The organism is Frigidibacter albus, from assembly GCF_009908165.1.
Lineage (GTDB): Bacteria > Pseudomonadota > Alphaproteobacteria > Rhodobacterales > Rhodobacteraceae > Frigidibacter > Frigidibacter albus.
Window position 1 is genome coordinate 110,733 of record NZ_JAAAUC010000006.1, and the last position, 56,834, is coordinate 167,566.

The window sequence follows — 56,834 nt, forward strand, 5'->3', positions numbered from 1 at the left end:
CTCGTCGCCGCTTGCGTATATGGCCCTTCAACAGCGGCGCTACCGGGGTCCAAACCCGGCGGCCCACCGGAGCTTGCAACGGGCCGCCACGGCCCGTTTTTTGTTTTTAAGGATCGGAACATGAGCGACCTGATCGCCAAGACCGCCATCGACCGCAAGCTGGCCGAAATCGTCGGCCCGGCCATCGAGGGCCTGGGGTTCGAGCTGGTCCGCATCCGCCTGATGGGCGGGCAGACCAAGACGCTGCAGATCATGGCCGACCGGCCCGAAGGCGGCATCGATGTCGATGATTGTGCCAAGGTGTCGACCGCGGTGTCGGCGGTTCTCGATGTCGAAGACCCGATCGAGGACAACTATTATCTTGAGGTCTCCAGCCCCGGGATCGACCGACCGCTGACCCGGCTCAAGGATTTCGACATGTGGGAAGGCTATGAGGCCCGCATCGAGACCGAGGCCCAGATCGACGGGCGCAAGCGTTTCAAGGGCATCCTGGTCGGCACCGAGGCCGACGAGGTGCTGATCAACATCGAGGACGGCGCCAATGGCATCCAGACCATCGGCCTGAAATTCGACTGGCTGACCGATGCCAAGCTGATCCTGACCGATGAGCTGATCGCCGAGATGCTGCGCCAGCGCAAGGCGGCCGGCATCGTCGACGAGGACCAGTTCGACGACATCGAAACCGAAACCGACGAAACCGATACAGACTCTGACCCGTCCAAGGAGGCGTGAGAATGGCCATCACTTCCGCAAACCAGCTGGAACTTCTGCAGACCGCCGAGGCGGTTGCCCGCGAGAAGATGATCGACCCCGAGCTCGTCATCCAGGCGATGGAGGAATCGCTCGCCCGCGCAGCGAAGTCCCGCTACGGGTCCGAGATGGACATCCGCGTGACCATCGACCGCAAGACGGGGCGCGCGCAGTTCACCCGGGTGCGGACGGTTGTCGAGGATGACGCCGTCGAAAGCTATCAGGCGCAGATGACCGTCGTGCAGGCCAAGCAGTTTCTGGCCGACCCCAAGATCGGTGACGAGATCATCGAAGAGGTTCCCCCGGTCGATCTGGGCCGCATCGCCGCGCAATCGGCGAAGCAGGTGATCTTGCAGAAGGTCCGCGAAGCCGAGCGGGACCGTCAGTTCGAAGAGTTCGAAGGCCGCAAGGGCACCATCATCAACGGTGTGGTCAAGCGCGAGGAATACGGCAACATCATCGTGGATATCGGCCGCGGCGAAGCCATCCTGCGCCGGAACGAGAAGATCGGCCGCGAAAGCTATCGCCCGAACGACCGCATCCGCTCGTACATCAAGGACGTGCGCCGCGAGGCCCGGGGCCCGCAGGTGTTCCTGTCGCGGACCGATCCGCAGTTCATGGCCGAGCTGTTCAAGATGGAAGTGCCCGAAATCTATGACGGCATCATCGAGATCAAGGCCGTGGCCCGCGATCCGGGCAGCCGCGCCAAGATCGCCGTCATCAGCTATGACAGCTCCATCGACCCGGTCGGCGCCTGCGTCGGTATGCGCGGCAGCCGTGTGCAGGCCGTGGTGAACGAGCTGCAGGGCGAGAAGATCGACATCATTCCGTGGAACGAGGATCAGGCGACTTTCCTCGTGAACGCGCTGCAGCCGGCCGAAGTATCGAAGGTTGTGATCGACGAAGAGGCGAACCGCATCGAGGTGGTGGTGCCCGATGAACAGCTGTCGCTGGCCATCGGCCGCCGCGGCCAGAACGTGCGCCTTGCCAGCCAGCTGACAGGGCTCGACATCGACATCCTGACTGAAGCGCAGGAATCCGAGCGGCGCCAGGCCGAATTCGCCGACCGCACCGGGATGTTCATGGCCGCGCTGGACCTGGACGAGACCTTCGCGCAGCTGCTGGTGTCGGAAGGCTTCACCAATCTTGAAGAGGTCGCCTATGTCGACCTTGAAGAGCTGCTGGTGATCGAGGGCGTCGATGATGCGACCGCCGCCGAACTGCAGGCCCGGGCCCGCGACCATATCGAGGCGCTGAACAGCAAGGCGCTGGAAGCGGCCCGCGAACTGGGTGTCGAGGACAGCCTTATTGAATTCGAGGGCCTGACTCCCCAGATGGTGGAGGCGCTGGCGAAAGATGACGTGAAGACGCTGGAAGACTTCGCCACCTGCGCCGACTGGGAGCTGGCCGGCGGCTGGACCACGGTCAATGGCGAGCGCGTGAAGGACGAAGGCATCCTCGAGAAATTCGACATGAGCCTGGAGGAAGCGCAGCATCTGGTGATGACGGCGCGGATCCAGCTGGGCTGGGTCGACCCCTCGGAGCTTGCTGGCGACGCCGAAGCGCCTGTGGCGGAGGACGAGGCCTGAGGAAGGGCCCCGGAGGACAGCCATGACGCGTGGAGGCCGTGACAAGAGCGAAGACGAGACGGAGCGCCGGTGCATTGCCACTGGCGAGACGCAGCCGAAAGCCGGGCTGATCCGCTTTGTTGTCGCGCCCGACGGAACCGTCGTGGCCGACCTTTCGGAGAAACTGCCGGGCCGCGGGATGTGGGTGACCGCAGACCGCGACGCGCTGGAGAAGGCTGCGAAGAAGGGCCTGTTTGCCCGCGCGGCCAAGCAGCCGGTGATCGTTCCGCCCGATCTGGTGGACCGGGTCGAGACGATGCTGGCGGACCGCGTGGTGCATCTGGTGTCGCTGGCCCGCAAGGCCGGCGGCGCGGTGACCGGGTTCGAAAAGGTGAAAGAGTGGCTGGCCCAAGGGAGGGCCAAGGTTCTGCTGCAAGCCTCGGACGGGTCCGAGCGCGGCAAGACCAAGCTTTGGACGCCGCCCGGCGGGCGGTATTTCGGGTGCCTGACAGCCCAGGAATTGGGTTTGGCATTCGGGCGCGAACATGCGATACACGGCGCGCTTGCGGCTGGCGGACTCGCACGGCGTGTTGTAGAGGAAGCGGCAAAGCTTTCGGGTCTGCGTAGCAAGGCCATCGAAGGCAAGCACGACGGCGGCAGGACCGCCGGGAAGGATACGAATTCGGCATGAGCGATAGTGACGGCAAAAAACCCCTTGGGCTCGGCAGCGGGCGTTCCGGTCAGGTGAAGCAAAGCTTCTCCCACGGCCGGACGAAAAGCGTGCTGGTCGAGACGAAGCGCAAGCGTGTCGTGGTGCCAAAACCCGGGACGCCCCCGGGCAAGGGCACCGGCACCGGCGCCTTGGGCGATCCGTCGAAGCGCCCCGCCGGGATTTCCGACGTCGAGATGGAGCGCCGTCTTAGCGCCCTGCGTGCCGCGAAGGCGCGTGAGGTCGAAGAGACTGCGCAACGCGTGGCAGACGAGAAAACCCGCGAGGAAGAGCGCGACCGGCGCCGCGCCGAGATCGAGGCGAAGGAACGCGAAGAGCGCGAGCATCAGGAAGCCCTGCGGCTGAAAGCCGAGGAAGATGCCCGCAAGGTGCGCGAAGCCGAGATCCGCGCCCAGAAGAAAGAAGATGTGCGCAAGCCCGCAGCCTCGGACAAGCCGGCCGATCCGGCCGCTGCCGAAGCCGCGGCGTCTCGTGCCGCGACCAAAGGCGTCACCGCCGCTGCCCCCCGCAAGACCGACCGCGAGCGTGATGCCGCGGCCGACCGTGATGCGCGTGGCAAGGGCAAGGGCACCGAAGACAGCCGCCGGACCGGCCGACTGTCGCTGAACGAGGCGCTGAACGGCGAAGGCGGGCGCACGCGCTCGCTCGCCGCGATGAAGCGCAAGCAGGACAAGGCCCGCCAGAAGGCGATGGGCATGGGCCAGCGCGCCGAGAAGATGGTGCGTGACGTCCAGCTGCCCGAAACCATCGTTGTTCAGGAACTTGCCAACCGGATGGCCGAACGCGCCGCCGATGTGGTGAAGTCGCTGATGAAGATGGGCCTGATGGTCAGCATGAACGAGCCGATCGACGCGGATACTGCGGAACTGGTGATCGAGGAATTCGGCCACAAGGCAGTGCGTGTGTCCGACTCGGATGTGGAACAGGTCATCCACAAGGTGCTGGACGCCGATGAAGACCTGATACCGCGCCCGCCGATCGTGACGATCATGGGCCATGTCGACCACGGCAAGACCTCGCTGCTGGATGCGATCCGCAAGACCAGTGTCGTGTCGGGCGAAGCTGGCGGCATCACCCAGCATATCGGCGCCTATCAGGTGACCACCGATTCGGGTGCGGTGCTGACCTTCCTCGACACGCCGGGCCACGCTGCGTTCACGTCGATGCGTGCCCGCGGTGCCCAGGTGACGGATATCGTGGTGCTGGTGGTTGCCGCCGACGATGCGGTGATGCCGCAGACGGTCGAGGCGATTGCCCATGCGCGGGCCGCCAACGTGCCGATGATCGTGGCGATCAACAAATGCGACAAGCCGTCGGCCAACCCGCAAAAAGTGCGGACCGGGCTGCTGCAGCACGAGGTTGTCGTCGAACAGATGGGCGGCGACGTGCTCGACGTCGAGGTGTCGGCGACGACCGGCAAAGGGCTTGACCTGCTGCTGGAAAGCATCGCGCTTCAGGCAGAGATTCTCGACCTGCGGGCCAACCCGAAACGCGCCGCTGCCGGCGCGGTGATCGAGGCCAAGCTGGATGTGGGCCGCGGCCCCGTCGCCACCGTGCTGATCGAGCATGGCACGCTGCACAAGGGCGACATCTTCGTCGTCGGCGCGCAGTGGGGCAAGGTTCGCGCCCTGATCAACGACAAGGGGGAGCGCGTCGACGAGGCCGGGCCGTCGGTTCCGGTCGAGGTGCTGGGTCTCAACGGAACGCCCGAGGCCGGCGACGTGCTGAACGTCGTCGAGACCGAGGCGCAGGCCCGCGAGATTGCGGATTACCGCGATCAGGTGACGCGCGACAAGCGTGCCGCTGCCGGTGCCGCGACCACGATGGAACAGCTGATGGCGAAGGCCAAGGCCGACAAGAACGTGTCGGAGCTGCCGATCCTGGTGAAGGCCGACGTGCAGGGTTCTGCCGAGGCGATCATCCAGGCGATGGAGAAGATCGGCAACGAAGAGGTGCGCGTGCGCGTGCTGCATTCGGGTGTCGGCGCCATCACCGAGAGCGATATCGGTCTGGCCGAAGCTTCAGGCGCGCCGGTCATCGGCTTCAACGTGCGGGCCAATGCGCCGGCCCGTGCCGCCGCCAACCAGAAGGGCGTCGAGATCCGCTACTACTCGGTGATCTACGATCTGGTCGACGACGTGAAGGCCGCCGCCTCTGGCCTGCTGAAGAACGAGATCCGCGAAACCTTCATCGGGTATGCGACGATCAAGGAAGTCTTCAAGGTGTCGAACGTCGGCATGGTTGCCGGCTGTCTCGTCACCGAAGGTGTTGCCCGCCGGTCCGCCGGGGTGCGCCTGCTGCGCGACAACGTGGTGATCCACGAAGGCACGCTGAAGACGCTGAAGCGCTTCAAGGACGAGGTGAAGGAAGTCATCTCTGGCCAGGAATGCGGTATGGCCTTCGAGAATTACGAAGACATTCGCGCAGGCGATGTCATCGAGATCTTCGAGCGCGAGGAAGTGGAACGCAGGCTGCTGTAACGGCCTGCGGCCCGCCCTCGCGGCGGGCTCGCCCTACTGGCGATCAGACAACAAAAAAGGGAGGCGCGAGCCTCCCTTTTTCGTTTTGAAAGCCAACTCTCCTCCTAGTCGGCCTTCTTGGCAACCGGGTTGCCCGCAAATACGCGTTCCCCAACACGCACTTGAATCTTGCCATTCTCCAGCTGGCGTTCGAACGTGCCTTGCACCGAAACGCAGCTCCCGACTGTGATCGTTCTCAGCATCGCAAACTCTCCCACTTCCCGCAGTTTCCACGATGCATAAATCTTGCCCCGACCTTGCATCCCCATGCTGCAGTTTTGACATATTTATGAAGCATCTCGCAAGTACTTTTATTGCGCGATCGGTAACAAATTTGAAATGAATTTCTGCAGTGCGGCATCCGGGGGGCGCGTCGCCGCGCCGCAGATCTGTCGTAGCGGTGCCTAGAGCCAGTCGCGCAGGATCGGGATCAACGGGATATCGGCGGGCGGCATCGGGTAGCTGCGCAGATCCACCGGGCGCACCCAAGCCAGTTTCTGCCCTTCCTGAGGCGCCACGATGCCCTGCCACTTGCGGCAGGCGAAGAGCGGCATCAGCAGGTGGAAGCTGTCATAGGCGTGGCTGGCAAAGGTCAGCGGCGCCAGGCACGAGGCCCAGGTGTCGATCCCAAGTTCCTCGTGCAGCTCGCGGATCAGCGCGGCCTCCGGCGTCTCGCCGGGCTCGACCTTGCCGCCGGGAAACTCCCAGAGGCCGGCCATCGACTTGCCCTGGGGGCGCTGCGCCAAAAGCACCCTGCCGTCGGCATCGATCAGCGCGACGGCAGAGACCAGAACGACCTTCACGGCCGCGTCAGGAGCGATAGTCGGCATTTATGTCGATATATCCGTGGGTCAGATCGCAGGTCCAGGCGGTGTAGGCCGCCTTGCCGAGGCCCAGGTCGACGCCGATCACCAGCTCATCGCCTTTCATGTAGGCGGAGGTCATCGCCTCGGAATAATCGGGCACCCGCCATCCCTTGTCGGCCACCAGAATGTCGCCAAAGCGGATCGCCAGCAGGTCCCGGTCGGCCTTGGCGCCGGACTTGCCGACGGCCATCACCACACGGCCCCAGTTCGCGTCCTGCCCGGCGATGGCGGTCTTGACCAGCGGCGAGTTGGCGATGGCGAAGGCGACGCGCTTGGCATCGTCTGCCGTCTCTGCGCCGGTCACCTGCACCTCGACGAACTTGGTTGCCCCCTCGCCGTCGCGCACGACCTGCTGCGCCAGATCCAGCATCACGCTGCGCAGCGCCGCCTCGAACTCTTTCGCCACGCGCGAGCGCAGGTCGGAGATTTCGGCGGCGGGCGAGGCACCCGTGGCTGCCAGAATCAGCGCATCCGAGGTAGAGGTGTCGCTGTCCACGGTGATGGCGTTGAAGGTGCTGTCCATGTTGCGGGACAGGATCTTCTGCAGGTTCTTTGCCGAGATCTTGGCGTCTGTGAAGATGTAGACCAGCATCGTCGCCATGTCGGGCGCAACCATGCCCGAGCCCTTGGCGAAGCCGGCAATGCGGATCGGCCCGCCGTCGCCTTCAACTTCCGCGCTGGCGCCCTTGGGGAAGGTGTCGGTGGTCATGATCGCGCGGGCGGCATCCTCGATGCCCTCGTCATCCAGCGCGCCCTTCAGTTCCTCGACCTTGGCCGCGATACGCTCCCAGGGAAGCGGCTCGCCGATCACCCCGGTGGAGGAGGAGAAGACACGGGCGGCGGGAAGGCCAAGCGCCTCCGCCACGGCGCCGGTCACCCGGTCGACTGCCTTTTGCCCATCGGCGCCCGTGAAGGCATTGGCGTTGCCGGAGTTGACCACGATCGCCGCGCCCGCCTCGGCGTTGCCGCCAGAGGCCAGCTTGGCCTGGCAGTCGAGCACGCAGGCGGCGCGGGTCGAGGAGCGGGTGAAGGCGCCGGCAATGGCGGTGCCGGGGGCAAGGCGGGCCAGCATCACATCGGTGCGGCCGGCATAGCGGACCCCGGCAGCAGCGGCGGCGAATTCGACGCCGCCGATCACCGGCAGCGCCGGGAAGCCGCCCTTGGGTGCCAGCGGAGAGACGGCCAGAGGCTTCTTGCCAGCCGGGGCAGCGTCATCCCCAACGAGCTTGGACTTCAGCTTGGCGACCTTGGCCTTCAGCTTACGCAGCTTCAGGCCGTCTTTCTTGTCGCCGTCCTTCTTGTCTTTCTTCGCCATCGCCGCGTCTCCCTGAACCCGCTTGCGTTATTCGCCCAGGATCGCTGTATCCTTCAGGATCGCCGGGTCAAGCCCTTCGTCCGAACGAACCACCTCGGCCTGCTCGGTCACGGCGGTGACACGGTCCATCACCGCCTGCTCCTGCACCTCGGCGGCCAGCTCGTCGCGGACCGCGTCCAGCGCCGGGGCATCGGCCATGCGGGTCTCGTTCAGTCGGATGATGTGCCAGCCGAACTGCGTTTGAACCGGGCCGGATACGTCGCCCGCCTCCATGCCGATCACCGCAGTTTCAAAGGGCTCGACCATCATCCCCAGCCCGAACCAGCCAAGCTCGCCGCCATTGGGGCCCGAGGGTCCGGTGGAGCGGGTCTTGGCGACCTCGGTGAAATCCATGCCGCCGTCGATCTCGGCCTTGATCGCAGCCGCGTCCTCCTCGGTCTCGACCAGGATATGCGAGGCGTTGAATTCCTTGCTGGGCGCCGCATTTGCGTATTTCGCGTCATAGGCCGCCTGCAGCGTCTCATCCGTGACCGAGGCGATGGCGGTATCGTCGAGCACGATCCCGGCCAGGTAGCCAAGCCGCTGGGTTTCCAGGATCAGCTCATCGCGGCGGCTGATCGAGTCTTCCCCCAGCTGCGCCAGCGCGGTCTGCTGGATCAGCTGGTCCAGCACGCCGTTGAACAGCAGGTCATCGGGCAGCGCGAGATATTCCTGCGGCAGGCTTTCACGCATGGCGATCATGTGGCCCACGGTGATGCCCTGGCCGTTCACGGTGGCAACAACGGTATCGGCGGTCACGTCCTGCGCGGACAGCGGCGAGGCCAACAGCAGGCAGGCCACGGCCGCGCCTTTGAATTTCAAGCTCATCGACATCGCAGCAACTCCCGGAAGGGCCGCGCACCGGCGCGGCGTTGACACTCTGACGGCGGCCCCTTACATCGCCTATGGTCCTGTGAGGGCCGTTCCGTCCATTGTTCGCAGCCCTTCTAGGCAAGGCGCGAAGGGCGGGCAAGGGTCGCGTCTCACACGATCCTGTCAGTTGAAGCCAAGCGGAGAAAACATGCTGGGCATCGGAAGTCTCGCGCGGAAGGTCTTCGGCACGCCGAATGATCGCAAGGTCAAATCCGCCCGCTCGCTTGTCGAGCGGATCAATGCGCTGGAGCCCGAGTTCCAGAAGCTGTCCGACGAGGGCATCAAGCAGAAGACCGAAGAATTCAAGGACCGGGTGGCGAAGGGCGAGAGCCTTGACGCGCTGCTGCCCGAGGCCTTCGCCAACTGCCGAGAGGCGGCGAAGCGGGCGCTTGGCCTGCGCGCCTTCGACGTGCAGCTGGTGGCGGGGATCTTCCTGCACCGGGGCAACATCGCCGAGATGAAGACCGGCGAGGGCAAGACGCTGATGGCGACGCTGCCGGTCTACCTCAACGCGCTTGCGGGCAAGGGCGTGCATGTCGTCACCGTGAACGACTACCTCGCCAAGCGCGATGCCGACTGGATGAGCAAGGTCTATTCCGCGCTCGGGATGACCACCGGCGTGGTCTATCCCTACCAGCCCGACGCCGAAAAGCGCGCCGCCTACCGCGCCGATATCACCTATGCCACGAACAACGAGCTTGGCTTCGACTACCTGCGCGACAACATGAAAACCTCGGTCGAGGAGATGAGCCAGCGCGGCCATTTCTACGCCATCGTCGATGAGGTGGACAGCATCCTGGTCGATGAGGCGCGCACGCCGCTGATCATCTCGGGCCCGTCGCAGGACCGGTCCGACCTTTACAAGACGCTGAACGCCTTCATCCCCGAGCTGACCGAAGAGCATTACAAGCTGGACGAGAAGGCCCGCAACGCCACCTTCACCGAAGAGGGCAACGAGTATCTGGAGCAGCGCCTGCACGCCGCCGGTGTGCTGCCCGAGGCGCAGACGCTCTATGACCCCGAGTCGACCAGCATCGTTCACCACGTCACCCAGGCCCTGCGCGCCCACAAGCTGTTCCTGAAGGACCAGCATTACATCGTGCGCGACGGCGAGGTCATGCTGATCGACGAATTCACCGGCCGGATGATGCGCGGCCGCCGCCTGTCGGACGGGCTGCATCAGGCGATCGAGGCCAAGGAAGACGTCAAGATCCAGCCCGAGAACGTGACGCTGGCCTCGGTGACCTTCCAGAACTACTTCCGCCTCTATGGCAAGCTGGCCGGCATGACCGGCACCGCGGCCACCGAGGCCGAGGAGTTCATGGAGATCTACAAGCTGGGCGTGGTCGAGATCCCGACCAACCGTCCGATCCAGCGGATCGACGAACACGACGCCGTCTATCGCACGGCCCGTGAGAAGTATGAGGCCATCGTCAAGGCGATCCACGAGTCGCATGCCAAGGGACAGCCGATCCTGGTGGGCACCACCTCGATCGAGAAGTCGGAAATGCTGGCCGCCATGCTGACCAAGGAGGGCGTGCCGCATTCCGTGCTGAACGCCCGCCAGCATGAGCAGGAAGCGAAGATCGTCGCCGATGCGGGCAAGTTCGGCGCGGTGACCATCGCCACCAACATGGCCGGCCGCGGCACCGACATCCAGCTGGGCGGCAATGTCGAGATGAAGGTGATGGAGGCGCTGGCCGCCGATCCCGAAGCCAATCCCGACCAGCTTCGCAGCCGGATCGAGGCTGAACATGCCGAGGAAAAGCAGAAGGTGCTGGAGGCGGGCGGGTTGTTCGTTCTGGCCTCGGAACGGCATGAAAGCCGGCGGATCGACAACCAGCTGCGCGGCCGCTCGGGCCGGCAGGGCGATCCGGGGCGATCTGCGTTCTTCCTCAGCCTCGAGGACGACCTGATGCGGATCTTCGGGTCCGAGCGTCTGGAGAAGGTGTTGTCCTCGCTGGGGATGAAGGAAGGCGAGGCCATCGTCCACCCCTGGGTGAACAAGTCGCTGGAACGCGCGCAGGCCAAGGTCGAGGGCCGCAACTTCGACATCCGCAAGCAGTTGCTGAAGTTCGACGACGTGATGAACGACCAGCGCAAGGCGATCTTTGCGCAGCGCCGCGAGATCATGGAAGCCGAGGACCTGTCGGACATCGTGCGCGACATGCGCCACCAGCTGATCGATGATCTGGTGCACGAGCATATGCCGCCTCGGTCCTATGCCGAGCAGTGGGACATCGCCGGGCTGGACGCCGCCGCGCGCGACAAGCTGGCGCTGGAGATGCCGCTGGCGGACTGGGCCGCCGAAGAGGGCGTGGACCAGGACGAGATCCGTGCCCGGATGGAACGCGAGACCGATGCCTTCATGGCCGACAAGGCCGCGAAGTTCGGCCCCGAGTCGATGCGCAATATCGAAAAGCAGATCCTGCTGCAGACCATCGACGCGAAATGGCGCGAGCATCTGGTGACGCTGGAGCATCTGCGGTCTGTCGTGGGCTTCCGCGGCTATGCGCAGCGCGACCCGCTTTCGGAATACAAGACCGAGGGCTTCACGCTGTTCGAGACGCTGCTCGAAAGCCTGCGCGCCGAGGTGACGCAGAAGCTGGGGCAGATCCGGCCGCTGACGCAAGAAGAGCAAGATACGCTGATGAAGCAGTATCTTGCGCAGAACCCGCCGAAAAAGCCGGCTGCCGAGGAAGCCCCTGTCGAGGCTGCGGCGCCAGCGCCGCTGGCCGCTCCGGCTGCGCCCGAGGCGCGGCCCGGGTTTGACGAGGCGGACCCCTCGACCTGGGGCAACCCGTCGCGCAACGATCCTTGCCCCTGCGGGTCGGGCGAGAAGTTCAAGCATTGCCACGGCAAGCTTGGCTGACAGCCGCGAATTGTGACGTGAATTGGACAGGGCCGGGGGCAGGGATGCCTCCGGCCCTGTCCCTTGTGGCCCCTGTGCTTCTGGTCGCTAGGGGTGGCGACCGCCCCGCGCCGAAAACGCCCCCACATGGCCGCGCTCGCGCCGCTTTTCCCAAGCATTAACGATGCTTGGGGTTGGCAGGTGGAGACGGATGATGATGGTTTCCCGGACGCAGATGGTGATGGCAGCGGTGGCCTTGGTGGTTGCTGGCAGCAGCGGATACATGTTGCAGGACGGCGCACCGCTGGTCGCGCCGACGCGGATCGTTGCGCTGTCGGCGGCGCTGGACAGTGCGGCAGTGCCCGTCGATCTGGCTGTGCCGGCCTTGCCGCCCCTTCCGGATGTCGCAATGCGGAAGGCCGACCAGCCGTTGCCGGTGCTGCCCGAGTCGGGGGCGCCGCAGGGTTGCGCGCCGGCGATGCTGACGCTGTCGCCCTTGCCGGGCGCGATGATCGGTGTGGCGGTAGAGGCGCCCTGCCGCGAGGGCGAGCGGCTGGAGATTTTCCATGCGGGGCTTGGCTTTGCGGTACGGCTGTCGGACCAGGCGAGCTGGCAGGGGGCGGTGCCCGCGCTGACCGGGGAGGCCGCGATTGCCCTGCGGTTCGAGGCGGGGGATGAGCTGCTGGGGCGGATGCGGCTGGCCGATTTGCCGGGGCTGGTGCGGGTCGGGGTGGAGTGGCGCGGGACGGAGCCGCTGGAGCTGCACGCCTATGAGAACGGGGCCGCGTTCGGCGCGCCAGGGCATGTGCATGCCGGGGCGCCGGAGGGACGGTTGATGGTGCTGGGGGATGCCACGATGGCGCGGCCGATGCAGGCGCAGGTCTATACCGCGCCCGCTGGGGGCGCCGTGGCGCTGGAGATTGCCACCGAGATCGGGCCGCAGAGCTGCGGCAAGCCCTTGGAGGCGAAGGTTTTTCGGGCCGAGGCGGGCGCGCCTGCGGTGCTGACGGCGATCACGCTGGAGCTGCCGGGATGCGCCCAGCTGGGCGGCTATGTGGTGATGCCACTGCCGGGGCTGGCGGCGCGGCGGCTGGCGCTGGCAGACTGATCCTCACAGCAGACCCTGCGCGCGGAAGCTGAGTTCGCGGCTTTTGCCGATGATCAGATGGTCATGCAGGGTGATGCCCATCACCTGCGCCGCGTCCTGGATCTGGCCGGTGACGGTGATGTCCTGATCGGACGGCGTTGGGTCGCCCGAGGGGTGGTTATGCACCAGGATCAGCGCGCTGGCGTTGAGTTCGAGCGCGCGTTTGACCACTTCCCGAGGATAGACGGGGACGTGGTCGACGGTGCCCTTCGCCTGCTCCTCATCGGCGATCAGTACGTTCTTGCGGTCTAGATAGAGCACGCGGAACTGCTCGGTCTCGCGGTGGGCCATGGCGGTGTGGCAATAGTCCAGAAGCGCGTTCCATGAGGAAAGAACCTGCCGGTTCAAGACCTTGGCGCGTGCCATGCGCTGCGCCGCGGCCTCCACGATCTTCAACTCCTGCACCACGGCGTCGCCCACGCCCTGCACCTCGGCCAGCCGATGGGCGGGGGCGGTGATGACGCGGTTGAAGTCGCCGAAGCAATCCAGCAGGCGGCGGGCGAGGGGTTTGACGTCCTGCCGGGGGATGGCACGGAAGAGGACGAGTTCCAGCAGTTCGTAATCCGGCATAGCCGCCGCCCCGCCCTCCATGAACCGGGTACGGAGGCGCTTGCGGTGGTCGCGGATGTAGGAAGGCAGGCGGCCTTCGGGCAGGGCGGTGCCGGTGTCTTCGTCCCCGTCGAGATCGAAGAGGGTGGGGGCTTCGTGAAGGGCGCGAGTCGGGCACATGTGGGCAGCGTGCGGGGATGTGGTGAAGGAAAGGTTAACGGGTTTCGCGCGGACCCGTGGAAAACGGGGGTAAGGCGCTGAAAAGGCGGGGTTTTCGGGGTATGGAAAGCATATGGAAGTTATATGGAAACCATACATACGATTTTGGGGGGAGGCGGAGCCACGCTTGCACAGCAAAGGGCAGCGCCCGTCCGCCGGGTGGGCGAGCAACGGCAGTTCTGGGCGCTTTATGGTGCGGCATCTCCCACCGTCGTTCTATGCCGTGAGGGTGAGGAGCGCCCGCCCGAGGGGGCGGACGGGCGCTGCCCGGCGGCGCCAAGGCGCCTTGATTCCGGGCACAAAAAAGGGCGCCCCGTGGGGCGCCCTGATGTCTTGAACTGTGGGAGGCCTCAGCCCTTCATTCCGTCCCAAAAACTCTTCACCTTCGAGAAGAAGGACGAGCTTTCCGGGTTGTTGTCCTCGGACAGTTTCTCGAACTCGCGCAGCAGCTCTTTTTGCCGGCTGGTGAGGTTCACCGGGGTTTCCACCGCCAGCTCGATCAGCATGTCGCCGGTGCCGCCGCCGCGCAGGGCAGGCATGCCCTTGCCGCGCAGGCGCATCTGGCGGCCGGTCTGGCTGCCCGCGGGGATCTTCACCCGGCTGCGGCCGCCGTCGATGGTGGGCACCTCGACCTCGCCGCCAAGGGCGGCGGCGGTCATGCCGACGGGGACGCGGCAGAAGAGGTTGACGCCGTCGCGTTGGAACAGCGGATGCTCGCGCACCTCGAGGAAGATGTAGAGATCCCCGGCCGGGCCGCCGCGCATTCCGGCCTCGCCTTCGCCGGCAAGGCGGATGCGGGTGCCGGTTTCAACGCCCGCCGGGATATTGACCGAGAGCGAGCGTTCCTTTTCCACCCGGCCGGCGCCGTGGCAGACCTTGCAGGGGTTCTTGATGGTCTGGCCGAGCCCGCCGCAGGTGGGGCAGGTGCGCTCGACCGTGAAGAAGCCCTGTTGCGCCCGGACCTTGCCCATGCCCGAACAGGTGGGGCAGACGGTGGGCTCGGCGCCGCCCTCGGCTCCGGTGCCCGAGCAGGCGGTGCAGGCGACCGAGGTGGGGACGGTGATGGTCTTCTGCGCGCCGCGGAACGCCTCGTCGAGCGAGATGCGCATGTTGTAGCGCAGGTCGGAGCCGCGCTGCGCCCGCTGGCGGCCACCGGGGCCGCCGGGACCGCGGCCGCCCATGAAGTCGCCGAACAGATCCTCGAACACGTCGGAGAAAGCCGAGGCGAAATCGCCCTGACCGGCGCCGCCGGGCCCGGGGCCGCGGGGGCCGCCGCCACCTTCGAAGGCGGCATGGCCGTAGCGGTCATAGGCGGCCTTGCGGTTCTCGTCCTTCAGGACGTCATAGGCCTCGTTGATTTCCTTGAACCGTGCCTCGGCATCCGGGTTGTCCTGGTTGCGGTCGGGGTGCAGTTCCTTCGCCTTGGCCCGATAGGCCTTCTTGATCTCGTCTGCGGCCGCGCCGCGCGCGATGCCCAATGTCTCGTAATAGTCCCGCTTTGCCATGCTGCACCCCTTGTCGGAACATGAAGGACCGGCCCGCCCGGGGGCGGACCGGCCTTGGCCGTTCCAGCGCGCTTAGCGGCGCTTGTTCTCGCCCAGATCCTCGAAATCGGCATCGACGATATCGTCATCCGCCGAGCGCGGTTCATCCTCGTCCTTGCCACCTTCGCTGGCCTGGGCCTTGTAGATCGCCTCGCCCAGCTTCATCGCGGCTTCGGTCAGGTTCTGGATACCGCTGCGGATCTTGCCCGCGTCCTCGGTCTTCAGCGCCTCTTCGAGCGGGCCCATCGCCAGTTCGATCGCCTCGACGGTGGAGGCATCGACCTTGTCGCCATGCTCGTCCAGCGACTTGCGGGTCGAGTGCAGCAGGCTTTCGCCCTGGTTGCGGGCCTCGACCATGTCGCGGCGGGCCTTGTCGCCTTCGGCATTCGCCTCGGCGTCGCGGACCATCTTGTCGATCTCATCATCCGACAGGCCGCCCGAGGCCTGAATGGTGATGTTCTGCGACTTCCCGGTGCCCTTGTCGCGGGCCGAGACAGAGACGATGCCGTTGGCGTCGATGTCGAAGGTCACCTCGATCTGCGGCATGCCGCGCGGGGCGGGCGGGATGTCCTCGAGGTTGAACTGGCCCAGCATCTTGTTGTCCGCGGCCATCTCGCGCTCGCCCTGGAAGACCCGGATCGTGACCGCGTTCTGGTTGTCTTCGGCGGTCGAGAATATCTGCGACTTCTTGGTCGGGATCGTGGTGTTGCGGTCGATCAGGCGGGTGAAGACGCCGCCGAGGGTTTCGATGCCGAGCGAGAGCGGGGTCACATCCAGAAGGACCACGTCCTTGACGTCGCCTTGCAGCACGCCGGCCTGGATCGCGGCGCCGAGGGCCACGACTTCGTCGGGGTTGACCCCCTTGTGGGGTTCCTTGCCGAAGAAGGCGGTGACTTCTTCCACGACCTTGGGCATCCGGGTCATGCCGCCGACCAGAACCACTTCGTCGATGTCACCCTTGGACACGCCGGCATCTTTCAGCGCGGCGGCGCAAGGCTTCAGCGAGGCCTTGATCAGGTCCATGACCAGCTGTTCCAGCTTGGAGCGGGTCAGCTTCACGACCATGTGCAGCGGCTGGCCCGAGTTGCGGTCCATGCTGATGAAGGGCTGGTTGATCTCGGTCTGCTGGCTGGAGGACAGTTCGATCTTGGCTTTTTCAGCGGCTTCCTTCAGGCGCTGAAGGGCCATCTTGTCCTTGGTCAGGTCGACGCCGTGTTCCTTTTTGAACTCGTCGGCGAGGTAGTTGACGATGCGCATGTCGAAATCTTCGCCGCCGAGGAAGGTGTCCCCGTTGGTCGATTTCACTTCGAACAGGCCATCGTCGATCTCAAGGATGGTGATGTCGAAGGTGCCGCCGCCGAGGTCGTAGACCGCGATGGTCTTGGCGTCTTTCTTGTCGAGACCGTAGGCGAGCGCGGCGGCGGTGGGTTCGTTGATGATCCGCAGCACTTCGAGCCCGGCGATCTTGCCGGCATCCTTGGTGGCCTGACGCTGGGCGTCGTTGAAATAGGCCGGGACGGTGATGACAGCCTGAGTGACGGTCTCGCCGAGGTAGGATTCAGCGGTTTCCTTCATCTTCTGCAGGATCATCGCCGAGACCTGGCTGGGCGAGAACTTGTCTTCGCGCACCTGGACCCAGGCATCGCCATTGCCGCCGTCAACGATGTTGTAGGGCACCAGCTTGCGGTCCTTGTCGACCTCGGCATCGGTGATGCGGCGGCCGATCAGGCGCTTGACGGCGAAGACGGTGTTGGTGGGGTTGGTCACGGCCTGGCGCTTGGCGGCCTGGCCGACGAGACGTTCGCTGTCGGTAAAGCCGACGACGGAGGGCGTGGTGCGGGCCCCTTCGGAGTTTTCGATGACGCGCGGCTGCGACCCGTCCATGATGGCGACGCAGGAGTTCGTGGTCCCGAGGTCGATCCCGATGACTTTGGCCATGTAAAATACCTCATGCAGTGGCGATGTTATGGACGGCAGGCCCGAGCGCGGCCCCTGCCCTCCGATCCCAGTCTTTTGTGCGGCCGGGAGTGGACCCGGTTCCGGCTTCTGGCCGTATATAGGGAGGGGCATTTGGCGCTGCAAGCGGCGGCAGTGCTGGGCAAGGCGGAGAAAGTCATGGAAAATGCCGAAGATGCGGAACGTCCGGCCGGTGTGGCGGTTCCCAGCCGGGACATTCGCGGATTTGCGCTGCACGATGGCTGGCTGGGGTCGGCCGAGCAGGCGGCGCTGGTCGAGGATCTGCGCGGCGTGATCGCCGCGGCGCCGCTGTTTTCACCGATGACGCCCTATGGCAAGCCGATGAGCGTGCGGATGACATCGGCCGGCAGCCTTGGCTGGGTGTCGGACCGGCGCGGCTATCGCTATGCACCGCTGCACCCCGAGGGCACGCCATGGCCGCCGATCCCGGACAGGGTGCTGGCGGTGTGGCGGGCGGTGTCGGGGGTGGCGCGGCTGCCGGATTGCTGCCTGATCAACTTCTATGGCGAGGGCGCGAGGATGGGGATGCATCAGGACCGGGACGAGGCGGATTTCGGCTGGCCGGTGGTGTCGATCAGCCTGGGGGATGACGCTCTGTTCCGCATCGGCAATCTGGAGCGCGGCGGGCGCACCGAGAGTGTCTGGCTGCGGTCCGGCGATGTGATGGTGATGGGCAGTGCGGCGCGGCTGGCCTATCACGGGGTGGACCGGGTGGCCTTCGGCACCTCGACCCTGTTGCCCAAGGCCGGGCGGATCAACCTGACGATGAGAGTTGCAACCTGACGGTCGCGGGTGCGGGTGGCGACCTAGCGCGCCGACCAGCTGGCCGACACGCGGCGGCGGGTGTAGAATTCGCCCATCATCCCGATCATCGCCACCGCCAGCATCACGTAGATCGGGTAGGTCACCGAGGTGTGGTGCGGGTTGTAGTTGATGAACACGAAGCCGCGGGTCTGGTCGATGATGTGAAAGAGCGGGTTCCAGTCGAAGAACTGCAGCATGCTGTAGGAAAGGCTGTTGGCGACGAACATCTTGCCCGAGGCGATCATGCTGGCCCTTGTATAGACCGACTGCACAATGGACACGAATTGCGGCGCCCAGGGCCGGATCCCCAGCAGCACAAGGCCAAGCGCCACACCGTAGGCCCAGGCCATGATCACCATGCCCATCGCCGGGACCGGTTGATAAATGGTGATCGGCGTGAACATGACGTGGTAGCCGTAAAGCAGCAGCGCCATGGTCAGCACCTGCAGGTAGAGCGCGCCAAGCGCCGCCGAGGCGATGGACACGGCAGTGGTCATCGGGCCGTGCTGCTGCATCTGCGACAAGGCCGAGCCGGCGCCGGAAACGGCCCCCATGGTCTTGGTATGGGCCATGAACACCGAGATGCCGGTCATCATGTAAAGGAAGTAGTCGCCCCGGATCGCGGCGCCGCGCATCCCGATCAACGTCATCAGGAAGTAGAAGATCAACAGCATCGAGGCGCTTTGGAGGATGTTGATCAACAGCCCGTAGATCGCGTTGCCGTGGCCCTGACGCACGCTGCGCACGGTCGAGTGAAAGATCAGCTCGAACATCGAGACCACAGCCGTCAGCGGGGTCTTCTGCGTCTCGCGGTGGAACATCTGCTGCACGATCCCGATCTGCCCTGAAAGCCGGCGGCGGCGCCTTGATGGCCCTTGCCTGCGCCGCGCCCCACCGGGATCTGGCCCAAGAAACCTTGCCGTTCCTTCCATCGCCCATCATAAGTGGAGCGCAGGATTTTATCAACAAAGCATGAATTCGGCTTTGCTGCCGGGCCATGCCTGCGACGGCAAGGAGACTGCGGTGAAAAAGGAGAGAGTGCGGTGAACTTCACGGACCTGACCGCGGTGATGCGGCGCCTGGCGCTCGAGGCCGGCGACCGGATCATGGAGATCTACAACTCTCCCGATTTCGAGGTGAAGACCAAATCCGATGCCAGCCCCGTCACCGAGGCCGATGAGGCGGCGGATGCGCTGATCTCGGCCGGACTCAGGGCAGCGTTCCCGGATGTGGCGCTGGTGACCGAGGAGCAGGCGGCGAGCCACGGGCAGGAGGTGAGCACCTTCCTGATCGTCGATCCGCTGGATGGCACCAAGGAATTCGTGCAGCGCCGCGGCGATTTCACCGTGAACATCGCCTATGTCGAAAACGGCGTGCCGCTGCGCGGGGTGGTCTATGCGCCCGCCAAGGGCCGGCTGTTCTACACACTGGCCGATGGCCGCGCGGTGGAAGAGCATGGCGCCTTCGACAAGACCGCGCCGGGGACGCAGGCCCCGATCACGGTGTCCACCCCCGACAACCGGGGCCTCATGGTCGTGGCGTCGAAGTCGCACCGCGATCAGGCGACCGATGACTACATCGGCCAATATGCGGTGCGCGACATGACCTCGGCCGGGTCGAGCCTGAAGTTCTGTCTGGTGGCGACCGGCGAGGCGGACCTGTATCCGCGGCTGGGGCGGACGATGGAATGGGATACGGCCGCCGGCGATGCCGTGCTGCGCGGCGCGGGCGGCGAGGTGATCGCCTTCGATACCCACGCGCCGCTGGCCTATGGCAAGCCGGGCTTTGCCAACCCGTTCTTCATCGCCTACGCCCCCGGCGTGCTGCTGGTGAAGTAAGTGAGCGTCCTGATCGTAGTCCCCGCCCGCTATGCCTCGACCCGCTATCCGGGCAAGCCGCTGGTGGCGCTGACCGGGGCGGACGGGGTGGCGCGCACGCTGATTCGCCGCAGCTGGGAGGCGGCAATGGCGGTGCGCGGTGCCGACCGGGTGGTCGTGGCGACCGACGATGACCGTATCCGCGAGCACGCGATGGGCTTCGGGGCCGAGGTGGTGATGACCTCGGAAGACTGCCGCAACGGCACCGAGCGCTGCGCCGAGGCGCATGAGGTTCTGGGCGGCGGCTTTGACATCGTGGTCAACCTGCAGGGCGATGCGCCGCTGACGCCTGCATGGTTCGTCGAGGATCTGGTGGCCGGCCTCAGCGCCGATCCGGGGGCCGAGATTGCAACGCCGGTGCTGCGCTGCGAGGGCGCGATGCGGGACAGCCTGTTGGAGGATCGCCGCAACGGGCGTGTCGGCGGCACCACGGCGGTGTTCGGCGCGGGCGGGCGCGGGCTCTACTTCTCCAAGGAAGTGATTCCCTATTGCGGGCGGGATTATGCGCCCGATGAGATGACGCCGGTGTTCCACCATGTCGGCGTCTATGCCTATCGCCCGGCGGCGCTGGCGGCCTATCCGGGCTGGCAGATCGGCCCGCTGGAGGCGCTGGAGGGGCTGGAGCAGCTGCGGTTCCTGGAGAACGGGCGCAATGTGCTGTGCGTCGAGGTAGAGGCGCGCGGGCGACAGTTCTGGGAGCTGAACAACCCCGAGGACGTGCCGCGACTGGAGGCGATGATGGCCGGGATGGGCATGGCCTAATGCTGCTGCGGGCCAGTCTGGTCATCGTCTCGCGGCACCGGACAGAGACCTTGCTGCGCTGCCTGACGGCGGTGGGCCAGCTGGACCATACCGGGTTCGAGCTGATCGTTGTGGCGGATCCGGCGGCGGCTGCGGCAGTGCGGGCGCTGGCCTTGCCGCTGAAGCTGGTGGCGTTCGATGAGCCCAACATCTCTGCCGCGCGCAATGCCGGGATTGCGGTGGCGGCGGGAGAGGTGGTGGCGTTCCTCGATGATGACGCGGTGCCGGAACCGACCTGGCTGCGGCGGCTGACGGCGCCCTTTGCCGACCCCGGGGTGAGCGCGGCAGGCGGCTGGGTGCGCAGCCGCAACGGGATTTCGTATCAGTGGCAGGCAGGCACGGTGGACCGGCTGACGCGGCCCGCGCCGATGGCGGTGCCGGGGGATGCGGTCAGCTTGCACCGCGCGGTGCCGGGGGTGGCGGTGGAGATCAAGGGCACCAACTGCGCCTACCGCCGCAGCGTGCTGTGCCGGCTGGGCGGGTTCGATCCGGGGCTGCGCTACTATCTCGATGAGACAGAGCTGAACCTGCGGTTGGCCGCGGAGGGTGCGCTGGTGGCGGTGGTGCCGGATGCGCAGGTGCATCATTTCAAGGCCGGCAGCCGCCAGCGCAGTGCAAGGCGGGTGCCGCGCAGCCTGCACGATATCGGCGCCAGCACGGCAATCACCCTGCGCCGGCACGGGGCCGATACGGCCGAAATCGCGGCGACCTGCGTCTGGCTGCGGCACGGCGAGCGGGCCAAGCTGCTTCGCCTGATGATCGCAGGCGCGATCGAGCCGCGCGATGTGGGGCGGCTGGTCCGGACCCTGGACGAGGGATTCTCCCAGGGGCTGACCGAGGCGCTGGCGCCGCTGCCGCCCCTTCCGGAGGGGCCCGCTTTCATACCGTTTCCCGCAGGGCCGCGACCGGGCCGGGTGCTGGCGGGGCGCATCTGGCAGGCGGGGCCCCTGCGGGCCGAGGCCGCAGTATGCGCAGCACGGGGCGAGGTGGTGACGCTGATCCTTCTGGACCCCACCCCGCGCCGCCATTGGCAGCATTACGACTCGCGCGGGTTCTGGGAGCAGGCCGGGGGATTGTTCGGTCGGGCGGACCGCAGCGCGCCGGCGGTGCGGGATTTCCGATTCAGCGGCAGAGTTGCGCGCGAAGCACGCCGCTTGAGCGGAAACCGGCCGACAGGGCATGAAACTTCTAAGCGTTAACGGCATTCTCTGTGTGACATGCCACAATTTCTGCGAAAATGCTGCATATGCATAGTGAGGTGCGCGGAACGCTTGTGCGAGCGCTGCCGTGGGCGCATTAATTCTGACGCGACGTTCGGCTGCGCGACCATGCCGGACCGGAACACAAGGTAGGCGATAATGAAGCGCGAAGTCACAAAAGCCATTTTCCCGGTGGCCGGGCTCGGAACTCGGTTCCTGCCGGCGACCAAATCCGTCCCCAAAGAGATCATGACCCTCGTTGACCGCCCGCTGATCCAGTATGCGATCGACGAGGCGCGGGCAGCCGGCATTGAAGAGTTCATTTTTGTGACCTCGCGCGGGAAATCCGCGCTTGAGGACTATTTCGACGTTGCCCCGATCATCGAGGCCGACCTGCGGGCCAAGGGCAAGACAGAGCTTCTGGAGATCCTGAAGGCGACCGACATGGATTCGGGTGCCATTGCCTATGTGCGCCAGCAAAAGGCGCTTGGCCTCGGCCATGCCGTCTGGTGCGCCCGCCGCCTGCTGGGCGACGAGCCGTTTGCGGTGCTGCTGCCCGATGACGTGATCGCGGCGGAAAAGCCCTGCCTGCAGCAGATGATGGAAGCCTATGCCGAGACCGGCGGCAACATGGTCGCCACCATGGAAGTGCCGATGGACAAGGTGTCGTCCTATGGCGTTCTTGACGTGGCTGAAGACATGGGCGCCATCGTGCGGGCCAAAGGCATGGTCGAGAAGCCGAAGGCCGATGTCGCGCCGTCGAACCTTGCGGTCATCGGCCGCTATATCCTGACGCCGCGGGTGATGGACAACCTGCACGCCCGCAAGATCGGTGCCGGCGGCGAGATCCAGCTGACCGATGCCATCGCGCAGGAGATCGTCAACAGCAACGATGTCTACGGCTTCCGCTTCCGCGGCCAGCGCTTCGACTGCGGGTCGAAAGCCGGTTTCCTGCAGGCGACCGTGGCTTTTGGTCTGGCGCGGGATGATCTGAATGAGGAGTTCTCGCAATACCTTGGCGAGATCGTGGCGATGCGTCAGGCGGCTGAATAAGGCATGGCGCAGCATGTGCTGGTCACGGGCGGCGCGGGCTATATCGGCTCGCACGCCTGCAAGGCGCTGAAGGCGGCGGGTTATGTACCAGTCACCTTCGACAGCCTTGTGACGGGCTGGGAGCAGGCGGTGAAGTTCGGCCCGTTCGAGCGGGGCGAGCTGGCGGACCGGGCGCGGCTGGACGAGGTTTTCGCCAAATGGCAGCCAGTGGCGGTGATGCATTTCGCCGCGCTGAGCCAGGTCGGCGAGGCGATGAAGGAACCCGGCAAGTATTGGCGCGGCAATGTCGGCGCCTCGCTGGTGCTGATCGAAGCGGCGGTGGCGGCCGGGTGCCTCGATTTCGTGTTCTCCTCGACCTGCGCGACCTATGGCGACCATGACGGGGTGATGCTGGACGAGGATACCCCGCAGACCCCGCTGAACAGCTATGGCGCCAGCAAGCGCGCCATCGAGGACATGCTGAAGGATTTCGGCGCGGCGCATGGGCTGCGCTCGGTCATCTTCCGCTATTTCAACGTGGCGGGGGCGGATCCCGAGGCCGAGGTGGGCGAGTTCCACCAGCCCGAGACGCACCTGATCCCGCTGATGCTGGATGCGATCGAGGGCAAGCGGGCGGCGCTGACGGTGTTCGGCACCGATTACCCCACGCCCGACGGGACCTGCATCCGCGACTATGTGCATGTGATGGATCTGGTGGACGCGCATGTTCTGGGGCTGAAATGGCTGGAGGCGGGGAAGGGAAGCCGTGTGTTCTGCCTTGGCACCGGGCGCGGCTTTTCGGTGCGCGAGGTGATCGACCATTCCCGCGCCGTGACCAACCGCGAGGTGCCCATCGTGCTGGGCGACCGGCGCGCAGGCGATGCTGTGAAGCTGGTGTCGGGCAGCGAGCGGGCGATTGCCGAACTTGGCTGGCAACCGGCGCGGTCGACGCTGGCGCAGATGATCGGCGATGCATGGAAGTGGCAACAGTCCGGGCATTATGATCGGTAGATCCTGATGACGGCGGCGCGGGGCAGGGTGCTGGATGTGACCCGGCTGGTCCTGCGCGTTGGCCGGCCCACGCTGACCGGGATCGACCGGGTGGAGCTTGCCTATCTGCGGGAATTTCTGGACCGGCCAGAGCCGCTGTTCCTGCTGATGAAGCAGGGGCGGCGGCAATGGCTGTTGCCACGGCGGGCGGGGGCGGCACTGGAGGGGTGGCTTGGGGACGCAGGGCTTGCGCCTCGCGGGCTGGTCGAGCGGTTGGTGGCGCGGCGCGGGATGCCGGCGTTGGCCGCGCGGCAGCTGCGGCGGATGGCGCTTGGCGGGGCGATGCCGGACGGGGTGGCGGCGCTGATGGCGCGGCATCTGCCGGGGGGCGGGTGGTACTTCAACACCGGCCATGTGAATGCGGGCGAGGAGCTGCTGGCGGCGGTGCGCAGCGTGCCGGGGCTGCGGGTCGCGGTGCTGGTGCATGACACGATCCCGCTGGATTTCCCGCAATTCTCGCGCCCCCATGCGGTGGAGGAGATGGGCGCGCTGGTGGCGGCGGTGGTGCGCCATGCCGATCTGGTGATCTGCAATTCGGCGGCGACGCGCGACGATCTGGCCCGCCATGCCCGCCGCCATGGCCCGCTGCCCGAGAGCATTGTTGCGCATCTGGGAACGAACATGGTGACGCCGGAAGCTGCCGCCCTGCCGGAAGGGCTGCCGCTGGACCGGCCCTATTTCCTGGCGCTTGGCACGCTGGAGCCGCGCAAGAACCACGCGCTTCTGCTGGATGTGTGGGACAAGTTCCACGCCGAGACGCTAGATGCCGAGGTGCCACGGCTGTTTCTGGTCGGCCGGCGCGGCTGGCGGAACGAGGATTTCCTGGCCCGGCTGGACCGCTCGCCGCATCTGGGACGGACCATCCATGAGCTGCCGGGCCTGTCCGACGGCGCCGTTGCGGCGCTGATGGCAGGGGCGCGGGCGCTGCTGATGCCGAGCCTGGCCGAGGGTTACGGGTTGCCGGTGGCCGAGGCCGCGGCGGCCGGAACCCCGGTGATTGCGGCGCCCTTGCCAGTTTATCTTGAGTTTGTGGGCGATTACCCGGTTTACGTAACGCAGGGTGATCTGTATTCTTGGGCTGCGAGGATACAAGAACAGCTGGGAACGGACGCGGCGGTCCATGGTGCGATGCGGAGGTGTGTGCCGCAGGTCGCGCGAAAGACGTGGGCGGGGCACTTTCAGAGCGTCTTAAACAAGACGTGCTAGCCCTGCGCGAGACGCTGGCGGACGAGTTCCCGCGAAAGGGACGTGTTGGGGGCTTGGGCGACATACCGGCTGCGACTCGAGCGCAAGCGCAGGCTTTGGCGTGCCTTCCGGCGGCGCCGCGAGCTGAAGCCCGTCGCCGACCGCAGCAAGAAGATCCGCAGCAGCGATATCCTGCTGTTCGCCACCCAGCGGAACGAGCGGCTGCGGCTGCCCTATTTTCTCCGCTATTACCGGGATTTGGGCGTCAATCATTTCTTCTTCGTGGACAATGGCTCGGACGATGGCAGCCGCGAATATCTGGCCGAGCAGAAGGACTGTTCGGTCTGGACGACGACGGCCAGTTACAAGCGGTCCCGCTTCGGCGTCGATTGGCTGAACTGGTTGCAGATGCGCCACGGCCACGGCCACTGGACGCTGGTGGTCGATCCTGACGAGTTCTTCGTCTATCCGTTCTGCGATACCCGCCCGCTGAGCGCGCTGACCGACTGGCTTGACACGATGTCGATCCGGTCGTTCCCGGCGATGCTGCTGGACATGTATCCCAAGGGTCCGCTGGATGCGCAGCCCTACCGCGAGGGGCAGAACCCGATGGAGATTGCCTGCTGGTTCGACAGCGGCAATTACATGATCTCGCGCAATCCCACCTATGGCAACCTGTGGATCCAGGGCGGACCTCGGGCGCGGACGATGTTTGCGGGTGACGCGCTGCATGCGCCGACGCTGAACAAGATTCCGCTGGTGAAGTGGCACCGGTCCTATTGCTATGTCAGCTCGACCCACAACCTGCTGCCGCGGGGGCTGAACCAGACTTATGACGAATGGGGCGGCGAGAAGGCTTCAGGTTGCCTGCTTCATGCCAAATTCCTGTCCACCTTGCCGGCCAAGGTCGAGGAGGAACTGGAGCGGGGCGAGCACTACGCTGGCAGCCGCGAATACCGCGCCTATGCGGACGGGCTGAAGGAAAGCCCGGACCTGTGGTGCAAATGGAGCGAGAAATACATCAACTGGCGGCAACTGGAGATTCTGGGGCTGATGTCGAAAGGCAACTGGGCATGAGGGACGGGCGGTGACGGTCGGCTTTGTGATGCTGTGCCATACCGCGCTGGACCGCGCCGCGCAGGTGGCGCGATTCTGGGCCGATGGTGGCTGCCCGGTGGTGATCCATGTCGATGCGCGGGTGTCGCCGCATGACTTTGGCGCCTTCCGCCGGATGCTGGCCGATATCGAGACCGTCAGCTTCTCGCGCCGCTACAAATGCGAATGGGGCACCTGGTCGCTGGTGGCGGCGACGCAGGCGGCATCGGAGCAGATGCTGGAACGGCACGCCGAGGTGCGCCATGTCTATCTTGCCTCGGGCTCGTGCCTGCCGCTGCGGCCGGTGCAGGAACTGGTGGAATATCTCGATGCGCGCCCCAAGACCGACTTCATCGAGAGTGTGACCACGTCGGATGTGGGTTGGACGGTGGGCGGGCTGAACACCGAGCGTTTCACCCTGCGCTTTCCGTTTTCGTGGAAGAAGCAGCGGTTGCTGTTCGACAAATATGTCGATCTGCAGCGGCGGGTGAAATATCGGCGCAGCGTGCCCAAGGGGCTGGTGCCGCATCTGGGCAGCCAGTGGTGGTGCCTGACGCGGCAGACGCTGTCCTGCATCCTGCAAGACCCGGACCGGGCGCTGCATGACCGCTATTTCCGGCGGGTGTGGATCCCGGATGAAAGCTACTTCCAGACGTTGACCCGCTCCTATTCCATCAATGTGGAAAGTCGCTCGCTGACGCTGTCGAAGTTCGATTTTCAGGGCAAGCCGCATATCTTCTATGACGATCACCTGCAGTTGCTGCGCCGGTCGGATTGCTTCATCGCACGGAAGATCTGGCCCAAGGCGGACCGGCTGTATCGCACCTTCCTGGAGGGAAGCGCCGCCGGGCAGATGCGGGCCGAGCCGCAGCCCGGCAAGATCGACCGGCTGTTTTCCAAGGCGGTGGAGCGGCGGACGCGTGGGCGGGCGGGGCTCTACATGCAGGCGCGCTTTCCGCGGCAGGACCATGAGAATGGCAAGACCAGCGCCCCCTATTCGGTGTTCCAGGGCTTTTCCGACCTGTTCGAGAATTTCGAGCTGTGGCTGACCAAGGCGGTTGGCGGCGGGCGGGCGCATGGGCATCTGTTCGCGCCGGGCCGGGTGGAGTTTGCTGGCGGCGAGACGGTGTTCAATGGCGCGCTGACCGATTCCGCGGTGCTGCGCGATTACAACCCGCGGGCCTTCCTGACCAACCTGATCTGGAACACCCGGGGCGAGCGGCAATGCTTCCAGTTCAGCCCGCGCGACAACCAGGCGATCAACTGGTTCACCGCGACCGATCCCAATGCGCAGATCAGCGTGATCTCGGGCGCGTGGTCGGTGCCGCTGTTCCGGTCCAACGCCAATTTCGCCGATATCCGGGCCGAGGCGGCGCGGCTGCAGCGGATCGAGACCGAGCATCTGGAGATTCTGCGGTCGATGTATGTGAAGGCCCGAGTGCGGGTCTGGACGATGGCGGATTTCATCGAGAACCCGATGGAGCCCCTGCAGACCATCATCGACGAGATCAGCCCCCGCGCGACGCGTCGGCTGAGCGAGGCGCCGCGGATGGCGGACCTCACCGGCTTTGGCCGGTTCTTGCAGAACCTCAAGAATCAGGGGATGCAGCCCATGCTGATGGGCGAATTCCCCGTGGGCAGCGATCCGCGCAACGCCGCCCACCGCGGCCAGCGCCCCTATCTGGTGCAATGACCGGGAGCGCCCCATGAGCCGCCGTTTCGACATGTTCGTGATCTTCGCCGAGATGCGCACCGGCTCCAACCTGCTGGAGGCGAGCCTGAACGGCGTGCCGGGGCTGACCTGCCATGGCGAGGCGTTCAATCCGCATTTCATGGGTCACCCCAAGACCGACAGCCTGCTGGGGGTTACTCTGGCCAAGCGGGCCGAGGATCCGGCCGCGCTGCTGGCGGCGATGCGGGCAGCGCCGGGGCTGAACGGGTTCCGGTTCTTCCACGACCACGACCCGCGTGTGCTGGACGAGGTGCTGGACGACCCGCGCTGCGCCAAGGTGATCCTGACCCGCAACCCGGTGGAAAGCTATGTCTCGCTGCAGATCGCGCGGCAGACCGGGCAGTGGAAGCTGGGCGATGCACGGCACCAGAAAACCTCGCAGGTGCTGTTCGATGCCGAGGAGTTCACGGGCCATCTGGCGGGGCTGCAGGAGTTTCAGCTGCAGCTGCTGCGGGCGTTGCAGGTCGGGGGGCAGACGGCCTTTTATGTGGATTACGAGGATATCCAGGACGTTGCGGTGCTGAGCGGCCTCGCGCGCTTTCTGGGAGCCGAGGGCGGGGTGCAGGGGCTGGCGACCAGCCTCGTGAAGCAGAACCCCGAACCGCTGGAGAGCAAGGTTGCGAATTTCGGGGCGATGGAGGCGGCGCTGGCGCGGCTCGACCGCTTCAACCTGACCCGCACCCCGAATTTCGAACCGCGGCGGGGGCCGGCGGTGCCGAGCTTCGTGGCGGCGGCGCGGGCACCGCTGCTGTTCATGCCGATCAAGGCCGGGCCGGTGGCACAGGTGCGCGGCTGGCTCGCCTCGCTGGACGAAGGGGCGCTGCAGGAGGAGTTTACGCAAAAGTCGCTGCGCCAGTGGCTGCGCGGCCACCCGGGGCATCGCAGCTTCACCGTGCTGCGCCATCCGGTGGCGCGGGCCCATGCGGCGTTCTGCGACCATATCCTGAACGGCCAATATGCCGAGGTGCGCGAGGTGCTGCGCAAGACCTACAAGCTGCCGCTGCCGCCAGTAGCGAAGGTAGCGAAGATGGACCTCGAGGCGCACCGCGCGGCCTTTGCCGGCTTCGCGCGGTTCCTGAAGGGGCATCTGGCCGGGCAGACCAGCGTTCGCATCGACGCGGCCTGGGCCAGCCAGGCGGCGGTGCTGCAGGGGTTTGCGCAGTTTGCCATGCCCGACCTGATCGCGCGCGAGGACCGGCTGGCCGAGGATCTGGGGCATCTGGCCGAGGCGGTCGGGCGGCCTGCGCCGGCGTTGCCCGCGCCGGTAGCGCAGACTGCGCCGTTCGCGCTGGCAGAGGTCATGACCGAAGAGATCGAGGCGCTGCTGCGCGAAGCCTATCAGCGCGACTATGTGGCCTTCGGCTTCGGGGGCTGGTCTGCGTAAAGGCAGGCGGCTCACGCCGCCTGAGCCTCAGGCCGCCTGAGTCCCGCGCACCTCTGTCAGCACGGCATGCAGGGTCGCCGGATCGCTGTTGGCGCGCAGCTTGGCGCAGGTCGAGGCGTCGCGCATGGTGCGCGACACCAGTGCCAGCGCCTTCAGGTGATCGACGCCAGAGCTTTTCGGCGCGAAGAGCGCGAAGACCAGATCCACCGGCTGCCGGTCCACCGCATCGAAATCCATCGGCTTGTCGAGCCGGATGAACACGCCCACCACCCGGTCGAGCCCGTGCAGGCGCGCATGGGGCAGCGCGACGCCATGGCCCACACCAGTTGGGCCAAGACTTTCGCGTTCCTGCAGCGCATCGACGGTGTCTGCGGTCTGCAAGCCATAGACAGAATGGGCGATGTCGCCCAGATCCTGAAACAGGCGCTTCTTGGACGTGGCGTGGCCGAATGCCTTTACGGCATTCGGTTTCAGCAGTTGAGAAAGTTCCATCTGACCTGACTGTTCCACGCCCCGTCCTCGGGCGCCTATCTGCTGTGGGCTGGATCGATCCAGCCGATATTCCCGTCATCGCGGCGATGGACGACATTGACGCCGCCGCTCTTTTCGTTCCGGAACACAAGAAGCGGCGCGTGCGACAGTTCCATCTGCATCACCGCCTCACCGACAGAGAGGGTGGGGACCTGCATCTCCATCTCGGCAATGATCATGGGCTGCAGCGAATCCGGCTCGAGCTCCTCGGTGTCTGTTCCATCTGTTCCGGCGAGGATATACGAGGGCGCACCGGCGAATTCAACCGGGTCCACCCGGTCGCGGTGGTGGTCCTTCAGGCGGCGCTTGTAGCGGCGCAGCTGCTTGTCCATCTTTTCGCGGCAGGCCTCGAAGGCCGGGTAGATTTCAGAGGCGCGGCCGGTGGCCGAGGCGGTCAGGCCGGTGGACAGGTGCACCGTGGCCTCGCAGATATGCTCATAGGCAGCGCGCGAGAACACGACGGTCGCATCGGTGGGGCGACCGGCGTATTTCTCGAATGTTTCGCCCAGCTCGGATTTGACATGGGTTTGCAGGGCATCGCCCACATCCATTCCCTTGCCACTGATCTGATAGCGCATGACTCCTCCTTCAGGTGTGTGCACCGGACGATTCAGGTTGGCTCCTGAATGCTTTCGGCGCGGTTAGTATCGGGGCGGGTTCATCGCGGAACTGTTTGCGGATCGGTCCATGATGACCTTCCGGCGCCGACGCTCGAACGATGAAGCGATACGCATGCATGTCCGATATTTGGCGACAGTCCGGCGTGCGATGTCAACGCCCTCCTTTTGGAGTTGTGTGCAGATCGCGTCATCGGCAAGGGGGGCATCGGGCGGCTCGGCGGCAATCAGCGCGCGGATTCGGCGCTGGATCTGGTGGGCCGAGACGGCGCCGTCCCGTCCCGGCAGCCCGTGCGAGAAGAAGCCTTCGATGGAAAGCGTGCGCCCGAAGGCCGACAGCGCCTTGCCGGAAATGGCGCGGCCGAGGGTGGCCGGGTGCATGGCAAGCGCGGCCGCCGCCTCGGCGCGGGTCATCGGCAGCAGCGGGCTATCGCCGGCAGAGGCGAAATGGCGCGCCTGATGTGTCACCAGATACGTGCCGATGCGCAGGAGGGTGGCGCCCCGCGCCTTGAGCGCCGCGACAAGGAAGCCGGCTTCGGACTGGGCCCGGGCGAGGTCGGCGGAGGCGCCGGCCATCCGCCCCGCGACGGTGACGGTGGGCAGGGCATCGGGGTTCAGGCGCACCAGCGGGCTGCCATCGGGGCCGGGCTCGACGATCAACTCGGCCAGCAGCGGCAGGGTGGGCGTCGAGTCGGGCAGGTCGGGCGCGGGGCGCAGCGTCGGCAGAAGGGCGGCGATCTGGGCCAGTTGGTCGGCCGGCAGGCCAAGGGCGCGGGCCAGGCGCTGCCAGCGGCCCTCGGCGAAGGCTTCCAGGTGGGCACAGATGGCGCGGGCAAGGGCGGGGGCATGGCCCTGCGCCTGCAGTTGCAGCGCCAGGCATTCGGGCAGATCGCGGGCGCCGATGCCGGGCGGGTCGCAAGCCTGCAGTGCCTGCAGCGCCCTGTCCAGCAAAACCGGGGGGGCGCCGGTCTCGGCCGCGATCTCGTCCAGTGTGGCGTCGAGATAGCCGTCCTCGCGCAGTTCGGCGACCAGCATCAGTGCCGCGGCCCGCACCTCTGGCGCAAGGCGCTGCGTGGAGAGCTGGCTTTGGAGCGACTGGAACAGCGAGGGTTGTGCGGCGGGCAGGTCCAGCAGCCAATCGCCGCGGCAGGGCTCGGCAGGGCGATGCTCGATGAACGGGTTCTCGGCGGCGAGGCGGGCGATTTCCTCGTGCAGATCCAGCGCCGGCAGCCGCAGGATCGCCAGCGATTGCCGCATCCCCGGCGTCAGCGCGAGCCGCTGCCGGGTGGACAGGCGCAGGCCCGGCGTCATCGACATGTGCGGCCCCTACGAGATGCGGAAACTTTGCCCCAGATAGACCCGGCGGACGTTTTCATCGCGGACCACCTCATCGGCGGTGCCGCTCATCAGCACCTTGCCGTCATGCAGGATATACGCCCGGTCGACGATCTCCAGCGTTTCCCGCACGTTGTGGTCGGTGATCAGCACACCGATGCCGCGGGATTTCAGGTCATGCACCAGGCTGCGGATCTCGCCCACGGCGATCGGGTCCACCCCGGCGAAGGGCTCGTCCAGCAGCAGGTATTTCGGGTCGGCGGCGAGGCAGCGTGCAATCTCCACCCGCCGCCGCTCCCCGCCCGAGAGCGACAGCGCGGGCGCGCGGCGCAGGTGGGTGATGGAAAACTCGCTGAGCAGGTCTTCCAGCCGTTCGCGGCGCTTGTGGCTGTCGGAAATGCGAATCTCCAGCACGGCAAGGATGTTGTCTTCGACCGACAGGCCGCGGAAGATGCTGACCTCTTGCGGCAGATAGCCGATGCCCAGCCGGGCGCGGCGATACATCGGCAGGCCGGTCACGTCGCGCCCGTCGATCATCACCTGCCCGCCTTCGGGGGTGATGAGGCCGGCGATGTTGTAGAAACAGGTGGTCTTGCCCGACCCGTTCGGCCCCAGCAGCGCCACCACCTCGCCGCGCCGAAGCTCCAGCGACACATCGCGGATCACCAGCCGGCGCTTGTAGCTTTTGCGCAGGTTGACGACGCGCAGGCCCGCGCTGCCTTCCGCCACGGTCAGGTCGGGCGCGGGGGTCATCAGTTGCCCCCTGCGGTGCCGGTCTGTAGCACGGTTTTCACCCGGCCATCCATTCGCCCGGCGCCGGTATCAAGGTCGATGGTCAGGGTCTGGCCGGAAACGGAGTTACCGCCCTGGGTCAGCAGCACATCGCCGGTCATCACCAGATCGCCCGATTGCGGGGAATAGACCGCCTCCGCCGCCTCTGCCGCCTCGGTCGCCGTGGCCAGCGTCACGCCGCCGGTGGCGGTCATGCTGTCGATGGTGCCGGTGTCGGGGGTGCCATCCGCGGCCTTGGCATAGGCGACGCGCACCTCTGCCGCGGCGAGGCGCATGGTGCCCTGCACGATCAGAACATTGCCGGTGAAGACCGCACTGCCGGCGGCCTGATCGACCTGCAGCGAATCCGCCGTGACCTCGACCGGGGCGCCGGTATCCTGCTGCAGGCCCGAGACGGTGAGGTTGGTGCCCTGTGCAAACGCAGGCGCAAGTCCGGCGGCGAGGGCGAGCGAGGCCAGGGTCAGGCGGAGGGTCAGTGCCATGTCGCGACTCAATTCCTTGGCCTCGGAGGAGGCGTCAAATGGATGCTCAATTCCTGGGCTCGTATACCAGCTTCACGCCGCCATTGAAAACCAAGACGTAATCACCGTCCTGCGAGGTCAGCTGCATCGCGCCGGCATCGATTCGCCCCATCGGGGCGGTCGCCACCACCGCACCGGGCGAGGTGAGGAGGGTCTGGTCCAGCGCCGCGGTCAGTGCGCCGGTGGTGATGGCATAGCCGCTGGAGGCGGCAATCCGCACATCCCCGGTCAGCGTCAGCAGGCCGGCGGCGGTGTCTAGCTGGCCATCGCTGGCGGCAATGTCGGTCGTCACCCCATCGGGCGTCTCCAGCCGAGCGGTCAGCGCCGTGGCGCTGGCCTGACCGGCCCCGCCGACATCGGGGCGCGCCACCTCGGCGGTGACGCTGAGCGCGGCGCCGTCGAGCGTGACACCGGCATAGCGCGGGGCGGTCAGGCGCGGCTCGCGGGCCAGTTCTTCGACATCGACCTCGGAATAGGGCAGCGCATCCTCGGGCGCGATGCCGCGCGACACCAGGAACAGCGTCGACAGCAGCGCAAGCGCCGCCAATGGCAATATCACCTTGAGCCAGGCCACCAGCCGCGAGTGGATATTGTCATGTGTCGCCATCGGTCACACGACCCCGGCGCGCAGGCAATCATGGATGTGCAGGATTCCCAGCGGGCGGCCGTCGCCGGAGGGGTCCACCGCGAACAGGCAGGTGATCTTGCGGTCGTTCATGGCCGCCACGGCAGCCTCGGCCAGAGACCCTGGGTCGATGGTGCGGGGGGCGGCGGTCATCACCTCGGCGGCGCTGCGGGACAGAAGCCCCTCCATATGCCGCCGAAGGTCACCGTCGGTGATGATGCCAGCGAGGCGCCCCGCGTCATCGGTCACGCCGACGACGCCGAAGCCCTTCTGGCTGATCGCCAGCAGCGCATCGCCCATGGCCGTGTCCAGTGTCACCAGCGGCATGTCACGGTGCATGAGGTCCGCGACGCGGCTGAGCCGCGCGCCCAGCTTGCCGCCCGGGTGGTAGGTGCGGAAATCCTCGGGCGTGAACTGCCGGTGTTCCATCAGCGCGACGGCCAGCGCATCGCCGAGCGCCAGAGTCATCGTGGTAGAGGTGGTGGGCACGACGCCGGTGCCGCAAGCCTCTTCCGCGCGTGGCAGCAGGATCGCCACATCGGATTGACGCAGCAGGGTGGAGCCCTCGCGGCTGGCCACGCCGATCAGCGGGATCGAGAAGCGGCGGGTATGGGCGATGATATCGGCCAGTTCCGGCGTTTCGCCGGAATTGGACAGGACCAGCGCCACATCCGCGGGCGTGACCATGCCCAGATCGCCATGGCTCGCCTCGGCCGGATGCACGAACTGCGCCGGGGTGCCGGTGCTGGCGAAAGTCGCGGCGATCTTGCGCCCGACATGGCCGGACTTGCCCATGCCCGACACGATCACCCGCCCGCGGGCCTTCAGGATGATCTCCACCGCCGCGGCGAATGTGTCATCCAGCGAGGCGGTCAGCAGATCCAGCGCCCGCGCCTCGATCTCGATGACGCGGCGGCCGGTCTCCAGCAGGGTGGCGCGATCGGGTGTCATGAGTGGTTGAAGATGTCGACGGTTTCATCCCAGCCCAGCAGGTCGAGATATGCCCGTGTCGGCAGGAAGTCGAAGCAGGCCTGCGCCAGTTCGGTGCGCCCCTCGCGCTCCAGCCGCGCCGAAAGCTCCTCCATCAGGCGGTGCAGGTACAGGACGTCGGAGGCCGCATATTCCTTCTGCGCATCGGTCAGTTCGGCCGCGCCCCAGTCGGAGGTTTGCTGCTGCTTGGACACATCGATGCCGACCAGCTCCTGCAGCAGGTATTTCAGCCCGTGCCGGTCGGTGAAGGTGCGGATCATCCGCGAGGCGATCTTGGTGCACCAGACCGGCGCGGTGACGGTGCCGAAGGCCTGTTGCAGCGCCGCAATGTCGAAACGGCCGAAGTGGAACAGCTTCAGCACCGCCGGATCGGCCAGCATCCGCTGCAGATTGGGCGCGCTGGTCTGGCCGCGGGCGATCTGCACCAGATGCGCATCGCCATCCCCCGAGGACATCTGCACCAGGCAGAGCCGGTCACGCCGGGGATCGAGGCCCATGGTTTCGGTGTCGATGGCCACCACGGGGCCAAGGTCCAGCCCGTCGGGCAGGTCGTTCTTGTAGAAATGGATTGCCAATTGCCGGTCCGCCTTTTGGTTCGGCGTTGATATAGTCCTTTGGCGGAGCCGATGCTACTGTGGCTTGACGCCGGCGGCGGAAACGCAAAACGCCCCGAAGCGCGAGGCTTCGGGGCGTTTTGAACGATGGTGCCCAGGAGAGGACTCGAACCTCCACGCCTTGCGGCACACGGACCTGAACCGTGCGCGTCTACCAATTCCGCCACCTGGGCCGGTGTCGTGGAGCGGGGATTTACAGAGGGGCACCGGCACTGTCAACGGCCCATTTTGCGATTTCTTCCGGGGGCTTCGTCCGGGCCTTGCGGGGCAGGGTCCGGCGGCGGGTGGGCTGCGCTGCATTGCGCCTTGTCCGGTGCCGGTCTTGGCGCTAATCAGGGGCCATTCAAGGAACAAAAGGGTTTCGCCCATGTCCAGGCTGGTCACGATCTATGGCGGTTCGGGGTTTGTGGGGCGCTACATCGCCCGCAGGATGGCCAAGGAGGGCTGGCTGGTGCGCGTTGCCGTGCGCCGCCCGAACGAGGCGATGTTCGTGCGGACCTATGGCGCTGTCGGGCAGGTGGAGCCGGTGCTGTGCAACGTGCGCGACGATGCGTCGGTGCGCGCGGCGATGGCGGGGGCGGAGGCGGTGGTGAACTGCGTCGGCATCCTGGGGCGCCGCGGCAAGAACACCTTCGATGCGGTGCAGGCCGAGGGCGCGGCGCGGATTGCGCGGATCGCGGCTGAAACGGGCGTGGCGCGGCTGGTGCAGATCTCTGCCATCGGCGCGGATGCCGGGTCGGGCAGCGATTATGCCCGCACCAAGGCGGCCGGCGAGGCTGCCGTGCTTGAGGCGTTTCCGGGCGCGGTGATCCTGCGCCCCTCGATCATCTTCGGGACCGAGGATCAGTTCTTCAACCGCTTTGCCGGCATGACCCGCATGGGCCCGATCCTGCCGGTGGTGGGCGCGGAGACGAAATTCCAGCCGGTGTTCGTCGACGATGTGGCCCAGGCCGCGGTCAAGGGCGTGCTGGGCCAGGCCGCGCCGGGGATCTACGAGCTGGGCGGGCCGGATGTCTGCAGCTTCCGCGAGTTGATGGCGGCGATGCTGAAGGTGATCCATCGCCGGCGGCTGGTGCTCAACGTGCCGTTCTTCGCGGCGCGGATGATGGGCTGGGGCTTTGACATGATGCAGACCCTGACAGGGGGCCTCGTGTCGAACACGTTGCTGACCCGCGATCAGGTGCGCAACCTCGCGGCCGACAATGTGGTGGCGCCGGGGGCCAAGGGGCTGGCGGATCTGGGGATTGCAGCGACGCCGTTCAGCGCGGTGCTGCCCGATTACCTGTGGCGCTTCCGTCCCTCGGGGCAATACGACGCGATCAAGGCTTCGGCCAAGAACCTGCGGGCGTGATCTTGCCGTCCTGCGCCCGCCTGGGTGCAGGAGCGGGTCGACAAGCGGCCGGGCCTGCGCCATGCTGCGCCGCGGCGTAAAGCCACGGGACAGGACAGCAAGAGGCGGGACGGATGGACGGCAATACAACGCTGGTAGCGGCTTTTCTTGGGCTGCTTGAAGGGCTGACCGAGTTTATCCCGGTGTCCTCGACGGGCCATCTGCTGCTGGCGGGGCACTTTCTGGGCTTCGAAAGCGCGGGCAAATCCTTCGAGGTGGTGATTCAACTGGGCGCCGTTCTGGCGGTGCTTGGGGTCTATTCGGCGCGGCTTTGGGCGGTCTTTTCCACTGCAGGGCATGATCCGGACTCGCGGCGGTTCATCCTTGCGATCCTGCTGGCGTTCTTGCCGGCGGTGTTCATTGGCGTCATGGCGCATGGCTTCATCAAGGAGGTCTTGTTCGAGACGCCGAAGCTGATCGCCATCATGCTGATTCTGGGCGGGATCATCCTGCTGGTGGTGGACCGCTTGCCGCTGGTGGCGAAGCATCATGAGGCGGAGCAGTTCCCGCTGGGCATGGCTGTGGCCATCGGGTTCATCCAGTGTCTTGCGATGATTCCCGGCGTCTCCCGGTCGGGCGCGACGATCGTGGGGGCGCTGGCGCTGGGCGCGTCGAAGCGGGCGGCGGCGGAGTTCTCCTTCTTCCTGTCGATGCCGACGATGGCGGGCGCCTTTGCCTATGATTTGTTCCAGAACCGAGATGTGCTTGATTCTTCGGCAATGGGTGTGATTGCGGTGGGATTCGTCATGGCGTTCCTGTCGGCGATCCTCGTGGTGCGCTGGCTGCTGGGCTATGTCTCCAAGCACGGGTTTGCGCTGTTCGGGTGGTGGCGAATCATCGTCGGCGCGGTGGCTTTGACCGCTTTGCAGATGGGTTTCTGACCGATAGGTAAAAGATGCTGACCCATTTTTGGGTCGGCGACACCTTCGACTGGCCCCTGCACCCAAAAAATCGACATATTAGGTAAACCGTACTGACTTTTATTTTGGTTTGACCCATTGTAGCAATGCGCGACCCGCAGAAACCAGGGAGGCGCAGCCAGTGGCCAAGCAACGCATGCTCCAGTTCGTGACCGTCGCGCGCGAGACGCCCGAGAAGCGTGACGCCAGTGTCCGCGCACAGGATTTCAACGAGATTTACCGCGAGTTCGCGATTCCGAAGGCGGAAGAGCAGGCCGGGCGCTGCAGCCAGTGCGGCGTGCCCTATTGCCAGAGCCATTGCCCGCTGCACAACAACATCCCCGACTGGCTGCGGCTGACCGCCGAGGGCCGGTTGCAGGAAGCCTATGAGATTGCCCAATCCACCAACACCTTCCCCGAGATCTGCGGCCGCATCTGCCCGCAGGACCGGCTGTGCGAAGGCAATTGCGTGATCGAGCAATCGGGCCATGGCACCGTGACCATCGGGTCGGTCGAGAAGTTCGTGACCGACACCGCCTGGGACATGGGCTGGGTCAAGCCGATCCGCCCGCATGCCGAGCGCACCGAAAGCGTCGGCATCATTGGCGCGGGGCCGGGGGGGCTGGCGGCCGCCGACTTCCTGCGCCGCAAGGGGGTGCAGGTCACGGTCTATGACCGCTATGACCGCGCCGGCGGGCTGATGACCTATGGCATCCCCGGCTTCAAGCTGGAGAAGGATGTGGTGATGAACCGCATCAAGCAGCTGGAAGATGGCGGCGTGCAGTTCGTGCTGAACTGCACCGTGGGCGAGGATCTGAGCTTTGACGCGATCCGCGGCAAACATGATGCGGTGGTCATTGCCACCGGCGTCTACAAGACCCGCGATCTGATGGGGCCGGGGTCCGGCGCCGAGGGCATCGTGCGCGCCATCGACTATCTGACCGTATCGAACCGCAAGAGCTTTGGCGACGAGGTGCCGGAGTATGACAGCGGCGAGCTGAATGCCGAGGGCAAGCGCGTCGTGGTGATCGGCGGCGGCGATACCGCGATGGACTGCGTGCGCACCGCCATTCGGCAGGGCGCGGTGTCGGTCAAGTGCCTCTATCGGCGCGACCGGGCCAACATGCCGGGCAGCCAGCGCGAGGTGGCCAATGCCGAAGAAGAGGGCGTGGAGTTCGTCTGGCTGGCGGCGCCGAAGGGCTTTTCCGGCAGCACGGCCGTCGAGGGCGTGATGGTGCAACGGATGCGGCTGGGCGCGCCGGATGCGACCGGGCGGCAGAGCCCCGAGCTGATCGAGGGCGCCGATTACGTCGAGGATGCCGATCTGGTCATCAAGGCGCTGGGGTTCGAGCCCGAGGATATTCCGGGCCTGTGGAACGTGCCGGAGCTGGAAGTGACCCGCTGGGGCACGATCAAGGCCGATTTCCGCACCCATGCGACCAGCCTGCCGGGGGTCTATGCGGTGGGCGACATCGTGCGCGGCGCCAGCCTTGTGGTCTGGGCGATCCGCGACGGGCGCGAGGCGGCGGAAGCGATCCTGACCTATCTGGGCCAGCCGGCAACGGCGGTGGCGGCCGAGTAGGCCGCCTTAACGGACGTTACCGGGCCGCAGGGCCGGCCCGGTGGGACCAGCCGGAAGTCATACAGAACCCATGCATATGTCATATGTATAGCGGAACTGTCGGGAATAGGCCGGCCGGAATTCACCTGGGTTAATGGGGCAGCAGGGCTGACCCGCAGCAAGGGGCGCGAGATGGCACGCAAATGGACCGCAAGCCGGACTACCCTGACCGCCGCGGTGGCGGGGCTGATGCTGTGCGGCCCCGCCGCCGCGGCCACCTTCACCCCGCCGCAGGGCTGCACGCCGTCGATGACGGTGCAGATGCGCGGTTGCCTTGTGGCGCATTACTTCACCTGCGAGGGCGACGCGCCGGGGGATCAGTGGGACACGCTCTATGATGCCGACGGGCCGTTCTTCAGCGCCAAGGTGGATAGCGAGTTCCAGTGGATCGAAAGCTGGGAGTTTTCCCCGCCGCAGCGCACCGTGCTGGAGGAGCCGTCGCGGGACGCGGCCTCCTTCTCGGGCCTGCTGGAAACGGGCGAGGATACCTATGACTTCTCCACCCTGTCCGAGGACGGCTATCGCCGCAGCTATGTGGGCGTGGACCGGCTGACAGGCGAGAGTGCGGTCATCGACGGGATCGAGCTGGAAGTGACCGAGTTCGAGATCGAGGAAAAGACCGACACCGGCGAGGTGGTCGCACGCCGCTGGGGCAACCAGTATGTGCACCGCGACTGGCGGCTGTTCTTCTCTGGCCGCGAGACCTTCGAGAACCCGGAGGGCCGGTTGCCGACCGACAACACGCCGGTGGATTTCATCTTTCCGGGGGAGCCGGGATACCTGTCTACCGTGCCGCTGTTCGGCTGTGACGAGCTGATGTCGCAGACGGCCCCTGCGCTGGAGATGGATCATGGCTGATATCCGCAGCGGACATTGCCTGTGCGGCGCGGTTGCCTTCGAGGTGACCGACCCGGCGCAGGAACTGGGCGCCTGCCATTGCGGCATGTGCCGGCGCTGGACCGGGCTTGCGACGCTGTCGCTGGGGGTGCCGGCCGAGGCGCTGAAGATCATCAGCGGCAGGGAGGCGATCCGCGCCTACCGGTCCTCGGACTGGGCCGAGCGGGCGTTCTGCGGCACCTGCGGCTCGCCGCTGTGGTACCGGCTGACCACAGAGGGCGATGCGGCGGAATACTACCTTGCCGCCGGATTGCTGGACGATCTGTCCGGGATGCGGCTGGAGCATGAGATCTATATCGACCGCAAGCCCGACGCCTATGCCTTCGTCGGCCCGACCCATCAGATGACCGAGGCAGAGTTTCTGGCCTCGCTTCCGCCCAACCCAGAGGAGTGAAAAATGACCGAGTACAATGAAGCCTGGGTGCGCGAAGAAGAGACCAAGCGCAAATGGATGGCCGAGAACAGCCTGTACCGCGAGGAGGACGAGCATGCCTCCTGCGGGGTGGGTCTGGTCGTGTCCATCGACGGGGTTCCCAGCCGCAAGGTGGTGCAGAACGGCATCGACGCGCTGAGGGCGGTCTGGCACCGGGGCGCGGTGGATGCCGATGGCAAGACCGGCGACGGGGCGGGCATCCATGTGCAGATCCCGGTGCGGTTCTTCTATGACCAGGTGCGGCGCACCGGGCATGAGCCCGACATGGGCAAGCTGATCGCGGTGGGGCAGGTGTTCCTGCCGCGCACGGATTTTGGCGCGCAGGAGCGGTGCCGGACCATCGTGGAAACCGAAGTGCTGCGGATGGGCCACTACATCTATGGCTGGCGGCATGTGCCGGTGAACACCGATGTCCTGGGCGAGAAGGCGAACGCGACGCGGCCCGAGATCGAGCAGATCCTGATCCGCTGCGAGAAGGACATCGACGACGAGACCTTCGAGCGCGAGCTGTATGTGATCCGCCGGCGGATCGAGAAGGCGGCGGTGGCGGCGCAGATTGCGGGGCTGTACCTGTGCAGCCTGTCGTGCCGCAGCATCATCTACAAGGGCATGATGCTGGCCGAGGCGGTGAGCGTCTTCTACCCCGACCTGCAGGACGAGCGGTTCGAGAGCGCCTTTGCGATCTATCATCAGCGCTATTCGACCAACACCTTCCCGCAATGGTGGCTGGCGCAGCCGTTCCGGATGCTGGCCCATAACGGCGAGATCAACACGCTGAAGGGCAACCTCAACTGGATGCGCAGCCATGAGATCCGCATGGCCAGCAGCGCGTTCGGCGAGGCGGCCGAGGATATCAAGCCGATCGTGCCGGCCGGGTCTTCGGATTCGGCGGCGCTGGATGCGGTGTTCGAGGTGATGGTGCGCTCGGGCCGGTCGGCGCCGATGACCAAGACGATGCTGGTGCCCGAGGCGTGGAGCAAGACCACCGGCGAGATGCCGAAGGCCTGGCAGGACATGTATGCCTATTGCAACGCGGTGATGGAGCCCTGGGACGGGCCGGCCGCGCTGGCGATGACCGATGGCCGCTGGGTCTGCGGCGGGCTGGACCGGAACGGGCTGCGGCCGCTGCGCTATGTGGTGACGGGCGACGGGCTGCTGATCGCCGGGTCCGAGGCCGGGATGGTGCCGGTCGACGAGACGCGGGTGAAGGAAAAGGGCGCGCTGGGGCCGGGGCAGATGATTGCCGTCGATATGAAGGGCGGCAGGCTCTACCACGACCGCGAGATCAAGGACCGGCTTGCCGGCAGCCAGCCCTTCGGCGAGTGGATCGAGAAGGTCGTGGACCTGAACGCCCATCTGCGCCACATCCCCGAGACGCATCTGTTCGAGGGGGCCGAACTGCGCAAGCGCCAGATCGCCGCCGGCTATACGCTGGAGGAGCTGGAGCAGGTGCTGGCCCCGATGGCCGAGGACGGCAAGGAGATGATCGCCAGCATGGGCGACGATACGCCGGCAGCCGTGCTGTCGAGCGTCTATCGGCCGCTGTCGCATTTCTTCCGGCAGAACTTCAGCCAGGTGACGAACCCGCCCATCGACAGCCTGCGCGAAAGCCGGGTGATGAGCCTGAAGACGCGCTTTGGCAACCTGAAGAACGTGCTGGATGAGAACTCCAGCCAGACCGAGATCCTGGTGCTGGAAAGCCCGTTCATCGCCAATGCCGAGTTTGACGAGATGGTGCGCCAGTTCGCGGCCGGCGTCGCGTTCATCGACTGCACCTTTGCCAAGGGCGAGGGGCAGGAGGCGCTGCGCAACGGGCTGGAGCGGATCCGGGCCGAGGCCGAGGATGCCGTGCGGTCCGGCGCGGGCCACCTGGTGCTGACCGATCAGCATCAGAGCGAGACCCGCGTGGCGATGCCGATGATCCTGGCGACCAGCGCGGTGCATAGCTGGCTGACGCGCAAGGGGCTGCGGACGTTCTGCAGCGTCAACGTGCGCTCGGCCGAGTGCATCGACCCGCATTACTTTGCGGTGCTGATCGGCTGCGGCGCGACCACGGTGAACGCCTACCTTGCGCAGGACAGCATCGCCGACCGGCTGAGCCGCGGGCTGCTGGAGGGCAGCCTTGTCGATGCGACGCGCCGGTTCCGCGATGCGGTGGATGCCGGGCTGCTGAAGATCATGGCGAAGATGGGCATTTCCGTCATCTCGTCCTATCGCGGCGGGCTGAACTTCGAGGCGGTGGGGCTGAGCCGCGCCATCGTGGCAGAGTATTTCCCCGGGATGCACAGCCGCATTTCCGGCATCGGGTTGCACGGCATCCAGCACAAGGCCGAGGAGGTCCATGCCAAGGGCTGGCTGGGCGGCGCCGATGTGATGCCGGTGGGCGGCTTCTACAAGGCGCGCCGGTCGGGCGAGAAGCACGCCTGGGAAGCGCAGACGATGCACATGCTGCAGGCGGCCTGCGATCGGGCCAGCTATGACCTGTGGAAGCAGTATTCGGCCGCGATGCGGGCGAACCCGCCGATCCATCTGCGCGACCTGCTGGACATCAAGCCGCTGGCGAAGGCGGTGCCGATCGAGGAGGTGGAAAGCATCACCTCGATCCGCAAGCGCTTCGTGACGCCGGGGATGAGCCTTGGCGCCCTGGGGCCGGAGGCGCACAAGACGCTGAACGTGGCGATGAACCGGATCGGGGCGAAGTCCGACAGCGGCGAGGGCGGCGAGGATCCGGCGCATTTCGTGCCGGAGCCGAACGGCGACAACCCGAGCGCCAAGATCAAGCAGGTTGCCTCGGGGCGCTTCGGCGTGACGGCGGAATACCTGAACGCCTGCGAAGAGCTGGAAATCAAGGTGGCGCAGGGGGCCAAGCCCGGCGAGGGTGGCCAGTTGCCGGGGATGAAGGTCACGGCGCTGATCGCGCGGCTGCGCCATTCGACGCCGGGGGTGACGCTGATCAGCCCGCCCCCGCACCATGACATCTACTCCATCGAAGACCTTGCGCAGCTGATCTATGACCTCAAGCAGATCAACCCGCGGGCCAAGGTGACGGTGAAGCTGGTGTCGTCTTCGGGCGTCGGCACCATCGCGGCGGGGGTGGCGAAGGCCAAGGCCGATGTGATCCTGATCTCGGGCCACAATGGCGGCACCGGGGCCTCTCCGGGCACCAGCATCAAATATGCGGGGCTGCCGTGGGAAATGGGCCTGACCGAGGCGCATCAGGTTCTGGCGATGAACAAGCTGCGCGAGCGGATCACCCTGCGCACCGATGGCGGGCTGCGCACCGGGCGCGACATTGTCATCGCGGCGATGATGGGAGCCGAGGAATACGGCATCGGCACCGCGGCGCTGATCGCCATGGGCTGCATCATGGTGCGCCAGTGCCAGAGCAACACCTGCCCGGTGGGCGTGTGTACGCAGGACGAGGCGCTGCGCGCCAAGTTCACCGGCACCGCCGACAAGGTGGTGAACCTGATCACCTTCTATGCGCAGGAAGTGCGCGAGATCCTGGCAAGCATCGGGGCGCGCAGCCTTGACGAGGTGATCGGGCGGGCGGATCTGCTGACGCAGGTCAGCCGCGGCGCCGCGCATCTGGATGACCTCGACCTCAACCCGCTGCTGATCACCGTCGATGGCTGGGACAAGATCGTCTATGACCGCACCAAGCCGCGCACCTTCGTGCCCGATACGCTGGACGCGGAAATCGTCAAGGATGGTGCGCGGTTCTTCGAGGATGGCGAGAAGATGCAGCTGTCCTATGCGGTGCGCAACACGCACCGGACCATCGGCACCCGCGCGTCGAGCCACATCGTGCAGAACTTCGGGATGCGCAATGCGCTGCAGCCCGATCATCTGACGGTGAAGCTGTCGGGCAGCTGCGGGCAGTCGCTGGGGGCCTTTGCGGCACCGGGGCTGAAGATCGAGGTGATGGGCGATGCCAACGACTATGTCGGCAAGGGCCTGTCGGGCGGCACCATCGTGGTGCGTCCGCAGATGTCCTCGCCGCTGGTGGCGTCGGAAAACACCATCATCGGCAACACCGTGCTCTATGGTGCGACGGATGGCTACCTCTTCGCCGCGGGGCGGGCCGGGGAGCGGTTCGCGGTGCGCAACTCGGGCGCGAAGGTGGTGATCGAGGGCTGCGGCACCAACGGTTGTGAATACATGACCGGCGGGGTTGCGGTGATCCTGGGGACCGTCGGCGCGAACTTCGGCGCGGGGATGACCGGGGGCATGGCCTATGTCCACGATCCGCACGGGGTGGCCGAGGACATGATGAACCTTGAAAGCCTGGTGACCTGCGCCGTCAGCCACCCGCATTGGGAGGCGCAGCTGCGGGGGCTGGTGGAGCGGCACGCCAAGGAAACCGGCAGCCTGAAGGCGCTGGCGATCCTGACCAACTGGGCCGAGGAGCGGGCGAATTTCGTGCAGATCTGCCCGAGGGAGATGCTGAACCGGCTGTCACACCCGCTGTCGGACGAGCTGCAGGCGATGCCGGCGGAGTGAGGCGGTTGGTGTGACCGAAGGGGCCCTGCCGGGGACGGCGGGGCCTTTGCCTCGGCATCCGTCGACTTGGCGAAGGCCATCGCCTTCGCCACTCCCCGCCCTCTCCACCCACACCGGACGGGCCCCCAAAGGGCCCGGCCAGCGCCCGCCCTCCCGGCCCGGCCCGGCCACGGGCCGGGCGTTCTTCGCGGAAATCTTCCACTGGAAGATTTCTTTTCGCTCATCACCCCTTGGCGGGCGCTTCTCGCCCGCCAGGTCGGGCGCTGTCCTCAGCCGGTTTGGTGTTGCCAGCGGCTCCGGGAGGCATGTTCCGCACGGGCGGGGCGAGTCAGTGCCTCGCCTTATCCCGCCCGAACCGGGCGGTGCGAGGTTTACGGGGGGGGCCGCGGTCAGCGGCGACTTGACCCTCCGCAGCCGCCTGTGACTTATGCGAAGGATGGCAATGGCACCCGGATCCAGATCAGCGAAGCCCGGCACCGGGCGCGGCAAGCGGCGCGCGGCTCCGCAGCCGCTGCGTGCGCGTGCGCTGCGCTTCGCGCTGCAGTGGGTGGCGCGCGCGGCGATGGCGGTGCTTGCGCTGGTGGTGGCCTTCACCGTCATCAACCCGATCTGGACGCCCTACATGATCTCGGAACGCCTCCGGCTGGGAAGCCTGCAGCGTGACTGGGTCAGCATGGAGGAGATCGCGCCGGTGATGGCGCGGGCGGCGGTTGCGGCGGAGGATGCGAATTTCTGCCTGCACTGGGGCTTTGACATGGCGGCGATCCGCAAGGCGCTGGACGAAGGGCGCCAGCGCGGCGCCTCGACCATCAGCCAGCAGACCACCAAGAACGTCTTCCTGTGGCAGGGCCGCAGCTGGCCGCGCAAGGCGGCAGAGGCCGTGCTGACCCCGGTGGTGGAGCTGGTGTGGTCGAAGCGGCGGATCCTCGAGGTCTATCTGAACGTCGCCGAGATGGGTGAGGGCATCTTTGGGGTGGAAGCCGCGGCGCAGGCGTATTTCGGCGTGTCGGCCGCAAATCTGACGGCGGTGCAGGCGGCGCGGCTGGCGGCGGTGCTGCCGAACCCCAAGGCGCGCGATGCCTCGGCCCTGCCGCAAGGGCTGCGGCAGCGGGCGGCGGGAATCGCCGATGGGGCGGCAACGATCGGCGCGGACGGGCGCGCGCGCTGTTTCGAGGATTGAACCCAAGGCCCCCGGGGTCTATCACCCGGGGATCCACAACCCAGAGTATGCTTATGGTCCGCCTCTATCATGTTGCGCTGTCGCCCTTTTGCCGCAAGGTCCGCCTGACGCTTGCCGAGAAGAAGATCGAGGTGGAGCTGGTCGAGGAACGTTATTGGGAGCAGGGGCCGGATTTCCTGCGCCGCAACCCGGCGGGCAAGGTGCCGGTGATGAAATGGGACAACCGCACCATGTCGGAAAGCCAGGCGATTTGCGAATGGCTGGACGAGACCATTCCGCAGCCAGCCCTGGTGCCGCGCGACCCCGATGCGCGCTACGAGGTGCGGCGGCTGTGCGCCTGGTTCGACGACAAGTTCCACGGCGAGGTGACGTCGAAGCTGCTGTATGAGCGGGTGAACAAGAAGATCATGGGTCTGGGCTACCCGGATTCCAAGGCCGTGAAGGCCGGCTCGGTGCGGATCAAGTATCACCTCGACTACATGGGCTGGCTGCTGGAGCAGCGGCGCTGGCTGGCCGGGGATGCGATGACGCTGGCCGATTTCGCGGCGGCGGCGCATCTGAGCTGCCTCGACTACAACTCCGACGTGGACTGGAACCGCTCGGCCCCGGTGAAGGAGTGGTACGCCAAGATCAAGTCGCGCCCCTCGTTCCGGTCGCTGCTGGCCGATCAGGTGCCCGGCTTCCCGCCGCCGGCGCATTATGCCGATCTCGACTTCTGACCGCCCCGGCGCTGCGCTGAAAGCGCGGCTGGAGGCGCAGGCCTTGGCCGAGGGTTTTGCCAAGATGGGCGTCTGCGCGCCGGATGCGGTGCCCGAGGCGGCGGGGCGGCTGGCGGCCTTCGTGGCCGAGGGGCGGCACGGGCAGATGGGCTGGATGGCCGAGCGGATGGGCTGGCGCGGTGACCCGGCCGCGCTGTGGCCCGAGGCGCGGTCGGTGGTGATGCTGGCCGAGGTCTATACGCCGGGGCACGATCCGCTGGCGGTGCTGGAGCGGCCGGAGCGCGGGGCGGTCAGCGTCTATGCGCAGGGCAAGGATTACCATGATCTGGTGAAGCGGCGGCTGAAGCGGGTCGGGCGCTGGCTGCTGGATCAGGCGGTGGACGGCGAGGCGATCAAGGTCTTCGTCGATACCGCGCCGGTGATGGAAAAGCCGCTGGCGCAGGCGGCGGGGCTGGGCTGGCAGGGCAAGCACACCAATGTTCTGGGCCGCGATCTGGGCAGTTGGTTCTTTCTTGGCGCGATCTTCACGACGGTCGACCTGCCCAAGGACGCGGCGGAGCCGGAGCGCTGCGGCAGTTGCACCGCCTGCCTTGATATCTGCCCGACGCGGGCGTTTCCGGCGCCCTTCCAGCTCGACGCGCGGCGCTGCATCTCCTACCTGACCATCGAGCACAAGGGCCCGGTGGACCCCGAGCTGCGGGCGCTGATGGGCAACCGGATCTATGGCTGCGACGATTGCCTGGCCGTCTGCCCCTGGAACAAGTTCGCCCAAGACGCGACCGAGATGGGCTATACCCCGCGCGAGGCAGAGCCGCCGTTGCTGGCCGATCTGGCGATGCTGGATGACGCGGGGTTCCGCGCGCGCTTTGCCGGCAGCCCGATCAAGCGGATCGGGCGGGACCGGATGGTGCGCAACGTGCTCTATGCGATTGGCAATTCGGGGGATGTGGGTCTGAGGCCGGTGGCCGCGGGGCTGACCGGGGATGCCGATGAGGCGGTGGCCGATGCGGCGCGGTGGGCGCTGGGGCGGTTGGCGTAGGGGCGGTGGCTAGCCGCGCTTGGTATGGCGAAGGCCATCGCCTTCGCCACGCGGTGACTTTTCAGCTTGCACCGGACGGGCCCCCAAAGGGCCCGGACAGCGCCCGCCCCGCCCTCGGCGGGCGCTGTCCTCATACGGTCTCGTGCGGCTGATGGGACAGGGAGACATGCCGCGCACGGGCGGGGCGAGGCAGTGCCTCGCCTTGTCCCGCCCGAACCGGGCGGTGGGAAGTCCGTAAAAGGCTCGGAACAGATATCAGCCGAAACACGACCTTCGGGCCATAAGGGCTAGGCGCTGCGGGGATTCGGCCCCATGTTCGAAGGGTGGCCGACATGGCCGCGTGACGACCAAAGGAGGAGATCATGACCCGTCATATCGCCGATCGCCGCAGCCCGCCCGAAGCGGGCCGGACGAAACAATTCATCGAGCTTGCGCGCCGCGAGGGCAGCGAAGGCTCGCATCCGGCCACCCAGGCCCTGCTGCGCCGCCCGCGGCTTGGCGGCGAGACGGCCCGGCGCATGAAGGAATTCCTGCGCATCGAGCGCGGCCATCAGGCCTGATCGTTCTCGCGCAGGATATCGCGCAGGGTGACGATGCTGGCGCGCAGGGCATCCAGCGCCTCGCCGGTCATGCGGGTTTTATCGCCGATGGCGCGGGAAAACCCGGCCGTTTCCTGCTGTAGCGCGCGGCCAGCTTCGGTGAGCGTCAGGCGCACCTGACGCTCATCCTCCGGATCGCGGGTGCGCACCACGAGCCCGGCGGCCTCCATCCGTTTGAGCATGGGGGTCAGTGTGTTGCTTTCCAGATGCAGCGCGGCGCCGATCCTGCTCATCGTCTGATCGTCCTCGGCCCAGAGCAGGGTCAGGACCAAGAACTGCGGATAGGTCAGGCCCGCCGAGTCCAGCATCGGCTTGTAGGCCGCCTGCATGGCGTGATTGGCCGAGTAGAGCGCAAAGCACAGCATCTGCGGCAGGGGCGGGCTTTCTGTCATGCCTCAAGAATAGATCGCCTGCGATTCTTTCGCAAGGGATTGACTCTTGGCCGGCTACCTATATCGTGCGCGATACAATCGCAGGCGATAAGGGGAACGCACATGGTCAAGGACGTGGTTTACCGCACGGTGGCGGAAGCGAAGGGCGGCGGGCGCAACGGCACATCGGCGACGCTGGACGGCGCGCTGGCCGTCACGCTGAGCGTGCCGGTGGAGATGGGCGGCGACGGGAAGGGCAACAACCCTGAGCAGCTGTTCGCAGTGGGCTATGCCGCCTGCTACATGGGCGCGATGCGCTTTGCCGCCAGCAGCGAGAAGATCGGCGAGGTTCCGGCCGATGCCACGGTGCAGGCGCAGGTCGGCATCGGCCCGCGCGCCGAGGGCGGCTTTGGCATTGCGGTGACGCTGAAGGTCAGCCTGCCGGGTGTGGACCGGGCGGTGGCCGAGCGCATGGTGGAGCGCGGGCATTTCATCTGCCCCTATTCCAACGCCATCCGCGGCAATGTGCATGTGGTGACGATTCTGGAATGACCGAAACGACAAGGGCCCGGCTCCATGCGGAGCCGGACCCTTGTTTCCCACGCCATTGCCTCAGGCGCGGACCAGCTTCTCGTAGCTTGCCGCCACGTCCAGCGTCAGCGCCCCGACCTCGAAGCTGTAATCGCCGATCTGGCCGACGGGGGTGACTTCGGCGGCGGTGCCGGTCAGCCAGCACTGTTCGAACCCTTCCAGCTCTGCCGGCATGATATGCCGTTCGTGGACGGTGACGCCCTTCTCTTTCAGCATCCCGATCACGGTCTGGCGGGTCAGGCCGTTCAGGAAGCAATCGGCCAGCGGGGTATGGACCTCGCCATCCTTGACGAAGAAGATGTTGGCGCCCGTCGCCTCGGCCACATAGCCGCGATAGTCGAACATCATCGCATCCGAGCAGCCCTTGGCCTCGGCCGCGTGCTTGGACATGGTGCAGATCATGTAAAGCCCGGCGGCCTTGGCGGCACTGGGGATGGTTTCGGGCGAGGGACGCTTCCACTTGGCGATGTCGAGCCTGGCGCCCTTGGTCTTGGCGTCGCCATAGTAGTTGCCCCATTCCCAGCCGGCGATGGCCAGGCGAACCGGGTTGCGCTTGGCCGAGACCCCCATATCCTCGCCCGAGCCGCGCCAGGCAACGGCGCGGACATAGGCATCGGTCCAGCCATTGGCCTTCAGCATCGCGTATTTCGCGGCTTCGATTTCCTCGACCGAGAAGGGGATCTCCATGTCGAGAAGTTCTGCCGAGCGGCGCAGGCGTTTGCTGTGCTCCACCCCCTTGAAGATGCGGCCATTGTAGCAGCGCTCGCCCTCGAATACCGAGGAGGCGTAGTGCAGCGCGTGGGTCAGGACGTGGACGGTGGCGTCGCGCCACTCGACCATCTTGCCGTCCATCCAGATCTTGCCGTCGCGGTCATCATAGGCCCCGGCCATGTCGAACCCTCCTTGCGGCACCGGCCGCTTTGTCGCCTGCGGCATCTGCCGCATTATCGAATGTTGCGTGCGCAAGGTCCGCATCGGACATAAAGTTGCGCAAATTGCCGGGTTGAGCTACCAATTGATTCTTGGAAAGTCAACAAGGCTGACTTAAAACAGAGGCAATCAGAAAAAACGTGAACCGGAGGAGCGTGATGGCGGAAGGTGGAGGCGCGGCCAGCCCGGGCGGCGAGAGCCTGCTGTTCCTGACCGACGAGCAGCTGCGCAAGGGCATCGAGGCGATGTTCTTCGCCTATCGCGGCTTCACGGCCGATCCGGACCGGATTCTGGAAACCCGCGGCTATGGGCGCGCGCATCACCGCGCCATCCATTTCATCAACCGCCAGCAGGGCCAGACCGTGAACACGCTGCTGGCGATGCTGGGGGTGACGAAGCAGAGCCTGAACCGGGTGCTGCGTACGCTGATCGAGGACGGGCTGGTGGAAAGCCGGGTCGGGCGCAAGGACAAGCGCGAGCGGCATCTGTTCCTGACCGAGGATGGGAAGGCGCTGGAACGCTCGCTGTCCGAGGCGCAGCGGGTGCGGATGCGGGCCGCCTACCGCTCGGCCGGGCCGGCGGCGGTGGCGGGGTTCCGGCAGGTGCTGGAGGCGATGATGGACCCGGACCTGCGCCGGCATTATCAGGCGATGAAGGATAGCGGGACATGAATGGCGTGAATGCCCCCGACGCGCATCTGCTGATCGTCGATGATGATGAGCGGATCCGCGGGCTGTTGCAGAAGTTCTTGGCGCGGAACGGCTTTCTGGTGACCGCGGCGCGGGATGCCGCCCATGCGCGGCGGCTGCTGTCGGGGCTCGACTTCGACATGATCGTTCTGGACGTGATGATGCCGGGCGAGGACGGGATCAGCCTGACCCGCGACCTGCGCCGCAAGATGACCGTGCCGATCCTGCTGTTGACCGCCAAGGGCGAGACGGCCGAGCGGATCGAGGGGCTGGAGGCAGGGGCGGATGACTACCTTGCCAAGCCGTTCGAGCCCAAGGAGCTGCTGCTGCGGATCAACGCGATCCTGCGCCGCGCGCCGCAGGCTGCCGCCAAGGGGCCGAAGTTCATCCATCTGGGCCCCGTGCGCTATGACCTTGACCGGGGCGAGCTGTGGCAGGGCGATGCGCTGGTGCGGCTGACCGCGACCGAGGCGGCGTTGATGCGGATCTTTGCGGGCAAGGCCGGCGAGCCGATCTCGCGGCAGACGCTGGTCGAGGAGCTGGGGCGCGACAAGGGCGGCGCGGCCGAGCAGGCGCAGGAACGGGCGGTGGATGTGCAGATCACCCGGCTGCGGCGCAAGATCGAGGGCGACCCGAAGGAGCCGCGCTATCTGCAGACGGTGCGGGGCGCGGGCTATATGCTGATGCCGGAGTAAGGGGGGCGCTGCCCCCGTCCGCCGTTGGCGGACTCCCCCGGGATATTTGGAAAAGGCAAAGGGGCAGGTGGCCCTGCGGGGGCCGGGGCGCTATATCGGGGCGGCATGAGAGAAGGAGCGGCGGCATGGGCGAGATTGCAGCGATGAGCTTCGAGGAAGCGATGAAAGAGCTTGAGGCGGTGGTCGGCAAGCTGGAGCGGGGCGATGTGCCGCTGGAGGATTCGATCAAGCTGTATGAACGCGGCGCCGCGCTGAAGGCGCATTGCGATGCGCGGCTGAAGGCGGCCGAGGAGAAGGTGGCACGGATCACCCTGGGCGCCGATGGCCAGCCTGCGGGGCTGACGCCGGTCGAAGGGCTGTAAGTGTTTCCGGAGCGGCTGGCACAGGCGGCGGAAGAGATCGGCGGTGCGCTGGAGGCTGCGCTGGCGGGCAAGGCCGACCAGCCGGTGGTGGAGGCAATGCGCTATGCCCTGCGGGGCGGCAAGCGGCTGCGCGGGTTCCTGGTGCTGGAAAGCGCGGCGCTGCACGGGATCAGCCGCGCGGCGGCCCTGCCGGCGGCGGCGGCGGTCGAGGCGCTGCATGCCTATAGCCTGGTGCATGACGACCTGCCCTGCATGGATGATGACGACCTGCGCCGCGGCCAGCCCACCGTGCATGTGCGGTGGGACGAGGCGACGGCGGTGCTGGCCGGGGATGCGTTGCAGACGCTTGCCTTCGAGCTGTGCTGTGACCCGGTGCTTGGCCCGGCCGAGCGGCGGGTGGCGCTGGTGGCGGCGCTGGCGAAAGCGTCCGGGGCCGAGGGCATGGTGCTGGGGCAGGCGCTGGACATTGCCGCCGAAAGCGCCGCTGCGCCGCTGACGCTGGAGGAGATCACCGCCCTGCAGGCTGGCAAGACCGGCGCGCTGATCGGCTTTGCCGCCGAGGCAGGGGCGATCCTGGCAGGGGCAGACCGCTTGCCGCTGCGGGCTTATGCGGAGGCGTTCGGGCTTGCCTTTCAGATTGCCGACGACATCTTGGATGTGGAGGGCGACCCCGAGGCGGCGGGCAAGCGGCTTGGCAAGGATGCCGGCGCGGGCAAGGCCACCTTCGTGTCGCTGCTGGGGCTGGAGAGGGCGAAGGCCCGCGCTAAGGACCTGGTAACCATGGCCGAGCTAGCCTTGGCCCCCTATGGTGCGGCAGCGGAGACCTTGCGGGACGCGGCGCGCTTCGCTATCGCCCGGCAAAGCTGAGACCGCCAGCGCAGGCTGGCGAGGGAAAGGGCCGTGATGACCGACCGACCGAAGACCCCGATGCTGGACCGCGTGCATGTGCCCGCGGATCTCAAGGCGCTGTCCGACCGCGAACTGCGGCACCTGGCTGATGAGCTGCGGGCCGAGACCATCTCGGCGGTATCGGTGACGGGCGGGCATCTGGGCGCGGGGCTGGGGGTGGTGGAGCTGACCGTGGCGATCCATGCCGTCTTCGACACGCCGCGCGACAAGCTGATCTGGGATGTGGGCCATCAGTGCTATCCCCACAAGATCTTGACCGGGCGGCGCGAGCGCATCCGCACCTTGCGGATGAAGGACGGGCTGTCGGGCTTTACCAAGCGATCTGAATCGCCATTCGATCCGTTCGGGGCGGCGCATTCCTCGACCTCGATCAGCGCGGCGCTTGGCTTTGCGGCGGCGCGCGACCTTGGCGGCGATGCCGGCGATGCCATCGCGGTGATCGGCGATGGCGCGATGAGCGCGGGCATGGCCTATGAGGCGATGAACAATGCCGGGCACCTGAAGAAGCGGCTGTTCGTGGTGCTGAACGACAATGAGATGTCGATTGCGCCCCCCGTCGGGGCGATGTCGGCTTACCTCACGCGGCTTTACTCCGGGGCGCCGTTCCAGGAGCTGAAGGCGGTGGCCAAGGGCGCCGTCAGCCTGCTGCCCGAGCCTTTGCAGGAAGGGGCGCGGCGCGCCAAGGAGATGCTGAAGGGCATCGCCGTCGGCGGCACATTGTTCGAGGAGCTGGGCTTCAGCTATGTCGGCCCGATCGACGGGCATGACCTGGACCAGCTGCTGCCGCTGCTGCGCGCGGTGAAGGCGCGGGCGACGGGGCCGATGCTGATCCACGTGATCACCCGCAAGGGCAAGGGCTATGCCCCGGCCGAGCGCGCTGCCGACAAGGGCCATGCGACCGCCAAGTTCGATGTGGTAACCGGCGCGCAGGTGAAGGCGGCGTCGAATGCGCCGGGCTATACCAAGGTCTTCGCGCAATCGCTGATCCGCGAGGCCGAGGCCGACAACCGTATCGTGGCGGTGACGGCGGCGATGCCGGATGGCACCGGGCTGAATCTGTTTGCGGAACGCTTCCCGCGCCGCTGCTTCGACGTGGGGATCGCCGAGCAGCACGCGGTGACCTTTGCCGCCGGGATGGCCGCGGGCGGGATGAAGCCGTTCTGCGCGCTTTATTCCACCTTCCTGCAGCGCGGCTATGACCAGGTCGTGCATGACGTGGCGATCCAGCGGCTGCCGGTGCGCTTTGCCATCGACAGGGCGGGGCTGGTGGGCGCGGATGGCGCCACCCATGCCGGGGCCTTCGACGTGGCCTTTCTGGCCAACCTGCCCGGCTTCGTGGTGATGGCCGCGGCGGATGAGGCGGAACTGGTGCATATGGTGGCGACGGCGGCGGCGCATGACGCCGGCCCCATCGCCTTCCGCTATCCGCGCGGCGATGGCACCGGGGTCGAGATGCCGGAGCGGGGCGTGCCGCTGGAGATCGGCCGCGGCCGGATCATCGCCGAGGGCGGGCGCGTGGCGATCCTGTCCTTTGGCACGCGGCTGGCCGAGGTGATGATGGCGCGCGAGGCGCTGGCGGCGCGGGGGCTGGCGCCCACGGTGGCCGATGCCCGCTTTGCGAAGCCCTTGGACCGGGAGCTGATCCTGCGGCTGGCGGCAGAGCATGAGGCGCTGATCTGCGTCGAGGAAGGCGCGGTGGGCGGTTTTGGCAGCCATGTCGCGCAGCTTCTGGCCGAGGAAGGCGTGTTCGACCGCGGGCTGAAATTCCGCTCGATGGTGCTGCCGGACACATTCATCGACCAGATGAGCCCCGAAGACATGTATGCCGTGGCCGGCATGAACGCCCCGCTGATCGAAGCCAAGGTGCTCGAAGTGCTGGGGGTTGCGGTGGCGGGCGCGCGCAGCCGCGCCTGAACCCGCATCCGGGATGTTGCAATCCGCGCCGCGGCAGGCCACATCTGCCGCGGGGAGGAACCGGGTGCGCCGCGCGCGCATCCGCTTCAAGGAGCATCCGACTTGGCCGATCCGACCTACCCGCCCCTGCAAGAGGCGCTGAGTGCCGCGCCGACGGTAGACCCCCGCATCGTGCTGTTCGCGCTCGCCATGGGCGGCTTCACCATCGGCACCACCGAGTTTGCGGCGATGGCGCTGGTCCCCTATTTCTCAGCCGGGCTTGGCATTGACGAGCCGACCGCCAGCCATGTGATCAGCGCCTATGCGCTTGGCGTCGTGGTCGGCGCGCCGCTGATCGCGGTGTTCGGGGCACGGGTGGCGCGTCGCAGCCTGCTGATCGGGCTGATGGTGATCTTTGGCCTCTTCAACCTGATGGCGGCGATGGCGCCGACCTATGGCACGATGCTGGCGGCGCGGTTCCTGGCCGGGCTGCCGCATGGCGCCTATTTCGGGGTGGCGGCGCTGGTCGCGGCCTCTGTCGTGCGGCCGAACCAGCGGGCGCAGGCGGTGGCGCGGATCATGGTCGGGCTGACGGTGGCGACGGTGATCGGGGTGCCCTTCGCAAGTTTCCTTGGCCAGACGGTGGGTTGGCGCTGGGGCTTTGCGCTGGTGGGGGTGCTTGCGGCCACGACCGCGGCGCTGATCTGGGCCTATGCGCCGCGCGATGCCGGCGATCCCGGCGCGCGGCCGATGCGCGAGCTGTCGGCGATTGGCAATCGGCAGGTCTGGCTGATGCTGGCGGTGGGGGCGGTCGGGTTCGGCGGCTTCTTTGCGATCTACACCTATACCGCCTCGACCATCCTCGAGGTGACGCAGGCCCGGCCGGTGATGGTGCCGGTGGCGCTGGCGGTGTTCGGCGTGGGGATGACGCTGGGGACACTGGCGGCCGGTTGGGCCGCCGACCGCGCCCCGGTCAGGACCGGGTTCTTCCTGCTGCTGTCGAGCGCGGCGCTGGCGGCGATCTATCCGATGACGACGGGCTCGCTGGCGACCTTGCTGCCGATGCTGTTCCTGATCGGGATGACCGGCAGCCTTGGCACGGTGATCCAGACCCGGCTGATGGATGTCGCGGGCGATGCGCAGACGCTGGCCGCCGCGCTGAACCATTCGGCCTTCAACGTGGCGAATGCGCTTGGCCCCTGGCTCGCGGCGCAGGTGCTGCTGGCGGGGTACGGGCTGCCCGCCACCGGCTATGTCGGCGTGGTGCTGTCGTTGGCCGGCGCCGTGATCTTCGCCGCCGCGGTACTGGACGCGCGGCGTGGCAAGGGCTGGGGCTAACCCCTTTCCCCTTTGCCTTTTCCAAATATCCTCGGGGGTGCGGGGGCAGACGGCCCCCGCTCAGCCCTCGGCCGCCAGCAATGCCGCCAGCCCTTCGCGGTAGCCCGGATAGAGCAGCTTCACCCCCAGACCCTGCTTGATGCGGTCGTTCCTGACCCGCTTCGACTCGGCATAGAAGCTGCGGGCCATCGGCGACATCTCGGCCTCGTCATAGCGCAGGGCGGGGGGCAGCGGCAGGTCAAGCAGGGTTGCTGCGTGGGCGATCACATCCTCGGGCGGGGCGGGTTCGTCGTCGCAGACGTTGTAGACGGTGCCGGGCGCGGGGTGGACGATGGAGGCGGCGAGGACCTGCGCGATGTCGTCGACATGGATGCGGCTGAACACCTGACCGGGCTTGATGATGCGGCGGGCGGTGCCGTCGCGGACCTTGGCGAAGGGGCCGCGGCCGGGGCCGTAGATGCCGGCGAGGCGGAAGATGTGCAGCGGCAGGCCGGAGGCGGCAGCGAGGGATTGCCATTCGGCCTCGGCCAGGACGCGCGCCTTGCCGCGGCGGGTGGCGGGGGCGAGCACGCACTCCTCATCGACCCAGCCGCCGGCATGATCGCCGTAAACCCCTGTTGTGGAAAGATAACCTGCCCAGGCGAT

General features: G+C 66.6%; 51 protein-coding genes and 1 tRNA gene (1 of these 52 only partly in view). 33 read left to right on the plus strand and 19 right to left on the minus strand.

What is annotated here, in order from left to right; genetic code table 11:
• The first annotated feature begins 120 nt into the window (after window positions 1-120).
• From rimP to infB, 4 genes are read left to right on the plus strand one after another with little or no spacing between them, the layout of a single operon-like run.
• Window positions 121-732 carry a ribosome maturation factor RimP gene (gene rimP / locus GVY41_RS10875; RefSeq protein WP_161346331.1) on the plus strand — a complete coding sequence of 204 codons (612 nt, stop codon included), beginning with the start codon at window positions 121-123 and terminating at the stop codon, window positions 730-732.
• 2 nt (window positions 733-734) lie between these two features.
• Entirely contained in the window at window positions 735-2,339 is a 1,605-nt protein-coding gene (nusA, locus tag GVY41_RS10880) for a transcription termination factor NusA (RefSeq protein WP_161346333.1), read from the plus strand.
• Window positions 2,340-2,361: 22 nt separating this feature from the next.
• Entirely contained in the window at window positions 2,362-3,009 is a 648-nt protein-coding gene (locus GVY41_RS10885) for an RNA-binding protein (RefSeq protein WP_161346334.1), read from the plus strand.
• The gene (gene infB, locus GVY41_RS10890; RefSeq protein WP_161346336.1) at window positions 3,006-5,528 is read left to right on the plus strand and encodes a translation initiation factor IF-2; all 2,523 of its coding nucleotides are present in this window, start codon (window positions 3,006-3,008) and stop codon (window positions 5,526-5,528) included. The genes GVY41_RS10885 and infB overlap by 4 nt, the downstream gene beginning before the upstream one ends.
• Window positions 5,529-5,971: 443 nt before the next feature.
• On the opposite strand, the gene GVY41_RS10895 is transcribed toward infB, so the two are convergent.
• Genes GVY41_RS10895 through GVY41_RS10905 form a run of 3 tightly spaced genes read right to left on the minus strand, consistent with a single transcriptional unit; the run spans window position 5,972 to window position 8,621 of the window.
• Window positions 5,972-6,370 (minus strand): (deoxy)nucleoside triphosphate pyrophosphohydrolase, encoded by a 399-nt coding sequence (locus tag GVY41_RS10895; RefSeq protein ID WP_161346621.1) that lies wholly within the window; start codon window positions 6,368-6,370, stop codon window positions 5,972-5,974.
• A gap of 7 nt (window positions 6,371-6,377) precedes the next feature.
• Window positions 6,378-7,748: a bifunctional glutamate N-acetyltransferase/amino-acid acetyltransferase ArgJ gene (gene argJ, locus GVY41_RS10900; RefSeq protein WP_161346338.1), complete on the minus strand. Its 1,371-nt coding sequence runs from the start codon at window positions 7,746-7,748 to the stop codon at window positions 6,378-6,380.
• Window positions 7,749-7,775: 27 nt separating this feature from the next.
• A complete protein-coding gene (locus tag GVY41_RS10905) occupies window positions 7,776-8,621 on the minus strand; it encodes a peptidylprolyl isomerase (RefSeq protein WP_161346340.1) in 846 nt (281 codons plus the stop codon).
• 187 nt (window positions 8,622-8,808) lie between these two features.
• On the opposite strand from GVY41_RS10905, the gene secA reads away from it, so the two are divergent.
• Together secA and GVY41_RS10915 are read left to right on the plus strand one after the other, a co-directional pair.
• On the plus strand, window positions 8,809-11,532 hold the full coding sequence (gene secA / locus GVY41_RS10910) for a preprotein translocase subunit SecA (RefSeq protein ID WP_161346342.1): 2,724 nt from the start codon (window positions 8,809-8,811) through the stop codon (window positions 11,530-11,532).
• Between the two features lie 190 nt (window positions 11,533-11,722).
• Window positions 11,723-12,619, plus strand: a complete 897-nt coding sequence (locus GVY41_RS10915; RefSeq protein ID WP_161346344.1) for a hypothetical protein — start codon at window positions 11,723-11,725, stop codon at window positions 12,617-12,619.
• A gap of 3 nt (window positions 12,620-12,622) precedes the next feature.
• Here the strand turns inward: GVY41_RS10915 and radC are convergent, their stop codons facing one another.
• The 3 genes from radC to dnaK form a co-directional block, all read right to left on the minus strand.
• On the minus strand, window positions 12,623-13,387 hold the full coding sequence (radC, locus tag GVY41_RS10920) for a RadC family protein (RefSeq protein ID WP_161346346.1): 765 nt from the start codon (window positions 13,385-13,387) through the stop codon (window positions 12,623-12,625).
• Between the two features lie 389 nt (window positions 13,388-13,776).
• Window positions 13,777-14,931, minus strand: a complete 1,155-nt coding sequence (gene dnaJ, locus GVY41_RS10925; protein WP_161346347.1) for a molecular chaperone DnaJ — start codon at window positions 14,929-14,931, stop codon at window positions 13,777-13,779.
• Between the two features lie 72 nt (window positions 14,932-15,003).
• Window positions 15,004-16,908, minus strand: coding sequence for a molecular chaperone DnaK (dnaK, locus tag GVY41_RS10930; protein ID WP_161346349.1), 1,905 nt, complete (start codon window positions 16,906-16,908; stop codon window positions 15,004-15,006).
• Window positions 16,909-17,085: 177 nt separating this feature from the next.
• Between dnaK and GVY41_RS10935 the strand changes: the two genes are divergently transcribed.
• Window positions 17,086-17,730 (plus strand): alpha-ketoglutarate-dependent dioxygenase AlkB family protein, encoded by a 645-nt coding sequence (locus GVY41_RS10935; protein ID WP_161346351.1) that lies wholly within the window; start codon window positions 17,086-17,088, stop codon window positions 17,728-17,730.
• 23 nt (window positions 17,731-17,753) lie between these two features.
• On the opposite strand, the gene GVY41_RS10940 is transcribed toward GVY41_RS10935, so the two are convergent.
• Window positions 17,754-18,572 carry an ABC transporter permease gene (locus GVY41_RS10940; protein WP_161346623.1) on the minus strand — a complete coding sequence of 273 codons (819 nt, stop codon included), beginning with the start codon at window positions 18,570-18,572 and terminating at the stop codon, window positions 17,754-17,756.
• Window positions 18,573-18,794: 222 nt separating this feature from the next.
• On the opposite strand from GVY41_RS10940, the gene cysQ reads away from it, so the two are divergent.
• The 9 genes from cysQ to GVY41_RS10985 all read left to right on the plus strand — a co-directional run bounded on the left by cysQ (window position 18,795) and on the right by GVY41_RS10985 (window position 29,106).
• Window positions 18,795-19,589, plus strand: coding sequence for a 3'(2'),5'-bisphosphate nucleotidase CysQ (cysQ, locus tag GVY41_RS10945; RefSeq protein WP_161656897.1), 795 nt, complete (start codon window positions 18,795-18,797; stop codon window positions 19,587-19,589).
• A complete protein-coding gene (locus tag GVY41_RS10950) occupies window positions 19,590-20,390 on the plus strand; it encodes a 3-deoxy-manno-octulosonate cytidylyltransferase (RefSeq protein WP_161346353.1) in 801 nt (266 codons plus the stop codon).
• Window positions 20,390-21,628: a glycosyltransferase gene (locus GVY41_RS10955; protein ID WP_161346355.1), complete on the plus strand. Its 1,239-nt coding sequence runs from the start codon at window positions 20,390-20,392 to the stop codon at window positions 21,626-21,628. The genes GVY41_RS10950 and GVY41_RS10955 overlap by 1 nt, the downstream gene beginning before the upstream one ends.
• A gap of 159 nt (window positions 21,629-21,787) precedes the next feature.
• Window positions 21,788-22,681, plus strand: coding sequence for a UTP--glucose-1-phosphate uridylyltransferase GalU (gene galU / locus GVY41_RS10960; protein WP_161346357.1), 894 nt, complete (start codon window positions 21,788-21,790; stop codon window positions 22,679-22,681).
• A gap of 3 nt (window positions 22,682-22,684) precedes the next feature.
• On the plus strand, window positions 22,685-23,671 hold the full coding sequence (galE, locus tag GVY41_RS10965) for a UDP-glucose 4-epimerase GalE (RefSeq protein ID WP_161346359.1): 987 nt from the start codon (window positions 22,685-22,687) through the stop codon (window positions 23,669-23,671).
• Between the two features lie 36 nt (window positions 23,672-23,707).
• Window positions 23,708-24,916, plus strand: coding sequence for a glycosyltransferase (locus GVY41_RS10970; protein ID WP_211374368.1), 1,209 nt, complete (start codon window positions 23,708-23,710; stop codon window positions 24,914-24,916).
• Between the two features lie 45 nt (window positions 24,917-24,961).
• Window positions 24,962-25,972: a glycosyltransferase family 2 protein gene (locus tag GVY41_RS10975; RefSeq protein WP_161346627.1), complete on the plus strand. Its 1,011-nt coding sequence runs from the start codon at window positions 24,962-24,964 to the stop codon at window positions 25,970-25,972.
• 10 nt (window positions 25,973-25,982) lie between these two features.
• Window positions 25,983-27,683, plus strand: coding sequence for a beta-1,6-N-acetylglucosaminyltransferase (locus GVY41_RS10980; protein ID WP_161346363.1), 1,701 nt, complete (start codon window positions 25,983-25,985; stop codon window positions 27,681-27,683).
• Between the two features lie 13 nt (window positions 27,684-27,696).
• Entirely contained in the window at window positions 27,697-29,106 is a 1,410-nt protein-coding gene (locus tag GVY41_RS10985) for a sulfotransferase family 2 domain-containing protein (protein WP_161346365.1), read from the plus strand.
• Between the two features lie 27 nt (window positions 29,107-29,133).
• Here GVY41_RS10985 and GVY41_RS10990 read toward each other — a convergent pair whose 3' ends face one another.
• From GVY41_RS10990 to GVY41_RS11030, 9 genes are all read right to left on the minus strand, one after another.
• Window positions 29,134-29,598, minus strand: coding sequence for a PTS sugar transporter subunit IIA (locus GVY41_RS10990; protein ID WP_161346629.1), 465 nt, complete (start codon window positions 29,596-29,598; stop codon window positions 29,134-29,136).
• A gap of 35 nt (window positions 29,599-29,633) precedes the next feature.
• The gene (gene hpf / locus GVY41_RS10995; RefSeq protein ID WP_161346367.1) at window positions 29,634-30,215 is read right to left on the minus strand and encodes a ribosome hibernation-promoting factor, HPF/YfiA family; all 582 of its coding nucleotides are present in this window, start codon (window positions 30,213-30,215) and stop codon (window positions 29,634-29,636) included.
• 63 nt (window positions 30,216-30,278) lie between these two features.
• Window positions 30,279-31,571, minus strand: a complete 1,293-nt coding sequence (locus GVY41_RS11000) for an RNA polymerase factor sigma-54 (protein WP_161346369.1) — start codon at window positions 31,569-31,571, stop codon at window positions 30,279-30,281.
• A gap of 9 nt (window positions 31,572-31,580) precedes the next feature.
• Window positions 31,581-32,342, minus strand: coding sequence for an LPS export ABC transporter ATP-binding protein (lptB, locus tag GVY41_RS11005; RefSeq protein WP_161346371.1), 762 nt, complete (start codon window positions 32,340-32,342; stop codon window positions 31,581-31,583).
• Window positions 32,342-32,863, minus strand: a complete 522-nt coding sequence (gene lptA / locus GVY41_RS11010) for a lipopolysaccharide transport periplasmic protein LptA (protein ID WP_161346373.1) — start codon at window positions 32,861-32,863, stop codon at window positions 32,342-32,344. The genes lptB and lptA overlap by 1 nt, the downstream gene beginning before the upstream one ends.
• 46 nt (window positions 32,864-32,909) lie before the next feature.
• Window positions 32,910-33,509, minus strand: a complete 600-nt coding sequence (lptC, locus tag GVY41_RS11015; RefSeq protein WP_161346375.1) for an LPS export ABC transporter periplasmic protein LptC — start codon at window positions 33,507-33,509, stop codon at window positions 32,910-32,912.
• A 3-nt stretch (window positions 33,510-33,512) separates the two neighbouring features.
• Window positions 33,513-34,478, minus strand: coding sequence for a KpsF/GutQ family sugar-phosphate isomerase (locus GVY41_RS11020; protein WP_161346377.1), 966 nt, complete (start codon window positions 34,476-34,478; stop codon window positions 33,513-33,515).
• A complete protein-coding gene (locus GVY41_RS11025; protein WP_161346380.1) occupies window positions 34,475-35,092 on the minus strand; it encodes a ribonuclease D in 618 nt (205 codons plus the stop codon). The genes GVY41_RS11020 and GVY41_RS11025 overlap by 4 nt, the downstream gene beginning before the upstream one ends.
• Window positions 35,093-35,219: 127 nt before the next feature.
• Window positions 35,220-35,304, minus strand: a tRNA-Leu gene (locus tag GVY41_RS11030).
• 194 nt (window positions 35,305-35,498) lie between these two features.
• On the opposite strand from GVY41_RS11030, the gene GVY41_RS11035 reads away from it, so the two are divergent.
• The 10 genes from GVY41_RS11035 (at window position 35,499) to GVY41_RS11080 (ending at window position 48,372) form a co-directional block, all read left to right on the plus strand.
• Window positions 35,499-36,482 carry a complex I NDUFA9 subunit family protein gene (locus GVY41_RS11035; RefSeq protein ID WP_161346382.1) on the plus strand — a complete coding sequence of 328 codons (984 nt, stop codon included), beginning with the start codon at window positions 35,499-35,501 and terminating at the stop codon, window positions 36,480-36,482.
• Window positions 36,483-36,595: 113 nt separating this feature from the next.
• Window positions 36,596-37,402, plus strand: a complete 807-nt coding sequence (locus GVY41_RS11040) for an undecaprenyl-diphosphate phosphatase (RefSeq protein ID WP_161346384.1) — start codon at window positions 36,596-36,598, stop codon at window positions 37,400-37,402.
• A gap of 160 nt (window positions 37,403-37,562) precedes the next feature.
• Entirely contained in the window at window positions 37,563-39,002 is a 1,440-nt protein-coding gene (locus GVY41_RS11045) for an NAD(P)-dependent oxidoreductase (protein ID WP_161346385.1), read from the plus strand.
• Window positions 39,003-39,173: 171 nt separating this feature from the next.
• Window positions 39,174-39,899 carry a hypothetical protein gene (locus GVY41_RS11050; protein WP_161346387.1) on the plus strand — a complete coding sequence of 242 codons (726 nt, stop codon included), beginning with the start codon at window positions 39,174-39,176 and terminating at the stop codon, window positions 39,897-39,899.
• A complete protein-coding gene (locus tag GVY41_RS11055) occupies window positions 39,892-40,332 on the plus strand; it encodes a GFA family protein (protein WP_161346389.1) in 441 nt (146 codons plus the stop codon). Before GVY41_RS11050 ends, GVY41_RS11055 begins: the two co-directional genes overlap by 8 nt.
• Window positions 40,333-40,335: 3 nt before the next feature.
• Entirely contained in the window at window positions 40,336-44,874 is a 4,539-nt protein-coding gene (gene gltB / locus GVY41_RS11060; protein WP_161346391.1) for a glutamate synthase large subunit, read from the plus strand.
• A 436-nt stretch (window positions 44,875-45,310) separates the two neighbouring features.
• Window positions 45,311-46,054: a monofunctional biosynthetic peptidoglycan transglycosylase gene (gene mtgA / locus GVY41_RS11065; RefSeq protein ID WP_373283295.1), complete on the plus strand. Its 744-nt coding sequence runs from the start codon at window positions 45,311-45,313 to the stop codon at window positions 46,052-46,054.
• Between the two features lie 53 nt (window positions 46,055-46,107).
• On the plus strand, window positions 46,108-46,773 hold the full coding sequence (gene fzlA / locus GVY41_RS11070; RefSeq protein ID WP_161346395.1) for an FtsZ-binding protein FzlA: 666 nt from the start codon (window positions 46,108-46,110) through the stop codon (window positions 46,771-46,773).
• Window positions 46,754-47,812 (plus strand): tRNA epoxyqueuosine(34) reductase QueG, encoded by a 1,059-nt coding sequence (gene queG, locus GVY41_RS11075; protein ID WP_161346397.1) that lies wholly within the window; start codon window positions 46,754-46,756, stop codon window positions 47,810-47,812. The genes fzlA and queG overlap by 20 nt, the downstream gene beginning before the upstream one ends.
• Before the next feature lie 362 nt (window positions 47,813-48,174).
• Complete coding sequence (locus tag GVY41_RS11080; RefSeq protein WP_161346399.1) at window positions 48,175-48,372, plus strand: hypothetical protein; 198 nt, start codon at window positions 48,175-48,177, stop codon at window positions 48,370-48,372.
• Here the strand turns inward: GVY41_RS11080 and GVY41_RS11085 are convergent.
• A complete protein-coding gene (locus GVY41_RS11085; protein WP_161346401.1) occupies window positions 48,363-48,803 on the minus strand; it encodes a MarR family winged helix-turn-helix transcriptional regulator in 441 nt (146 codons plus the stop codon). The two genes, GVY41_RS11080 and GVY41_RS11085, sit on opposite strands and share 10 nt — an antisense overlap.
• A 102-nt stretch (window positions 48,804-48,905) precedes the next feature.
• Between GVY41_RS11085 and GVY41_RS11090 the strand changes: the two genes are divergently transcribed.
• Window positions 48,906-49,334, plus strand: a complete 429-nt coding sequence (locus GVY41_RS11090) for an organic hydroperoxide resistance protein (protein WP_161346403.1) — start codon at window positions 48,906-48,908, stop codon at window positions 49,332-49,334.
• Between the two features lie 60 nt (window positions 49,335-49,394).
• Here the strand turns inward: GVY41_RS11090 and GVY41_RS11095 are convergent, their stop codons facing one another.
• Entirely contained in the window at window positions 49,395-50,264 is an 870-nt protein-coding gene (locus GVY41_RS11095; RefSeq protein WP_161346405.1) for a branched-chain amino acid aminotransferase, read from the minus strand.
• Between the two features lie 197 nt (window positions 50,265-50,461).
• Between GVY41_RS11095 and GVY41_RS11100 the strand changes: the two genes are divergently transcribed.
• The 6 genes from GVY41_RS11100 (at window position 50,462) to GVY41_RS11125 (ending at window position 56,189) form a co-directional block, all read left to right on the plus strand.
• On the plus strand, window positions 50,462-50,974 hold the full coding sequence (locus tag GVY41_RS11100; RefSeq protein ID WP_161346407.1) for a MarR family winged helix-turn-helix transcriptional regulator: 513 nt from the start codon (window positions 50,462-50,464) through the stop codon (window positions 50,972-50,974).
• Window positions 50,975-50,979: 5 nt separating this feature from the next.
• Window positions 50,980-51,687, plus strand: coding sequence for a response regulator (locus GVY41_RS11105; protein WP_161346631.1), 708 nt, complete (start codon window positions 50,980-50,982; stop codon window positions 51,685-51,687).
• 125 nt (window positions 51,688-51,812) lie between these two features.
• Window positions 51,813-52,049 (plus strand): exodeoxyribonuclease VII small subunit, encoded by a 237-nt coding sequence (locus GVY41_RS11110; protein ID WP_161346409.1) that lies wholly within the window; start codon window positions 51,813-51,815, stop codon window positions 52,047-52,049.
• Window positions 52,050-52,916: a polyprenyl synthetase family protein gene (locus GVY41_RS11115; protein ID WP_229726031.1), complete on the plus strand. Its 867-nt coding sequence runs from the start codon at window positions 52,050-52,052 to the stop codon at window positions 52,914-52,916.
• Between the two features lie 36 nt (window positions 52,917-52,952).
• On the plus strand, window positions 52,953-54,872 hold the full coding sequence (dxs, locus tag GVY41_RS11120) for a 1-deoxy-D-xylulose-5-phosphate synthase (protein ID WP_161346411.1): 1,920 nt from the start codon (window positions 52,953-52,955) through the stop codon (window positions 54,870-54,872).
• A gap of 102 nt (window positions 54,873-54,974) precedes the next feature.
• Window positions 54,975-56,189 carry an MFS transporter gene (locus GVY41_RS11125; protein WP_229726030.1) on the plus strand — a complete coding sequence of 405 codons (1,215 nt, stop codon included), beginning with the start codon at window positions 54,975-54,977 and terminating at the stop codon, window positions 56,187-56,189.
• 60 nt (window positions 56,190-56,249) lie between these two features.
• Here GVY41_RS11125 and GVY41_RS11130 read toward each other — a convergent pair whose 3' ends face one another.
• Window positions 56,250-56,834, minus strand: partial view of an SDR family oxidoreductase gene (locus GVY41_RS11130; RefSeq protein ID WP_229726029.1) — the 3' portion only. The gene runs 300 nt beyond the window's last position; only the last 585 of its 885 coding nucleotides appear in the window; its start codon lies off the right edge, out of view — the gene reads right to left on this strand; the stop codon is at window positions 56,250-56,252.

Coding starts and splice junctions, on each gene's coding strand:
- rimP (WP_161346331.1), top strand. CDS start 121: ATGAGCGACCTGATCGCCAAGACCGCCATCGACCGCAAGCTGGCCGAA.
- nusA (WP_161346333.1), top strand. CDS start 735: ATGGCCATCACTTCCGCAAACCAGCTGGAACTTCTGCAGACCGCCGAG.
- GVY41_RS10885 (WP_161346334.1), top strand. CDS start 2,362: ATGACGCGTGGAGGCCGTGACAAGAGCGAAGACGAGACGGAGCGCCGG.
- infB (WP_161346336.1), top strand. CDS start 3,006: ATGAGCGATAGTGACGGCAAAAAACCCCTTGGGCTCGGCAGCGGGCGT.
- argJ (WP_161346338.1), bottom strand. CDS start 7,748: ATGGCGAAGAAAGACAAGAAGGACGGCGACAAGAAAGACGGCCTGAAG.
- GVY41_RS10905 (WP_161346340.1), bottom strand. CDS start 8,621: ATGTCGATGAGCTTGAAATTCAAAGGCGCGGCCGTGGCCTGCCTGCTG.
- secA (WP_161346342.1), top strand. CDS start 8,809: ATGCTGGGCATCGGAAGTCTCGCGCGGAAGGTCTTCGGCACGCCGAAT.
- GVY41_RS10915 (WP_161346344.1), top strand. CDS start 11,723: ATGATGATGGTTTCCCGGACGCAGATGGTGATGGCAGCGGTGGCCTTG.
- radC (WP_161346346.1), bottom strand. CDS start 13,387: ATGTGCCCGACTCGCGCCCTTCACGAAGCCCCCACCCTCTTCGATCTC.
- dnaJ (WP_161346347.1), bottom strand. CDS start 14,931: ATGGCAAAGCGGGACTATTACGAGACATTGGGCATCGCGCGCGGCGCG.
- dnaK (WP_161346349.1), bottom strand. CDS start 16,908: ATGGCCAAAGTCATCGGGATCGACCTCGGGACCACGAACTCCTGCGTC.
- GVY41_RS10935 (WP_161346351.1), top strand. CDS start 17,086: ATGGAAAATGCCGAAGATGCGGAACGTCCGGCCGGTGTGGCGGTTCCC.
- GVY41_RS10940 (WP_161346623.1), bottom strand. CDS start 18,572: ATGTTCCACCGCGAGACGCAGAAGACCCCGCTGACGGCTGTGGTCTCG.
- GVY41_RS10955 (WP_161346355.1), top strand. CDS start 20,390: ATGCTGCTGCGGGCCAGTCTGGTCATCGTCTCGCGGCACCGGACAGAG.
- galU (WP_161346357.1), top strand. CDS start 21,788: ATGAAGCGCGAAGTCACAAAAGCCATTTTCCCGGTGGCCGGGCTCGGA.
- galE (WP_161346359.1), top strand. CDS start 22,685: ATGGCGCAGCATGTGCTGGTCACGGGCGGCGCGGGCTATATCGGCTCG.
- GVY41_RS10985 (WP_161346365.1), top strand. CDS start 27,697: ATGAGCCGCCGTTTCGACATGTTCGTGATCTTCGCCGAGATGCGCACC.
- GVY41_RS10990 (WP_161346629.1), bottom strand. CDS start 29,598: ATGGAACTTTCTCAACTGCTGAAACCGAATGCCGTAAAGGCATTCGGC.
- hpf (WP_161346367.1), bottom strand. CDS start 30,215: ATGCGCTATCAGATCAGTGGCAAGGGAATGGATGTGGGCGATGCCCTG.
- GVY41_RS11000 (WP_161346369.1), bottom strand. CDS start 31,571: ATGTCGATGACGCCGGGCCTGCGCCTGTCCACCCGGCAGCGGCTCGCG.
- lptB (WP_161346371.1), bottom strand. CDS start 32,342: ATGACCCCCGCGCCCGACCTGACCGTGGCGGAAGGCAGCGCGGGCCTG.
- lptA (WP_161346373.1), bottom strand. CDS start 32,863: ATGGCACTGACCCTCCGCCTGACCCTGGCCTCGCTCGCCCTCGCCGCC.
- lptC (WP_161346375.1), bottom strand. CDS start 33,509: ATGGCGACACATGACAATATCCACTCGCGGCTGGTGGCCTGGCTCAAG.
- GVY41_RS11020 (WP_161346377.1), bottom strand. CDS start 34,478: ATGACACCCGATCGCGCCACCCTGCTGGAGACCGGCCGCCGCGTCATC.
- GVY41_RS11035 (WP_161346382.1), top strand. CDS start 35,499: ATGTCCAGGCTGGTCACGATCTATGGCGGTTCGGGGTTTGTGGGGCGC.
- GVY41_RS11040 (WP_161346384.1), top strand. CDS start 36,596: ATGGACGGCAATACAACGCTGGTAGCGGCTTTTCTTGGGCTGCTTGAA.
- GVY41_RS11050 (WP_161346387.1), top strand. CDS start 39,174: ATGGCACGCAAATGGACCGCAAGCCGGACTACCCTGACCGCCGCGGTG.
- GVY41_RS11055 (WP_161346389.1), top strand. CDS start 39,892: ATGGCTGATATCCGCAGCGGACATTGCCTGTGCGGCGCGGTTGCCTTC.
- gltB (WP_161346391.1), top strand. CDS start 40,336: ATGACCGAGTACAATGAAGCCTGGGTGCGCGAAGAAGAGACCAAGCGC.
- mtgA (WP_373283295.1), top strand. CDS start 45,311: ATGGCAATGGCACCCGGATCCAGATCAGCGAAGCCCGGCACCGGGCGC.
- fzlA (WP_161346395.1), top strand. CDS start 46,108: ATGGTCCGCCTCTATCATGTTGCGCTGTCGCCCTTTTGCCGCAAGGTC.
- queG (WP_161346397.1), top strand. CDS start 46,754: ATGCCGATCTCGACTTCTGACCGCCCCGGCGCTGCGCTGAAAGCGCGG.
- GVY41_RS11080 (WP_161346399.1), top strand. CDS start 48,175: ATGACCCGTCATATCGCCGATCGCCGCAGCCCGCCCGAAGCGGGCCGG.
- GVY41_RS11085 (WP_161346401.1), bottom strand. CDS start 48,803: ATGACAGAAAGCCCGCCCCTGCCGCAGATGCTGTGCTTTGCGCTCTAC.
- GVY41_RS11090 (WP_161346403.1), top strand. CDS start 48,906: ATGGTCAAGGACGTGGTTTACCGCACGGTGGCGGAAGCGAAGGGCGGC.
- GVY41_RS11095 (WP_161346405.1), bottom strand. CDS start 50,264: ATGGCCGGGGCCTATGATGACCGCGACGGCAAGATCTGGATGGACGGC.
- GVY41_RS11100 (WP_161346407.1), top strand. CDS start 50,462: ATGGCGGAAGGTGGAGGCGCGGCCAGCCCGGGCGGCGAGAGCCTGCTG.
- GVY41_RS11110 (WP_161346409.1), top strand. CDS start 51,813: ATGGGCGAGATTGCAGCGATGAGCTTCGAGGAAGCGATGAAAGAGCTT.
- dxs (WP_161346411.1), top strand. CDS start 52,953: ATGACCGACCGACCGAAGACCCCGATGCTGGACCGCGTGCATGTGCCC.